We start from the raw sequence: 57,671 nt of genomic DNA on the forward strand, positions 1-57,671 counted from the left end.
TGAAAGATTAAACCGTTTAGCTTTTACCAATCACAGCGCAGTAGTGAGCGTGGTTGAGCAATATATTCAGTTCTACAATTACAAACGCAGACATTCGGCAATAGATTATAAGACGCCACATCAGAAATATAATGAGTTAAAAAAAGCGGCTTAAAATCTCTCCAGAAATACTTGACCATTACAACCCTAGCACTTACCCGATTGTGGTTATCAGGAGGAACGTCCTCTCACGATTTTGTTCCCATTCGGTATAAAACCGAATTTCGTTACATTGTCAGACTCGCTGCTTTATTCAGAGTCTTAGGGGCATCTGGTGATACAGATGGTTCACTCTTATCGCGGTGAACAGCGCTTCATACGACCTCAGGTCGCACGGTAATAAACGTGTTAAGCGCTTTATCCTGTTCCTGAACATAAATGAGCTTACTTACACACTTTACCTAATAGTTTAAGATAATAAAAAGTAAGTCAAAGTTCAATTTGGCAAAGTTCAAGACCTGACCTTAGAATTACTTTTATGTTTGACGGAAAATTTCATCAACCTGAAGGAAAGTTACCCTATAGCAAGGTAAGCGAGTGGCGAACACCGTCTTCACTTTGATCCACAACATCCTAAAATCTTTGCTATTACTTCCAATAATAAGAGCGCGTAATGGCAAAGCATACACCCCAGCAATGGCAAGAACTCGTTAAGCTTCAACAAAAAAGCGAACTATCCGTTACCGACTTTTGTCGGGAGCATACTATTGTACCTAAATCTTTTTATTATCATCAAAGTAAAGCGTTAAAGACTGAGGCCACCTCTGGTTTTTCACAAGCCATCATTAAGCCAGATATTCCAGCGCCTATCACTCAAAAAGGGCAAACCATCACTCTGGCAACGTCCATTGGTGATTTGGTTTTCCCTGCTCAAATTTCTACAAAAATCATTATCGATGTCATTAAAGGCTTGCAGTCATGATTATGTTTCAAGAACTGCCCAAGATATATCTGTATCGTGACTTCATTGATTTTCGGAAATCCATCAATGGATTAAGTGCGTTGGTTGAGCAGGAAATGGAATTGCCTTCCACCGATGGCAGCGTGTTTGTGTTCTGTAATAGAAACCGCGATAAGCTCAAAATTCTTTATTGGGACAAAACCGGCTTTGCGCTTTGGTATAAACAGCTGGAGCGAGACAAGTTCAAGTGGCCAGCCAACATTAATGCCGAGCAGATGGTGTTATCTGAGCAGCAGTTTCATTGGTTACTTTCAGGTTTCGATGTTGTTGGCCATCAGCACGTTTTCGTTGAAAGTTATTGCTGATTGATCGTCTGTGAGAATGCTGATTTCATCAAACAGATCACTGCTATTGCCTATTCATGCTCGCTTTTTGGTAAAATAATGCCATGACCAAAAGCACCCAAACTTTACTCGACGACAACGCTTTACTTCAACAATTACTGTTGGAGCAACAAGCGTTGCTTAAGAGTAAAGACAGTGAACTTGACGCTAAAGACAGTCAAATTTTTGAGTTGAACCAATCATATCAAACTTTACTGGAGCAATTTCGTCTCGCCCAGCATCATCGCTTTGGTCGAAGCAGCGAAGTGTGTGAGGTCCAAGGTGAGTTGTTTAATGAAGCAGAAACGCTGGCTGAAGACGACACTTTAGCCGTCGATACCACACCAGAGTCAGAAACCACTCCGCCAAAGACAAAAGAAAAACCTAAGCGTAAACCGTTGCCGGAGCACTTGCCACGTGTTCAAGTGTTCCATGACATTGATGAAGCAGACAAGCAGTGTGATTGTTGCGGTCATCAGCTTCAAAAGATGGGCGAGGATATCAGTGAAAAACTGGAGTTCATCCCCGCTAAAGTCAGAGTCATAGAAAATATTCGCTTGAAGTACAGCTGCCAGCATTGTGAAAAGCACGGTACTGAGAGCAACATCAAACAAGCGCCGGTGCCGAGTAGCCCCATACCAAAGGGCTACGCCACTCCTAGTTTGCTCAGCCAAATCATCACCAGTAAATATTAGTACGCCTTACCGCTTTATCGACAAGAAACCATGTTCAAGCAACACGGTATTGAAATAAATCGGCGAACCATGTCGGACTGGATGATGAAGTGCGGTGCCTTGTTTAAGCCCTTGTATCAACTGTTGAGAGAAATACTGCTCTCACAACCCATCATACAGGCAGATGAAACGACAGTCAAAGTCATCAATGATGAACGAGCGAAATCGTATATTTGGGTGTACTGCTCAGGTGCTGATTCACCAGCGCTAACGGTAAAAGACATTCATGATAAAGCATTGATGCATAATGTGGTGCTGTTTGATTATCAAGATGGCAGTCGCAGCGGTGCTTGTCCATTGAAGTTCTTGGGTGATTTTAAGGGTTACCTGCAAACTGACGGCTATGCGGCTTATCACAAAGTGAATGCCGAGCTTATCGGTTGTTGGGCGCATGCGAGAAGGAAATTTGTCGAAGCGCAGACAGCGCAAGGGAAAACCAAAGTCGGCAAAGTTAATATTGCCATCAGTTTCATTCAAAAATTGTATGCGATAGAGAAAACCATCGCAGGTTTACCTGTCGATGAAAAGCTGAAACAACGACAGATTAAATCCGACCCTATATTGGCTGACTTTAAAGCCTGGCTGGGTAAGTCAGCACTGCAAATATCAAGCAAAAGTAAGTTAGGTGAAGCGATTAGTTACAGTTTAAATCAGTGGAATAAATTAAACCGCTACACAGAAAGCGGCTTACTGAACATCGATAATAACCGTGCAGAACGAGCAGTGAAGCCATTTGTCATTGGCAGGAAAAATTGGTTATTCAACATCAATCATAAAGGTGCTGAAACCAGCGCCATGCTGTACAGCATCATTGAAACGGCAAAAGCTAACGGCCTCATCCCTTTTGATTACATAAATCATTGCTTGGAAGCGCTAGCGAAGTCACCGGCCGAACTTGATAGCTTGTTGCGGAATGTTAAGCTCGGCTAGATGTAGTTTAGCGGACGTTTACTATCGAACCAATTAACTGTCTGTTTGGATCGAGCTTTAAAGCTGACATAAATTCACAATCCTGTAATGCTGCAGGAATACCACGCTTGCCACTCGTAATTAGCACTACATCTTGATTAATCACCTCTGAGATAGGACCATCTGTCTTTACCGACATACCTAGATGCGAGCGGTGTTCTGATTTAGTGCCTAATATTGACACAACCCAGCTATCTGTCGTTCTACCGAGTAAGTCATACATTAAGAAAAAGTCTACATCTGTAAAATCGTCAAATAATACAATGCCAATGTTGTACATCATTTTGATACCTCATTATTCATGTTTGAGATCTGCATAACAGCCATTAAACAACATATTACATAGCAAAAAAAGAGTGTCAGTAGCTTCTACAAACACTCATTTGGACACTAAATTTTACAGACAAACACAAAGGACTGCAGGAAGGTTTCGATGAAACTAATTTTTCCCCTCGGCTAACCATGTGGCATATTGTTTCGTATAATAACTAACAATTAGGTCAGCCCCAGCACGTTTTAACCCAATAAAAGTTTCAGTTACTACCGCTTTTTCATCGAGTGCGCCAGCAAGAGCTGCGAACTTAATACCGGCATATTCCCCACCCACTTGATATGCAGCGAGGGGTAAATGGGTTTCTTGCCTTAAACGACAGATCACATCTAAATAGGGTGTTCCTGGTTTAACCATCAGAATATCTGCACCTTCAGCCTCATCAAGTGATGCTTCAAGTAGAGCTTGACGACCGTTGGCGTAATCTAGTTGGTAGCCTTTTCTATCCCCACTAAGTTCACAGTCTACTGCGGCCCTAAATGGGCCATAAAAAGAAGACGCAAATTTTGCCGAATGTGCCAAAATTGCCACGTCCTGAAAACCAGCAGCATCAAGTCCTAAACGAATGGCTTTTACTTGGCCATCCATCATTGCCGATGGTGCTAACATGTCAGCACCTGCTTTAGCTGCAGTCACTGATTGTTTGACCAAATTTTCAACTGTAATGTCGTTACAAACTTTGTTGTTTTGCATTACACCACAATGACCATGATCGGTATATTCACAGAAACATATATCTGGAATTACCATCATTTCGGGAACGGCAGATTTTATCGTCTTGACCATACGAGCAAGTAGACCATTATCATTCCAGGTGTCACTTCCTTGAGCATCCTTGGTGTGAGATATGCCAAAAGGCATAACATAGCGTATGCCGAGAGCGTAAAGCTGTCGAATCTCATCGGCTAGGTGACTCTCGGGAATACGGCTGATACCAGGTAGGGTAGAGATAGGTACTGCTTGATCGATCTGTTCTTCGATAAATAAAGGATGAATTAAATCGTTGAGCAAAAGGTGGCTTTCACGCAATAGATCGCGCATGGCTTCGGAGCTACGTAAGCGTCTTAAACGACGCAATGGGGTTATGTTCAAAATGGAGTAACCTATTCAGATATTATTAGGGACTCAGTTTAAATAAAGGAAAATAAATTTAAACCTTACATAATAAGACTTAAAGCGGTATGAAAAGTTCTGCGTAACTATAGCTAAATATTTTATTACCATTAGTATTGACGATATAAACCAATTTATACATAACACAACAAATCGATAACAATAATCAGGCTAAACAACTTGCTAAACACATGTAGTAAACAATAGCCTTAAAAGGAGTATAAACAAGCTTAATAAGTATCTAATACTTTAAGAGCCTACCTCCGATGTGCTAAAACTACTTTAAAGTACATTAATGAACGTTTTAGAGCGGTAAACCAATTATCCGTCAAAATAACTGTTACAAGTATATCTGTCATGGCTATGTGCCCACATATCCCAAGGAAAATTTCTTACTTACCTCAATAGCTCCACGTTAACTTCAGCTAGGGAGGCGAAATTTTCTAGCGAACAAGACTAACAGGCACAGGCTTTCGATGTTCGGAAATGACATAGCTGCTATTCATCTTTCATCCAATCCAAATTCGGCAGTGCGTCCAAATGCTGGGCATAACGTATTTCGTTAAAAGAGGCACCATTTTTCATGATATCGGATACTTCGATAGCCAGCGCGCACGCCATCCATTGAACCGCTTCTTCACGCGGTGTACCTGTCATGACTAAACGCATCAAGGTTTCTTTTACCTTTTTGGGTTCACCGTCAGCGATTTGATTTTCGACTGTTTCAATTAGTGTATCTTCAGTCATGTAGCTGTCTTGTTGTTTGTCCATTATAAATTCTCTGCTAAGTACATAACGCCATTATGTCGTAAACATAGTGCAAGCAATAGAACAAACTCTTAATAACTTGAGCGTTGTACTCAATAAAGCAATTTTGGGAAATGAAGATTTAACGGTGTTTATAATCTGATTAGATTTTATTCGCCTTTATGACGTTTTTTGAGTTAATAATATCAGCAGCTAACACATACAGGAAAAATTGAGTTAAACGCCCTAACCCATTTTTGACGGAAACAAGCTACTGCTAAGACCTTAGAGGTGGGTCGTGAGATTAGGAAATGTATGGTAATAAAATAAAGTTTACACTGACCCCACATACCTATAAGCAAGGCTCAAAAACTTAGCCCACTATCATGCATGGGTGGCTTATTGGTTCTTGGCCAATTTTTTTATTGCTGGCTCTGCTGAACTATTGAGCTTTGACCCAGCTAGCGAGGCTGTTTGCCGTGAAAAGTGCTAACGAGCTCATTCAGTGGATAAGATACTAATCTCGTATCAGGCGTCACGCTTTACTTTTTAGTGAACTGACAAGAGCCCTGATAGCAATGCTATCAGGGATTTTTTGTTTCATACAAGTGGCGTTTATTAATCATGGTCTCTATTTTTGTTGCTAGGAACGATTTCATGGCAAGTCTAAGATGCACAAGGCATTTGTTCGAAATGCTAAGGCATTGATCGGTTGGGGCGTCATGTAGTATTGTGATATCGCAGATGGCGTTGTTCTGGTTACTTTTTGATAGAGCCTATTAAGTTTAACCGACTTTTATGCAGCAGACTCTTGATTTAACTATTTTATTTTAAGTTGCTTAATTGAAAATAAGTTGCTTGGGGGTTTAGCCTAGGGCTTGCCATCATTTTGGTCACATTGAACGTATTTTTGTGTTTGAGGCAAGCTTCATGGAACGGATGAAATATGGGGCTGTATTTGTGGTCATTTTTCTTTTATGCATGGTTAGCATGAAAGGGCATGATCACTTTCTGGCAAAAAAATTATTGCCCGCGATGCAAAAATTCTCGCTGATAAGTTTGAAAAGGTAATTAGAAATAGCGCTTTAGAATTGAATAAGCTGCCATCGATTTCAAAGACAGATTTTAAATGCGATCAAAGCACCACTGAGAATTTAAGGGAATTTGTATTTGATGCAAGTTTTATTAGATGGGCTGGGGTGACAAAGGATGGAGAAATATTTTGTGAGTCCAATGATATCATTCGCGATATCAGTAAAATTTACACCCATAGAATATCCCCTAATTTTAGTTTTGGCGTCGTAGAACTAGCCAATAGAAAGCATCATGAATGGATATTAGTTAGGCATTTTGAGGATGTAAACTATACAGCAAGCATTATGCCGCTAGCGCCTCACTTCTTTGTGCCGTTAGAGTGTGAACACTGTTCCGAATACACCATCTCCTTTAAGTCAGATCCCATGTTAGTTTTTGGCTTTGAAACATTTGACGGTAAGCCATTTGTGAGTGAAACGGTGGTCTTGGAATCACCTTATTTTGTCGCCACCTTTGAGCTTTCGGGGAATTTTGAATTCTATAAGCAATACAGTACAATTTCTTGGTTGTTTATTACTATTTTTGCACTGTTGTTTGCTTTTGGGCTGACCTATCTGGTTAAGCGTTGGCAAAGACATTCAGTTTCTATGCACGCTCAAATTGTGGCAGGAATTAAGCACCAAGAGTTTATTCCTTTTTATCAACCTATCGTTGATTCAAGAACCCAAGCTGTTATCGGCTGTGAAGTATTGATGCGATGGCAGCAACAAAATGGTTCATTGATCCCCCCTAACCAGTTTATTCCCTACGCGGAAGCCAATGGTCTGATTATCGATATGACAAAGGTCTTGCTTGAGCATGTTTTTAATGATGTTAAGTCATTAGGTAGTAAGCGCAAGGCACTATTCTTTAGTATCAATATTGTTCCAGAACACTTAGATAACGATGATTTATATCTTTTGCTTAAAGGTATTGTTGAGTCCAGTGAGTTGAAGCCGCATCGTATTTCCTTAGAAATCACAGAGCGTTTGCCCATCAGTGATTTAGTTGCTGCGCGTCAGATGTTAGATAAAATTTACGCGTTAGGGATCGATTTAAAATTAGATGACGCTGGTACGGGATATGGTGGATTTAGTGTAACCGTTCACCAGAAGGGGATTGACTAGGTCGACATTAACCCAAAGACATCAGGGTATTCACACTTTCCTACGACGGCAGTAATGATTTTGCTGACCACTGTGATTGGCGATAGTTTCCGTTTCTTGCACGTTTCAACCACCGATAAAAGCCGGGAACGGAATTTCTCACCTCTATCTGAACTGGTGCCGTAACAGATCTTTCGCATAATCACACTACCACGCAGGCAGCGCTCTGCTTCGTTATTCGTTAACGGCGTTCCCGGATGATTGAGAAATACCCATAAACCAATTTCATATTTGAGGATGTATCGGCAACGACCCGCATAGCGTGAGGCGGGGACTTTCGTGCCGCGCTCAAGCCAGTCGGTGATACTACTCCGTAAGCGATGCATTCGCCGGCGCCAATTGACTTCGTCAAGTTCGGCCGCTTCATATCGATGTTGAGTACGGAAAACAGATTTGAAAAGTAAAACCAGTCGATTACCGATATGCTCAGTGAGACCTTTGCCTGAGTAGTCTGCCATTTGTTGTAAATTGCGCTCTATATGAGCAAGGCAAAACTGATGGCGTTCCGGCTCTATCCAGTGATAGCTTGGGCATTGGTCACTGACAACAACGCCTTGAGTCTGCTCGCCGAGTATAGACTTGGCGGCATCTTTATTACGAAAGTATTTCACTTGTTGAAACACCACATCTTTGGCCGACATAAGCCAGAACCAGCGGGTGTGTTCTTCGCCATTACGGTTATGCGTTGTCTCATCAATGTGAACTAATGGCGCTTGCTTGATATATTGATGCAGCGCCTGATGCGTTGGGGTCAGCATGCTACTGACTCGCCCTTGCGCCTCTGAAATCAGCCCAGTAGAGAAGTGAGTGCCGTATTGGTCTTGTAGCAAGCGTTGAATTTTACGTACACTCAGATGATATAGGCCACTTAGTACAGCTACATAACTGAGCAACCTTGGCCCCATTTGCCCAGCAGATGCCCCTTTAGGTAAAGCTCCCTTACTCACACTGTTGCATTGCAGACAGCGGCCATGAAATAACTGATATTCAGTGATGTCGAGTTTAGGCTCGGGCAGTTCAAACACCTGATGGCGATAGCTTGGAGACGAATTAGGCGTAACTTCTCCACCGCAATCAGGGCTACATGCATCCGGTAAGCAAACGATTTTCTCATCGGTTTCACCGAGCGCGGCTAGCGGTCTTTTGTGCCCCGTATGTCCAGGTTGAGCGCCAACCTTATTTCCACTACGAGGCGTTTGAGCTTTTTTCGCTCGGCCTTATCCGCAGGGGAGTCAGATGAAGGCGACTTGGATGAATTACGAGAGCTCATCGTTAAACGGTCTTCATATTCACGTAGCTTTTGCCAAAGCTCACGGATAAACAAGTTGGCTTCGTTGATGTTATCAATCGAAGGTGGCTCGTTCTCGAACTGTTTTTTCTTTTTCATGCTGCCATTTTTACACAGCAAATAGATCGCTCAATAGCAATATGACAAAACCTTATCGATCATCAATTGATCGTGTCAATATGGGGCTGGTGAACGGTTACGATTTAGTTATGTACAAACCCTCGGTATTAGTACGTTAAAAATAGATAAAATGTTTGTCGACACCATCGGTCATGAAGATAACTTTAACGCCAAAACCATTGACGCTATTATTTCATTTGCTCAAAAATCAGAATTATCCATGATTGCAGAAGGCGTAGAAAATGATAACCAAGTGGCATATTTAAGTGCACAAGGTGTGTATTTAATTCAAGGTTACATTTACTCAAAACCTTTGTCTGCGAAGCAGTTTTTTCAATAGTCTGATTAGTTTTTAGGCTCTTCTCCGCTTAGGTGAGTCGACTCATATCAAAACATTCAAATAACACTATTATTTACAACACTTTCTTATTTGTGAATAAGCGAATATACCTTGTCATCATTATCATCAGCCCTATTTAGCTTTAAAGGCCAATGTGTGAAGTCTTTTTCTATAGAAAAAGGCTCTCAGTCAGTTCTTGTGCGATGCAGCCGAGATCGACGGTTTAAGGTTAAAGAGCCAAGAACTGAAAGGCTTTGTACAGTCGATCACTATGTAAGAAGACGGGTACACGATCTACCTGTTAGTGGGCGTCCCTGTAGTATCGAAGTTGAACTCGCTCAGACCAGAGACAAAAACGGCAGAAGGTTAATTGAGGCTACAGAATACGTTGCAAAAGGAGCGCGATATACAGTTCGCTTCTGTCAGTTCATCAGCGGGTTGTGCCGGCACATGAGCATTCACGCAGTCTCTCAACATCTAGGTATTCGTTGGGAGACGGTAAAAAACATTGATAAGGAATATTTACATTCAACCCTACCAGGCTTGGAGCCCGCGAAGCTTAACAACTTAATCCATATTGGCGTTGATGAAGTAGCTAGAGCTAAAAGACATGACTATATGACTGTGGTATACGACTTGGTTTCTGGGCATTTAATTTGGGTCGAACACGGCAGAAAAGCAGCGATCCTTATTTCGTTCTTCGAGCAACTATCAACAGCGACGAGAGACGGTATTAAAGCGGTTTCAATGGATATGGGTCAGCCTTATCAATCCGCAGTAAGGAAAATGCTACCTAATGCCGATATAGTTTTCGACCGATTTCATGTGATGCAAAACTACTGCCTGTTAATCAAAAAAGAACGCGCCAAAGCCTTTCGAAATGGTTCTCATGAAGAGAAAAAGATGCTCAAAGGAACATTGTTTCTCTTGCTAAAAAACGCCCATAAACTGGATGGCAGGCAGTCTGATAGGCTTGATGACTTACTCGAAAGTAACAAGACTCTCTGCATTGTTTATATGCTGAAAGAGCAGTTACAAGCGATATGGGATGAACCGTGTTACAAGTCGATGGTTAAGGCACTTGAAGCTTGGTGCGATCTTGCTAGGTCATCGAGGATGTTGTTCTTGAGTAATTATGCAGATGCGCTACTGGATAGAAAAGTAGGGGTCTGTAATTACGCAAAATATAGATTAACAAATGCTCGAGTTGAAGCAGGGAATGTCTCTATTGGTTTGCTCAGGCGAAGGGCTAGAGGGATACGAGACATTGAATATTTCAAACTCAAGATCAGACAAACATCAGTCCCTGATACCCATTCAATCTTTTATCCAAATATCAAGCTCATGTAAGCGGAGAAGAGCCCTATAGCTAGGTCTAAATAGGTACTCTAAGTACTTTGCTTGCTCAGACTTTAACCCTGTTTTCAATAACTTCACCGACAGTGAATCAATCCCCTCTAGCATTCTTAACAGAAATACTTTTGGGTGCTTAGTTCTACCTTCTAACAGTGGCTTCAATGATCGAATATGACCTGAAACTCTCTTCTTTGGATCTATACCCGTGATCATTGAAAATGCTTGATTTTGTCCCAAATGGGATCATCATAGCCCTATGAAACAAATTACACTCTCGCCAGAACAAAAAGTAGCATTGGAAACTCGATATAAAAGCTCGAGTGATAGGCGTGAGTGTGATCGCATTAAAGCCATTTTACTACGCGATGAAAATTGGCCAACGCCAATGATTGCCCAAGCGTTACGTATTCACGAAACGACCGTAGTTCGATACATTGATGCCTATGCTCACGACCAAAAACTCACGTGTAATAGTGGCGGCTCCTTAAGTTATCTGAGTCAAGAGCAAACTGAACTATTGATTGCACACCTGTGTGAGGTGACCTACTTGCATAGCCATCAAATAGTCGCTTATATCTCAGAACAATTTCAGATTAAGTACACAGTGTCAGGCCTCAATAAATGGCTGCATAAACATCAGTTCAGCTATAAAAACCCTAAAGGGGTTCCTCACAAATTTGATGAAGACAAACAAACGGCTTTCATTGAATATTATGAGCAACTAAAATCCTCGTTAACCCCTGATGAACCGTTATTATTTATGGATGCGGTTCATCCGACCCAAGCCACAAAAATCACCGCTGGCTGGATAAAAAAAGGCGTTGATAAACCGATAGAAACGACGGGAAGCCGAACCCGTATTAACGTGGTTGGTGCAATCCGACTTGGTCACTTAACAGAAGCGGTCATTGAGCAATATAGCAAAACGGTTAACGGTGCATCCATCATCGATTTTTTAAACCAAATTAGAGCGCGTTACTCAACAAGTGGTGTTATCCATTTGGTGCTTGATGGCGCTGGATACCATCGAAATGCCTTAGTGGTTAAAGAGGCTGAACATCTGAATATAACATTGCATTACCTGCCGCCTTATAGTCCAAATTTAAACGTAAGCGGTCAATTAAGCGGTGGAGCCCGATATCATCAAGCTTTTAGATCGGCATGCCAAGGTAATAAATCACTTAAATCAGCAAATTTATCCCGTTGTGGCAGTTCCGTGAAAAGTTTTTGGAAGTAAAAGTACGGGTTAATATCGTTGGCACGGCAAGTCATCACCAAGCTATAAAGTGCAGCACTGGCTTTTGCACCATTTACCGATTGGCAGAACATCCAGTTTTTCCGCCCCGTCGTAAACGGCCTGATATCGCGTTCAGTGACATTATTATCAATGCCTAATTCACCTGATTCAAGGTAACGCCTCAGTTTTTCCCACTGATTCAATGTGTACTTGATTGCTACCCCAATTTTACTTTTGGGCAGGACTGTTTTCTCGCTTTTTTCTAACCATTCATGCAACGATGTTAAGATTGGCTCAGCCTTTTCCTGCCGGAGTGATTTTCGCTTATCGGGCGGTAATGTTTTTGCCCGCTTTTCTATTGCATACAGTTTTTGAATATAATTGATACCGACTGTTGCTTTGCCGGTTTTCTTCGGTTGCACCGCTAAGGCATCGTGGAATTTGCGTCTGGCGTGTGCCCAGCACCCGACTGGCATTATTCCTTCTATATTGTCGTAAACACTGTAACCATCACATTGTAAATATCCGGCATAATCTGCTAGAAATGCTTCTGGGCAACTGCGTGCACGACTCGGTTGATAATCATAAATAACAACAGGGTTATCGCTAAATTCATTGCTGCGATAGACCCACATATAGGATTTAGTTGCTGCTTTTCTATCTGGTTCATCCAATACTTGCACCGTTGTTTCATCTGCGCACAGCGTTGATTGAGCGAGTAGATTAGCTTTCATCGCAGCAATTAACGGCCTAACTAATTCGGCACTGGCTATGCACCAATTGGCCAGTGTAGCGCGGCTAATATTTAAACCGCCACGGGCAAATATGTCGGTTAACCGATAAAGCGGTAGGGCATCACAGTATTTGGCGGTCACCACAGCCGCAAGCGCTTCAGGGCTGGCGATACTCTGGGGGATCGGCTGTGCAGGCTTAGGCGCGGTAATGACAGAGGTACTGGTTGATGTTGTTTCACATTCACGGCAAGCATACTTGGTTTGCCTGTGCTTAATGACGCTGATCTTCTCTGGAATAATGTTGACTTGTTCGCTTTCTTGCACACCGCATTCACGCATCACATGACCACAGCAATCGCACATAGGGCTGTCAAGAGTATAAGATCTTTCTTCACGTTCAAGGTGCTCAGGTAATCGTTTTCGACCCGTTTTACCTTGTTGTTTATTTTCATTTTTATTTGTGGATTGATCCTGCTCAGCTTCATTGAATGTGCCTTTCGGCATTTTCTCACTGCGTTGACCAAACTGCTTATTGCGGTTGAGTTGCAATTGTTCCAAAGCGATATTAAGGCGGTTTTCCAAGTCTTTATTTTTAGCATTGAGCACCTGATTTTCATGCTGCAACATTGCCAGCATTTTTTTTAGTTGTTCAATATTATCAGGCTGTTCAGTTGTCATTAATTAGCGTTCAAGACCAATAGATAGCGCTAGTTTGCCTGCTGTATTTGATCATGCAACCGCTATTTAGCGATCCAGTGATGATCACCTCACTGTCAGGCCATTTAAGGGTTTATGCCCATGGGATACTTCTAACGATAAGCCTGATAGTAACCAATTTAGCTGATGCTGGTTGATTGTCAGCGCGTCTTGTTCGTCGTTAGCGCCAGGCCACTTAAAGCGACCTTTTTCTAGCCGCCGATAGTAAAGCCAAAAACCATTAGTATCCCAAAATAAAATCTTAATTTTGTCCCGGTGGCGATTACAAAAAATAAACCAGGCTTGATTCAACGGATCCATTTCCAATACATCACTGACGATTAAAGATAAGCCATCAATGGCTTTACGCATGTCGGTATGGCCGGTAACAAGATAAATCTGCTTATGTGGTGTCATGCTGATAGCACGCGTAAAAATTGTTGTAATTTGCTTGGCGCTAATGAGGCTGGAAAAGAAAACAGATAGCCGTTGGGCAATGCCAGCGTGAGTGGCTGGTCAGGTTTAATTTCAAGAAAAATCAGCGGCACCACTTTTTGCTTAGTTGATGACGAATGCGGGTTAAGTTTTTTAGTCCACGCATAAAATGTAGATAGGGTTAAGTCATTGGTTTTACAAAATTCAGCTTTGGTTAATTTACTTTCAGTTTGCTGCTGAAAAATGCGTTGCCAGTATTGTATTTTATCGTTTTTTGACATGATTATTTTCCTAGATTTAGTTAGGAAATAATCATGTCACATTTGAAGATTATTGGTATGTGCGGTTAATTGAGCGCTTACTGTTAAATGGGCAGGATAAGTAATACCTGAATTTGACTGTCCCACTAACAACACTTCTTCTGATGCTTCAGACATACCTAGTAGAGAGCGCATTTCGGTATAGTCAGCGTGGATATTTCGACTTGCCAATTTATAGTTATGAGACCAAGCCCCTAATCCTATGTATTTTCGTAACTTTTCGATTTTACTTCCATTTGCGTATTTTCGTGCCCAGTGGAAGGATTTCTCATCACCTGCAAGTTCAGCTTTCAAAGCAAGAGCTTGATTTAAATACTCATCAGAATAAGGTTCAAGATTCATGTCTTGTGCCGTTTTTTGATACTCTTCAATGCCTTCGACATTTTTGATTTGCCCATGACGTACAAAGTCGATGGCTGCATCCTTCCATGCTTGTTAATTATTAAGCAATTTACCGATATTTCGAACAAGGTTCTCCAACGAGCAAGAGCTCCATCAGCATAGCCACCTTTCAGTAGATGAATTATTTCGGAAGTGATTCGACAAGCATGAGCGTGTTGTCGCATTAACACACCAAGTAGCGGATCGTTCTCTAAATCAGGAATAGATGTAAAATTCTCTTGGAATACAACTCCTGCCTCTTGATCTGTAATATAAAATAGATCTAACTTATCAAAGCCACCTTCCCAACGGGCTAAATTTCGCTCGATAAAGCTTTGATGGTTTGCACCATGTTGAGCTATTTCAGCTTTTTCATTTGCTCGACTTGAATCGAGAAACAAACCTACGGCTTTATCTAACACATCATTAACGTTGTACTCTTTGCCATCTTTATTCAACAGGCTTTCTGCATATTCAATGACTTCATCAAACACTGTAATCTCTCCTTAATTGAGCAAGTATTCTTGCTCTAAAATAATATAAAAATTTAGTGCGTATACTCAGAGATCAAACACTCTCAACTTACGACCTTCTTCAGCGCTGTCAATGCCGAGTCCAATAAGTCTCATGACCAAAAGGGCCTGCTCTGCCATTACTGGATTTGGGCTGCCAAGACAAATCGCATCGCGAATGCCTTCATAATATGCTTGGTAATTGCCTGGTGTCGTTATGATGTATTGATCGATAATCGCGTCTTTGTGTTTCAGCGATAATTTGCAAGAAAGTGGATCGTTTCCCCACCCCGGAGTTCCAGGCTGCTGACCTGACTTAAGCGCATTCTCCTGCGTATCAAGACCAAACTTAGTAAAGCTGCCACTAGTGCCATGCACTGTCATACGTGGGCCAGGGTTAGCAACCAATGCACTACCATGAAGAATTACCCGCTTTTCGTCATATCCCAGCACGGCATGAAACCAGTCATCTGCGAATGCTCCATCACGTTGTTGGGCCAGGTCTAACCACATTGTTTTTGGTGTACCAAACAACTGCAGTGCCTGATCGAGTAAATGCGATCCCAAGTCAAACCACAAACCTCCTCCTAGAGCAGCCGACTCACGCCAGCGCGTTTGAACTTCAGGCCTATAGCGGTCAAAGTGTGATTCAAAATGTGTCACACGGCCTAGTGAACCTTCGCGCAACACCTTCTTCAACGTCAAAAAATCGGAATCCCAACGGCGATTATGAAATACTGATAGCAGCCGATCATATTGATGAGCGAGCTTAATAAGCTCCTTACCTTCACTAGTAGTGAGAGTGAATGGCTTATCCAAAACTACGTGTTTACCGGCTGCTAGAGCCGCTGCCGCAAGAGGAAAATGCGTATCATTGGGAGTTGGAATAACCACCAAATCTATATCAGCGCAGGAAAATAACTCTTCGGGGGATGAGAACACAGCCAAATCAGGTTGGTCTATATGCACCTTTGCCGGATTGCTGGAGGATATTGCGGCGAGTTGTAGGCCCGATACAGCCTTAATCAATGGTGCATGAAACGTTTTTGCGGCATAGCCGTAACCAACGATGCCTGTTTTGAGTATCTTTGTCATAAATTAATTCCTAGCGTGAGCAACCAAAAATTTGATCATCGTCACTACCTATAAAAATTGCTCTATTTTGTGAATTCCGTTACATAACAATTTGCTGACCGAATTTTTAATATTATAAAAATGAATTTGCCTTATTTATGTAAATGCATTTTTAACCTGTCGGTGTCACAATACCACTGCATAAATATTGTAGTTTGTAAAACTTCAGACTGGGGGGTTCTAGTGGTGTGAGGTATCGATAATTTAATGTTAGAACGTTGTCTTTATTACTGACACCCGGCAACTTACCAACAAGCTTACAAAGTCTTCAAACCATTTAAATTAATTTTTCAATAACTTACCCTCACCCGCTTCGGTGGGTTCATCGACATATTACTCATATAAACCTTGAGTATAAAATTATTAAAAAGCCGCATCATTTCTGATGAGGCTTATTCTGTTCTACGCTAATCGAACACTTTCCTAAAAAGCCTTTTCAAATTCAATTGTTGGCTATTAACATGTGGTCAATACTGTCATCATATTGTAATACTCATATATCTGACTGCATCACCTCTTCTTAACAGCTTCAGTCGGCAAAAGTCTCATTTAACACGCTGGCTAGTCCTGTTGTTTTCATACTAAAAATTAAATGAACCAAGTTCGGATTTAAAACCAACACAGCTTCAATGCCATGGGCTTGAAGGGCGGTACTGTCTAATAGACTGGCATCTTTCACTTCTAAGCGTAAACGATTATCGGCAATAGCACGACATGAACTCACGTCACCCAATAGTGGCAGGATGGCTTGAGCTTGCTCGCGATCCTTTGCTGAAATGTTAACCGTTGCGGTTGCTATTACAGGCGTGGGAGTCGCAGCAAGATAGCCACCTGACGCGAGCATTTCATCAATTTCGGTACGTGACACTTCGGCGATTGTCCCCACAATAGCTTGTACCGCATTTCCCGAAATCAACACGCCACTGGCGCCTAACTGCTTCAATCTAGCCTGATCCACTTTACTGGTATCGCGCACATCCATCCGTAAGCGGGTAATACAAGAATCCACATTGACTAGGTTCTCTGGTCCGCCGAAGGCTTCGATAAAGTTACGCGCTCTTTCTGTCCCTTCTGATGAGACTAGCTCTAATTCGACATCCATTCGGCCTGGCGTTTTCAAGTCAAACTTCAAAATTAAGAATCTAAACACCACGTAATACAGCGCCGCATAAATGAGACCTAACACCACCAGCAACCAGATTTTTTGCGAATGACCTGAAAGAACAAGAAAATCGATCAAACCGTGCGAGAAGGAGGTTCCATGAACAACACCCAACATATTTACTAGCACATAAGCAAGACCAGCCATTAACGCATGTACTACATAAAGTAATGGTGCGGCAAATAAGAATGCAAACTCAATGGGTTCAGTAATTCCGGTTAAAAATGCGGTTAACGCTGCCGAAATCATGATACTACCGACCATGACACGATTTTCTGGGCGCGCAGTATGCCAAATCGCCATTGCAGCAGCAGGTAAACCAAACATTTTAAACAAATAGCCTCCCGCAAGTTGACCGAAGCCATTACCAGCAGCTCGACTCGCATCGTCTGCTTGCAAATAACACGTCAGTACGCCAGTTGCAGGTTTACCTAAACTGTCAACACAATTGCCCGCTTCGAAGAAGAAAGGTACGTTCCATACATGGTGTAAACCGGCTGGAATTAACGAACGCTCAACCACACCATAAATACCAAAAGCTAATGTTGGATTTTGATATGCCGCCCAATGGGAAAATGCAGCAATAGCATTACCTATCGGAGGCCAAATTAACGATAAGATAACTCCCGCAAAGATCGCTCCAAAACCAGTAATAATAGGCACACTTCGTTTACCTGAGAAGAATCCAAGATATGAAGGTAATTGAATTTTAAAGAAACGGTTAAAGGTCGCTGCAGCAATAGCACCGGCAATCATACCGCCAAACACGCCTACATCAGTACCAGGTTCAAGTACGCCGATGGTTTTAACCATGATGGCATATCCCACTAAGGCCGCCATAGCAGCCACACCATCATTTTTAGCAAATCCTAACGCGATACCTATCGCGAATAGCAATCCCATATTGCTAAAGATGGCTTCGCCCGCTTGTACCATTAACACATTGACGATATCGGGGAGCACACTAAAACCTGCGCTCCCAACGCCTAATAAGATACCTGCTACGGGTAATACAGAAACCGGCAACATGACCGATTTACCCACTTTTTGTAAAACCGAAAATGCGCCACTCATCATAGCCTTCTTCGGTTTAGCTGCTGTTATTGTTTTAGATGTCATAATACAACCTTAGAAATTTTAATAGATTACCAAGTGATCAACGTTTTTCAATATCGCCTTTAACGGCAAGTAACGTATTAGGATCTCGCATTAATGCTCGAACATCTTTGGCATCTGCACAGCTCATCGCTTTAGCAGCTATAAGCTGACACGCTTGCTGATTTAAATGACGCACTTGATGCTTCACTTCTGGAATTGAAGGCACACTCACAGACAGTTCATCAATACCTAAGCCGACCAAAATAGGCACAGCATCTTTTTCGCCGGCCAATCCACCACAAATGCCAGCCCATTTACCTTTGGCATGCGCGGCCTTAACCGTCATATCGATCAGGCGTAATACTGCAGGATGCAATCCATCAGCAATGGCAGCTAACTTAGGGTGTCCACGATCAATCGCTAAGGTATATTGAGTCAAATCATTAGTACCAATAGAGAAAAAGTCGACATGTTCAGCCAACACATCTGCCATCACGGCAGCCGATGGCACTTCAATCATGATGCCAATTTGGATCCCACTAATATCGATAGCCAATTTTTCGGCTTCTTCTTTTACAACTTGTTTGGCTAACTTAAGCTCAAACAAAGACGCTACCATCGGGAACATAATGCGTAAGTTGCCCGCCTCAGCCGCTTTTAATAGCGCACGAACTTGTTGTCGTAATACTGCGGGCTTATCTAAACCGACACGGATACCACGCTCACCGAGGAATGGATTGTCTTCTTTCGGCAAAGGTAAATAGGCCAACGGCTTATCTCCTCCTACATCTAGCGTACGCACAACTAGAGGACGCTGTCCTAACGTTTGCAGTACCGCACGATAGACTTGTTCCTGATCATCCTCTGAAGGTGCAACTGATTGGTCTTGATAAAGGAATTCAGAACGCAATAAACCAACCGCTTCGCCTCCCATTTCAACTAATTTTTGGGCATCACTGACTTTAGCGATATTGCCGGCAATTTCAAATCGCACTCCATCTAAGGTAACGGCTGTCTCATCTTTGTGAGCGAAAGCCGAGGCTTTCTGCTGCTCAGCGGCATTTTTAATCACATCAAGTTGCGCAATTTCAGCTTCAGTTGGCGACAATAATAGATAACCTTTTGCTGTATCGAGTAACACCTCAGTACCGTGCAAGGTCATGATCTTAGCTTCAACACCAGCCATAGCAGCAATACCCATTGCTCTAGCTAAAATAGCACTGTGGCTCGATGCCCCTCCTAAAGTAGTGCAAATGCCTTTAACGAATGCGGGGTTTAGTTTGGCAGTATCTGAAGGGGTTAAATCTTTAGCGACTAAAATAGTATTTTCGGGGAGTTCAGCCGGAATAGTATCTTGAGACAATCCTGCCATAATGCGTGAAACCCGATTGCCAACATCGATAAGGTCTGTGGCACGTCCTGCGAGTAATGGGTTTTCCATTCCAGCAAGTTTGTCCGCTTGGCGACAAATACTCTTACTCCAAGCATAAGGGGCCGACTTACCTTGCTGTAATTCAATAATACAGTCATCGTACAAATCAGGATCTGACATTAGCTCTTGGTGGGCCACAAAAATATCGGCTTTTTGCCCCATATCCTTGTTATGCAGCTCTTCAACCAGTTCGACTAAGGTTTGATTAGCCACCTTCATTGCATCGTCTAAAGTTTGCTGTTCAACCTGTGCATCGTCGGCAAAAGTGTCAAACTTAGGCACTTCAGCTTTAATCACGTATAAACGCCCTTTAACTTGACCGGGAGATGCCTCCACACCAATCAGCTGACGTGGATCTTGGCTCGTTTGTAGTAGTAGTGATGGTTCGGAAAAAGGATCGAAGTCGCTTTTAACGTTCTTAGTCACAAGTGAAGCATCGGCGCCCTCTTCACCTAAACCAGTGCTTATCGCCTCAGATAATGCTGCTATTGCCGCTTGCTGATCTTTACCTTTAGCGAGAATAACAATCTGCTCACCAAAAGCGATGTCTAACCCCATAAGACCAACCACACTTCGAGCATTTGCTTGCTTGCCTGCTTTATCAATCATCACGTCACAGTCAAATGCTTTAATCGCAGTGACAATGGCAGCAGCAGGCCGAGCATGAATACCTGTCGGATTAATAACCACTATTGGCGCAGAACTAACCATGTCATCTGACTTTGTTACAGCACGAGCTGCCGCTGATACCTCTGCACTAAATAACAGATCGCCCGCGTTGACAAATTGTTCAGTCGTTGGTGTTAATGTAATAATTCTGGTCATATCCGTGAGCAGTATGACGGTACGCAAACTTTTTACACCGCAACCCACTTTATCTAAATCCAGCTCAATCAGTGGCGTTTTAGCTTTTACAGCATCACCCACTTTCACTAATTCCTTAAATCCTTCGCCTTTCAATTTAACGGTATCGACACCTATATGAAGCAGAATTTCGATGCCAGTCGCCGTTAATAAAGTCACGGCATGCTTAGAAGGATGTATTTGAGTAACGGTGGCGTCACATGGGGCGTGAAGAATGTTTTCTGTAGGGTCTATCGCTAATCCATCACCCACCATCTTTTGAGAAAATGCGGCATCAGGAACCTGACTCAGTGGACAGCACACCCCCGTAAAAGGGGCCAGCAAATGAATTGTGGTTGAAGTTTTTTTATTCATTGGAACTCCGAATTAAACACTTAACTGAATAATATTAATGTTTTTTGCAGTGAAAATAGTAAAAATGAAAAGCTGCTGCTTACATGATTACCCACTACTCCCTTATCAATCTGACTATTAGTACAACTAAATGAACATTTTTAAGGAGACCAACGATTACCACTCCTTAATGTGTAGGGACGACGATATTCTTTAGGTAAATATCACGGATAATTGCAGTGAATACCTTAGTGATCTGGCACTAATTTACCAAAGGTAAGATGTGATGTCCCAACCAGATCTCCAAGATATGATATTGGTAACAAAATTACTTAATTGTTACCAATATCCCAAAATGTTAACAACCCCCAGCGCAGATTGAAAACGTTACCTCTGTATTTAGCCTTGCGTTTATTCATCTATAATCGAATCTAAAACATCTACAATAACGGTTACTTATATTAGCGTTAATTTAAGCTGTTTTAGAGTGCATGTTGTATTTCAGCTTTAGTTAAAATGCAATATCACCTTTGAGAGTGACTACCCAAGCATCATTATTCTCACTGATACCACCGGGATTATGTATGTACTGAATTTCAGGACGAATAGCAGAATACTTAGTCACTTGAAATTTGTAATAGCTAGCAATGACCGTCTCTGTTTCCTGGATAGGCATATAAAGTGCGTGATTGTCATTATAAAGCTGAGCGCTATCAGCTATGCTATCGTTCACATGTAGGTATTTAGCGGCTAAGCCCCATTTATCTGTCGGACGAGCAGCAAATGGACCTTGATAATTCACCCCCAATGCCAATGATTTATCCACAGTAGTGATATCTTGATCGTTCAACGTCCCCATAAGGAACACACTAAGACCGCGGGCAGAATCACCATCTACAGAAGTAACCTGTTGCTCTGCGACAAAATAAGCGCCATCTTTACTGTCATGTTGACGTGCTTTGCCACCATCAATAGTCAAGGGATTACCATCTTGATTGTAGTAAAGACCTTCACCTCCAACGGTATCATGCCAATAACCCAGTTTATAAGTACCTGGTAAGTCATTGAGGTTGGGCATCCAAGCAAGTTCTACAGGAATCGTCACTCCCAAAGTGCCATGAGGACTGCCTAAATTAAGATTTTGACTGTTTTTAAGCCAGCTTGGGTTCATTTGGTAAACCCCTGTCTTTACATACCATTCTGGCGCTAGCTTATACTTGACGACACCCGCCCATTGGCTTATAGGCCAGTTGTAAACCGTGGAATTAACATTACCGAATTGGGATCCACAGAATCCAAGATAGGCAAATTCACATTGGAAAGCACCAAATTCAGCGCCAACATTCATACGGCCTAACTTAATATTGAGGTCGTCACTAAGTAGTTTTTGCTCATAATAAAACTCAGAAATACGGGTCACTCTGCCGCGGCCAAACACTTCTATAGATTGCATTAACTGGCCGATTTCAGCTTTATCATTAATATTCTGGCTCTGCCCACCTCTATTGGTCAGTGCAACATGGAAGTTGGCATCGGATAAGTCTAATAATTTTTCGAGGTCGAAGTTAACACCAAGAACGGTTTGATCGGCATAGCTAGTGGCATGATGTTGGCCACCTGTTAAGTTACCTCCGGTTTCGAAGGTATAACCTAAGCTAACGTCGATACCGGCATTATGCATCTGGCTACGAATACCACCAATATCACCGAACAAATAGTTATCCGCAGAGAAATTGTCGGCTTGTACTGAACTATTGCAAATAAGTAACAGTACTGAGGCTGTTATGAGAGAATTTATACTTTTCATTGAATACTTCTTTTAGTCAATTGGAAAGCGCAATGCATCGTCAAAAATAAATGCACTATTTGATGTAGCAAAATCGTTATTTTGTTTAAAAAAAATAGTAATTACAAAACGAGAATACAGTAATTAATTTACATACCAATCTGAATGTGTTGATTATGAGCGCGTGATCTCATGTTGAAAATTGCCACTGTTCTTTCAGACACTCTTGAATTTAGTTGGCTTTTAGTTTGCATAACAAACAATGTTTCTAACGCAATATAGATTCTAGTGGGAGCGCATAGATGAACAGGATTGCCAACGGATACGTTGGCAGAAAAACTCACTTGGAAGGAGTTACAGGTGCTAGTGAGGCTATATACCCGTGAGATGGAGTGATGGAGAGTTTGCGGTTATGAGTACCACTTACAAAGAATAAAACGCAACCTTACATCTGAGGCCATATCATCATGCCAAATATGTGGGTTTTATTGCTCTTATTGCGGACGATATTGATTGACTGATTAACTTGGGCAGTTAACTCACCAACAATTGTGTTGCTTCTACCATAATAATGCATAATGACAACAGTAAAATCAAACACTTATTATATTTTATAAACATAACCTTACATAAAATTAAAGCATAAACCCGCATAAAACTAAAACCATCAATTAGTATCATCCGGCGTATAGTTTTATTACAACATATTAATAGATCATTTTAAGTGTTGGCTTTAATCTAGCAAAGTAGGTATAGCAAGCTTTCTGGAAGTTAATACACACTGTTAATAAGTGTGGCTTAACTCATTTCTGGACAAAAATGCGTTAGAGCTTAGGCTTTAAAGTTTATGGTTCGCATTATAACAAGTATGGCGAAACTGAGATTAACGCCGCAAAAACGATGACAGCCGTTATGCGTCTCATTGATTTGCACTGTTAAATTTACTATTACGACAAACCATAAAACTTACTAATACCTACCCCTAATACATTTGCAGCAGTAGCAAGAGAAATTGACCAGCTACCATCGGCTGCCTTAGACACCATATTCCCAATCCACGAACTAACCTTTGAACCAAATTGCTCGCTGGCAGAAGGCTCACCGTCCGCCTCAATAGCGGACTTCAAATTTGCAATATCAGACTTTTCTATTTGATGTTCAGTTAAATACTTTGCTAATTGTTCAAAATTATTAGATTCAGTAATGGTAAGGTTTAGATTTTGAGTCAACTCGCTATCCTTTACGTCTCCCAATACACCTTGAAAATTTGCTATATTAATGTTTGTACTCATACTTGCTCTTTTAACCTCATCAGGACTAAAACTCAGATTTTCACCAGTAACACCCTCTTGTTCCAGCTTTAAAGCCCACTGAAGGATCGTATTTCGTACACTATCAACAATTGGAATTAATGACGTCGCTGAGTAACTTAGCCGGAAAGGGAAGTCACTATTCATAAAGTTTTGTAACGAGGCTAGTTGTTCACCCGTAAATGGAATAGAAAACCCTTTACCATGCTTATCGATAATACTTTCAATTTCACCAACGGACTGACGAAAGTGAAAGACTGATAATGAATTTTCAATTTCATCGTCATCGATCTGTACAGGAATAAGCCCCCTTACAGGGTTAAAAGCACGAAGTGCACCTTTAATTTGTCTGTACAGTGGAACATTACTTCCCGCAATATAGCCATTCATTTCTGATTCTATCCACTGCCTTGATTCTTCAATAGATAGTTTAATAGATACTGTATACGCTTTCCGTAGCAAAGACTGAATTGAAATATTGTCATTCAATGCATCTGCTTGTATTTCTAGAATAATTGAACTCATACTTCTCCGTAAATTTAACGTTCGTAGCAGGCGTACGGGTTTATGCGTCGCTTGCCTATGCTTGTTATGTTTTTATTCCCAGTTCTACGGCAGCGGTTTCATGCAGTACCTGCAATACAAAGATTGTTTGCTGGATATTCACTGACTCCGTACTTTTTTCGTAGATGTAGCGCCAGTTAACGAAAGCATGATTTATGCTTTTGAGATGGTCTTTAAATAGAATCCCGCTCTCTACCTCGTACCTGCTTTCAAAAGCTTTACTATTTTTGTTTATTCTATCTTTTACCTTATTCGGTAACGACTTAAATAATGCAGTTAGAACATGAGTCTCTTTGACTTCGCCATGAATTTCTAGAAGGCACTTGAGATACATTTCAGCACTGAAGGCTGCGTTAACAACAAATGGGCAAATGCCTTGGGGATTTCTGGGTAATGACTTTAAATCCTTTTCATATATATGCGCAGATGCATTTGCGAACGATTGAGCCTGATTATAGATAGTCTCTGATTTGGGTATATCTCGCCAAAACCCTTTTGATTTAAGGAGTTCTAGGGCTAGCCTCGCGGCTTCCTCTTGGTCATCGACATCTTTGACATAGCCTATTGGCTTGTTGTCACACATGACTGTTTTCATACCTTCCGGTGGCGTGATGTAGATATCCATGTTTACCTCGATCTATCCTGAAATATAACGCATCAAACACTGGCGCGTAAGTTGGCGCTATTTTTGCTGCTTTTGGTTTTCAGAAAAAACGCGACAGTAGTTATGCGTCCTGTGATTTGACTTGTAGATTTATTTTTTTAGCACAGAAACAAGTCCGATTGCAGCACCAATTAAACCAGTACATAAAGTGAAGTAGAAAGCGATTACCTCACGTTTTGCCTTTTGTTCGTCTCTTATTTTAGACCTCAAATAATGAATACCATTTAACGTTAAAATTTTAACTGATCCACTCTCATCACCAAAGTCATGAGTGGTGAACATAAGTGCGTCATCTTGAGCAGGCATTGGAATAAGTAATGAGTCAGCTTTATATTTAAAATATGCAGTTTTTATGTACTCTATCCACATGTCTAAATCATGTTGCTGAGAAGACAAAAAAGATAAATGTCCTTGATCATCTTTACCTTCATAACTTTTTTCTATTTCAACGTATTCCTTTTCAAGCTTCGCAACTTCTTTTTTTTAAGAATGCAGCTCTTTTCGATACTTTAGATACGCGAGCATATAATCTCCGAATAAATCTAACGCCATATTCAATAGCAGCACGATAACGTTCCAGGCTGCTCAATTCATACTCCAAAGATAGCATCGCTAAGTCATTGTTGTAAATGCAATATTTGTCTAGAACACATAAATAATGCTGCCGGACAAAGAATGCGTCTTTGTTTACGAGGCCTATACAACACTTTTTAATATTTCTTAGTAGATTGATATCTGTGGGTTTTCTCGAATGTTACAAAATTATCTATGCGTAAAAGCTAATTTTACGCATCCTTTGACGCCAGAATCATCTCAATTTGGGGCAAATCAGTTATACCTGTATAGGCAATCAGCCTTTTGGGCGGCAAGTAAAGCGGCCAAGAAAGATTTGAAAAAATAAGGCGCTTTTGGTTGGCTCTAAACCGCCTCAGTGCTATCACTAACGCATTTTGGTCGGATAGGCGGCACTTGTTACCAAGTGCCGCCCTCCTAAGAACCGGACGTGCAACTTTCACTGCATACGGCTCAAGCCTCCACTAAGGCGTATTCTGTTACCCAGCACCCTACATAGCAGCCAAAACAGGATCGAGCCAAGAATTGCGACTTTGCTTTTTCGGTTTCCTCTTAACCAAATAGGCTAGGTATTGAGGATCGAATGGCGTTGATGCACTCCTGATTTTCACATGTCTCTTTATTGGCGTTTGAGCTATCTGAACCAGATTAAAATGACAGTCCATGTTGGCGATTTTCTGCCAGCCGTGGAATTGCCACCCACCTATCCGATTCATGTAGTATTTTCGACGTACCCAGTCCTTACTTTTCGTTGGGTGACGCCTTACCGCCCATCGCCATAACAACCAGAAAAGTTGATGGCCTACATAATCGAAAGTTCGCTTTGCCACACAATGACGATAATAATTCGCCCATCCTCTCAGCTTCGGATTCAATATTTTGATTAAATCGTTAACGGGGATTGTTGGATGTTTTCTGATGAATTCACGTAGATTACTCAAAAATGATAGAACGTTGCTCTTGCTCGGTTTAATGAGCAGTTTGCCTTTGTACTTTCTAAGATTGAATCCCAGAAAGTTAAAACCATCATCGATATGAGTTATGTGCGTTTTCTCATCAGAGAGTGTTAAGCCTCTTTCCTGTAGAAAACCAATTAGTTGCGGCTTGATTTCATTAACGAGCACTTCCTTCGAAGAACCTGTGATAACAAAATCGTCTGCATATCCGATAAAGTTGACTCTATTACCTGTTTTACAGGCAATAGACTTAACCAATTGTTCTAATCCAGCAAGCGTGAGCAGCATAAGAGTAGGAGATATTATCCCACCTTGTGGTGTTCCTTCCGCTGTCTTATAGAACAATCCTTTGTCAACAAAACCACAACCAAGCCATTGTTTCAGCATTCGCTTATCTAATTGAATGTTGTCGATGAGCCATTGATGACCTATCTTATCGAAACAAGCTTTGATGTCACCCTCAAGAACCCATTGGCTAGAGCGCTTCATACATAAACATTTGAAGCACTGTGCAATTGCATCTGCTGTACTTCGGTTAGGTCGAAAGCCATAGCTATTGAGGTCGGCCACCGTTTCCGAAATAGGCTCCAAGGCTAGAAGATGAAGCGCTTGTTGCGCTCTGTCTATCATGCAGGGAATGCCTAAAGGTCTGAGCTTGCCGTTTTTCTTGGGGATGTAGATACGCCTGAGCGGTTTGGCATGATAGCCTTTTCGGCTCAGTTGATTGACCGCACCTATACAACGAGCATCACTGTTCCAAATGATGCCGTCGATTCCAGGTGTTTTGCTGCCTTTATTTTGAGAAACTCTTTTAACAGCAAGCAATTTTGCTGATGTAGAGTGGGTGAGTATCCACTGCAACGCTTTCGCCTTGCCGTGTTTACCTTCTCGGGTTGCTTTTGCAATGCGCATTTGAAGCTTTAATACATGTTGCTTAACCACTCTCCAGTTAATGGATTGCCATTGAGCATTGTCAGGAGATGCACTAACTTCGTTTGAAGCCATCATTTGCGTTTCTCCATTAATAAAGTTCCTCAAATTTTCTTGCAACGGGAGACCAGCTAGAAGTCAGCTCGCTTTCGCGCCAGATAAAATCAGTATCCGCATTATTACAATGCGGCATTCGCTTTTTCTAGCCTCCTTTACCTGCATTACTATCGGTAGCCTTCACAGGTCACTTTCCCCAAAGGGAGTGATACAGGCTTACCCTGTTCCGTATGTCGCGCAACGTCAGGTTAGATGCCCACTCTAGTGCGGAGAGTTATTTGATCACGAAAGAGCACTGCCCAATCTCTTTCCAACTCTCGTGCCTTTTGGCCACAGCGTATTAACCACTTCCGCTGTTCATCGTATAACGCACCTTATATGGATTCACTTATGTTCATCATACTGACACCCTAGCACTTACCCGATTGTGGTTATCAGGAAGAACGTCCTCTCACGATTCTGTTCCCGTCCAATGGACTTCGTTACATTGTCAGACTCGCTGCTTTATTCAGAGTCTTAGGGTCATCTGGTGATACAGATGGTTCACTCTTATCGCGGTGAACAGCGCTTCATACGACCTCAGGTCGCACGGGCAATAACGATTTAGAGCGGTCACTCTAAGCCGTACCTGGACAATTCCGAGTTACGATGAACAAGTGCAGCTGAACTTTCTGATAACTTATTCTATGCCAAACACTTCAATTGACTACAAAGTATTGGCCAGTTTTGCTAAACCACTAGACCCTTACGATTACGAGGCCTTCTTTTAATCATGGCTTTCTAAATTATAGAGTAATGTCTAATGATTCGTAGAAACCTTATTAGGTTCTACTTCCAAAAACCAATCGTACTCCCCTTTATGGCCATTATAATTATGTATTACCCAATTACGATGCATACCTTCCTGGTATTTAGTTCCTAGAGCTAGTGCTACACAACTTTGTACGCAGAGAAAGAAATGAATTTTCTTTACAGCATTATCAGAGGACAACCTGCTAACTTCCTCTTTAATCTCGTGGCAAATACTTAAAAGATTATCTTGATTCATAATCAAGTTGTGACCAACATCGCAGTTAGGCTTTATAAATAGCGTATGACCTTTGAACTCATCAGGTAGTTGTGCTTCAGTAATAGGAAATGTAAATCCGATAGCGATTCCAACGTTACCATTTTCATTTGGTACAGTATCATCTCCTATTATATCTAATTGGATATTTTTATTTTCTTCAGTAAGTAACGACCAGTTACCGCTTTCCTGAACTTTATCAAAGAATAAAATGTTTTTTGTATTAGCTCTAAACCTAGTTCCATAAGCTACCAATAAAGGGATCCTGTGAAGACCACCAAGATAGAGTTTTTCACATCCGCCATTAAAAATGAATCTATTGTAAATATCTACTTTCTGTTCTGCATTAAACATCTCTACAGATTCATTTATAAAGTCAACTGCATTAACATTTTCACTTAAACCAAGATTAACGGTTTCCCTTACATCCATTCTTTCAATTTCTGGTATCAGTTCATCAGGGAACTTTATATCACCGGCGTTCATGCCTGTAATAAAAACTCTTGATTTGCTCCTTGCATTGTTGAATATTACATACAGTTGAGAACATATCAGTAACATACCAGCAACCGCAGATAATAGGCCTGATATATTACTAAAACCATTACTTCTCTCTACCGTCATTCCAATTTCTCTAAGCCAACTTGGAGCTTCACTGCCATTTAGATTAAGATTGATTGTATATTCAAATAATAATTTTAATGGGTATGAAAATACTAAAAGTGCAACCCCTGAAGACATTAGTGGGTAACGCTTCTTAAACAAAGTAACTATTGTTATAAAAACCCACTGTATCCTTCCCCACGTTTTATCACTCAAAGCTAACTTCTCCTATGTAATCGATTTGACGTGATTTTTTGAAACCAAACCAAAATTTTGCTGATTTATTTCCTATAATTAAAAAAACTAGTCCTTCACCATCGTATAAAGAAGTCCTAAGAGTCACCTTCCAATCATCTATATCTACAGATGACGGTGTAGGGATATCTTCTGCGTGTGTATGCCAAAGCCCTAAAAACGTAACTCTTCTACAACTTTCTTTCCAAACCTTTTGTACTTCAATATTATGTTGATTAGATCTAAAGAAGCTATTTCGAGTCTGCCGGTCATTCTTAAGTGGAGTCGTAAAGTCTGTAATTTTTAGCCTGCCAATAGAATTCAAATGAGAGCCTAAAAGAACCCCACCAGATTCGGAGTCCATAGAGTCAAGTTGTCTAAAAGTTGATATTCGTTCAATTATATTGTTTGGAATTCTTATAGAACCAAATTCTTTAACCTCTAGAAGGTACTCTTTCATTAGTTGCAAACACTACAGTATTGAGATTTTACTATCTCAGAAGATGTCTCAAATGAGAACGAATCGAAGTATTCTGTTGTTGGGTATTTTGCAAAGTCGTTATTTTTCCAGCTTCTAATGCTTGAATTACATTTACCTTCTAGAAACTCTATACATTGATTTGAGGCAATAATAGCGGTTTTTGATGAGTCTAAATAAGAAAACGGTGTAAATACACCAGCACATCCAGTCAGATTCTTTGATATGTTCTGCCCTGGTTTTATCAAAGAATATACTATGGGCTGAACGGTTCTAGCATGCGGTGTATACAAACACTCTAGACAACAATCCGTCATGTTAAATTTAACTGAATGTCCACCAACACTAGCCGCTTCATTCCAACAGTGTACAACTTTAGCTATCCCACGACTTTTTAATAAAGCATTAATATGTAGACTCTCCGAAGGGGAGCCGATTGCTATAATGACTACATCAACTTTATCTATTGTGACATTTCTTAATACTATTTCAGCTTTAGCTGCTATGGGCTCAATGTCGATGAAAGGAATATTACTTTTTATGTAATTACTTAAACAGTGCACCTTTGCCACCTTTGGAATTCCTTCGACTTTCCCTTTATTATCAATCGCATTATATTTTAATGCCTCCCCTCCCAATCGATGTCTATATATATTGTCAGTATCAAGCCAGTCTGAGTCAATCAAAGTAAGTTTGCCAACGCCCGATTTAGATAGCATCAACGCAACTTCAGAGCCCACTGAACCGCAACCAATCACCGCTACATGAGAGCTCTGAAGGTTAGTATTTGCTCCTCCTCTTTCTAATAAATAAGTTTTATTTATTCTATTCTGCAGGAATGATGTTACTTCCCACTCCACATTATCATCTAATAATGGGTGTAAGTCAGACTTTTCAGAAACAAACTTTAATAATACTTGTGCTCTAAAATCACCTCCTCTTGGAAAAGTTAAGTAAATAAAATGGCTTCTTTTACTTTTTACTTTTTTTATATACTTATCGATTCTACTAACTTCACAGTTTGAAAGTGAAGATTTATTTTCCTTAAAATAATGGGATGTGAATACATCTTTTGGAGGATAGCAAAACCTTTCAAAGTTGATGCAAAGAACTTTAATTACTTGAAGGGAGTTCGTATCACTAATATCACTATAACTTATAGGAATATCATCCTGATGTTCATATAACAAGAAAGGTTCATAAGACCCATCTTTCAACTTCTTTACCTTAAGGTAAGCCTCATTTATAACACTAACAGGAGAGCAAAGTGAGTTAACTCTTTTGCAATCTGCCTGAATATACCCTTCGTACTCTTCAAATAAGTCATCTATAAATATTTTCAGAGACCATCGGTCTAAAGCATTTGCTATAGAAGTAAGAATATAATCTAACACCGACAAAGGATCATGGTAATTTATTAGTATACCTTCTTCTTCCTGATAACAAATCGTCCCCTGATTATTAACGTGAGGGATTTTTCCAATACACTCATTATTCAACAGCTTTGCTCGAGGGAGCACCTTTGGAAAGTCTGCAGTATATTCTAATTCTACAAACCATATTTTTTTATTCCCTTGAAGCTCGTGGGTATAAGTAAATGGTTTATTCTTTACATTACTGATTAGACAGGCTGTATTTAAATTGTCATATAAGTCATCTAGTTCTAATTCTATCATGCATTAAAACCTGTACCTATCACGGGTCTAATATCTGCCCGCTTTATATTTTCCACCAAAGGAAAGTCTTTGCCAAATACTTTTCGAAGTATAAGACTCGCTGCTTGCTCTGAATTTTCATCACGAGCTTCGCAAAGAGCCTCTTCTAATGATACTAACTTTTCATAGAATTGATCCTGCTGTAAAAGAGACATTTTATAATATATGTTTTTATATGGTTTCTGAGGAAGCTTGTAACTTATGCTTCTTTTTAGAATAAAATCATCCAGATCAAATTGCATACTAAAATCGGACTTAATCTTTCTTACTATATTGATTAGAGATGTAAGGTCATTATCTTTGTTGAAGATAAAGTGCTGTCTAGCCTGAACAGTTAACCCTATCGACGGTGGTGCGGTATTCCCGATACTTGTGAAGTGTTTCGCCTTCCATTTTTTTAGGTAACGAACACAGCATCTGAACTGTTTTGAGTATTCTGCATTATTCGATACGTCTGATACCCAACGCTTCAGACCTTTAGGATCTGACTCATACCACTTCTGTTCTGTCGCTGTACTCCTCCCCCAGGCTATATGTAAATCATTGTTATTATTAGAGTAAATTGCCAAATCCACATGGTAGCCGTCAGCGTACTCGACTGTAATACAGGGTTTATTATATTTTACTGTTCTCTTATGTCGCTTATTAAGAGCATCAAAAACTAACTTTTTTAGATTGCGAGAGCAGTACTCATCATTGGTAATGTCAAACACAACCCCAACATCAATATCATAATCATCATTTATTGGCTTAATACCTGTCCTCATAGCGTATGAGCCTTGATCAAGCTTAGTGAAGGTTAAGGACCTCTCTGTATCAGGAATTTTTTCATCTTTAAGCTCATTACGTAATTCTCTAATGAGGGTATCCCTCTTGTCTCTGAGATTTTGGTCTTCATCATACGTACCAAGTCTAATTTCATCATGAAATACTCTAAACTCTTCCTGCAATGTCGCCACTGTAAACTCCTTTTAACAAATCGATTATGCATAATAATTTCATATTTATACCAATATATCAGATGATTGAGGAAAAGCATCATGATAAGTAAATAGATCGGACTGGCATACAAATATTACTTCTAACGCATCGTAGTTGAAGTGATCATTGGTTTGATAAAAATTATAGTACTAGGTATGGCCAAATCGGAAAGACAATAAATCCAAGTGTAAATGCTGCTGTGGACGTTGATAACTAGCGATGGACTCTTGTAAGTCGCTAGTTCTCTGGAAACGATTAATCTCACATTATTTTTCGTATGGAAAACTCAAATGAATGAAGTTTGAATGAGCTTTAACTCTAAATGATATTGGGGCATAAACGCTTTAGGACTATGACTCTAATCATGCTTGTTTGGGTTAGACGAAGTATGGCTGTTTTAAACTTTAGTAAAGCTTAATTCTAAAGTCCAGACGTCCTTTTTAGATGGATATTTTGCAATTCCTTGATAGTTATTTCTTCAAGCCAAAACTCAACTTCCCCTTGTGACTTGAGTATTTCATCTTCTGACAACAAAGTCTTAATGTAAGATAGGTATTTATCTACAGAAGTATTGCCTAGTTCTTTCGATACGATTAAGAGACTATAGGCTTTCATTATATTTTTCTCAACGCCCCATCCTCTATAGAAATGATTGGCTAATCTTTGCGTTGCTTCCGCATTACCATTTATTGATGCTCGCCTACAATACTCAAACGATTTTTTGTAGTCTATTTTCGTTCCCCAACCATTTGTATAATAATCACAGACTTTGAGCTGTTCTGTATCGTTATCTTGTGCGGCGGCCAAATGCCACTTAAGAGCTTCTTTATAGTTAATCTTAACGCCTTCTCCAGTTTCATATGCTGATGCCAAAAAGATCTGCGAAGGGCGATCTCCTAAACTAGCTCCAGAAGAAAAAGCTTCAAATGCTTGTATAAAATCAATCTTACCGGCTATCGAGCCATCTTTATGCATAATTCCGATATGAAAATGTGCACTACCAATGTCATATTTTGCAGCAAAAGAAAAAAGTTCAAATGCTGCTTGATAGTTTTTCTCTACTCCCTTCCCATATAAATAGAAAACCCCTAAAGATAATGAACAATAAGGATTTGTTCCCGCACAGACTTTTAATTTTTCAATATCTACCAGCTTGGAAGCAGCCTCAACAGTAACCGAAGCTGTGATTCCTTGACTGGACTCCTCAGCAGGAGGTTTATAGTCAGCTTCAACAACAGCGCTAAAAATGACTAAAGATAAAATAATATTTAAAACTTTGATTTTATTGTCTCCTCACGAAGTTAACAGGCTATCATCCAGCGTCTTGAATAAATATCTACTTCACTTTCATTAAATATATCAATGTAACCTATTGATGTAAATAGACTAATCCATCATCATCATCTAAGAATTCCAGGTTAGTCATTCCGCAAAATTGGACAAGAATATTTATAGGGTCTATTGCTACTACACATGGAAAATTAAGTTGTTGAAATATAGATGTTATATTTTTACACGCTAATTTATCGATGCCATTTGAGCTGATTTTTGCATCGCTAATAGTGGCCAATTCTTAGGGAATAATTATAACTGTACATTTACAGCTTGTAGGGAGTATGTCTGTAGCAGGATTTATTGAATAAATTAGTGACATTTAAAATCGGCTACTAACACATTTTGGGGCATAAACGTGTCGGTATGTTGACGTTAAAAGGGACAAATTCAACTCTAAACTTGAGGACGTTGAAGACTCTTTATAAAAGAATGCGTGAGCCTGACAGGCCTATCGGAAGCGTTAGCATTTTCACTCTTTACTGCAAGATGGGCCGAAGCAGGATTAAAACGAAGATAAATGCTGGATCAATCCCCATGGCGACCTTTTCGCATCTGTTGTTTAAGTCAATCGGGAAAATGTTGCAGGGCGGCTGGCCAATTCTTTTATGAAGATTAGAGAGGGAACAGCCGTTAGTGGCCGTAGGCAATAAAGAATAAACAGGCAAATGATGTTGATCATTCATTATGCCACGGCAAATGTTACCAACTGAGCGAATATATGACCGGCAGTAATAGCGATAAACTCAGCCAGACAATGATCGTTAGGGGAACGCCCACACGGACAAAATCGATAAACTTATAACCACCCGCATGCATTACCAGCAGGTTAGTCTTATACGCCATGGGGGTGGCGTAACTCATATTGGCGCCAAACAGCACAGCAATAACAAAGGGTTCGGGATCAACCTGCAGTTGCTGCGCGATGCTGATAGCAATGGGAGTACCAATGACTGCCGCAGCATTATTGGAAACAATATTGGTCATAATTGCCATTAACAACATCAGTCCAGACACAATAACCGCCGAAGAAGCCCCCGCCGTTAAGGCCACAAAGACTTGGGCCAAATACTCTGCACCGCCGGTTTTCAATAATGCAGCCCCCATCGCCAAACTCGCCGCGACAATCAGAATAACCTGGGTGCTCAGCGCCATGGAAGCATGCTGCCAGGTTAAGCAGCGGGTGATCAGCATCAGTAATACACCACCGACTGCGCTGATCGCAATGGGAACGCCCCCAAATGCCGACACAAGAATAATCCCAGCCATGATCAGCAGAGCCGTTAGCGCTTTATCGGTGTGCGGCAGGTCTGCGGTCGCATCGAGAACCAATAGCTCACCCGCTCGTTTGATTTCACCTATGGTATCTTGATTACCCTGCACCAGCAGAACATCACCGATGCGCAGGCGAGCCTGGGCTATTTTTTCGCGCAGCGTCTCGACTGAGCTTTCCCCCCGATGTATTGCCAGGACCATTAACTGATAGCGATTATAAAAGTTAACTTGCCTTAAGGTCATGCCAAGCAGAGGAGAACCTTGCATGACAACTATTTCGGCGATCTGCTGTCCCTCACCGGATAATGGATGCTCTTCATCCACCGGGTTATCGCCGACATAGAGCATGGCCTCCAGAGCACTTTCCAGCTCCTTAAGATTGTCCGGCGTTTCATTGACCATCAACCTGTCCCCTGCCTGAATTTGCGCATCCGGCAAGGGGACAATATAGGTTCCGCTACCCCGCATGATGCGTGATACTTCCAGCAACCCTGAGGTCTTTTCGGTCAGCTCTGTCAATGTCTTGCCGACGGAAAAACCGTCTTCCAATATCACCAGTTGGGCGGAAAATATTCTTGGAGAGGTATCGCTGAGTATGGCCTTACGTGCAGGCAGTAGGCGTGGTGCAATCAACCATAGATAAACAATGGCAATGCCGGCAACGATTGCTGCTGGTACAAAAAAATCAAACATCTGCAGTCTTCTCAGGCCCATATCAGCAGCCACCGAGACCACTAACAAATTCGTCGAGGTACCTATACTGGTACTCATGCCGCCCACCAGCGTCGCAAACCCCATTGGCATTAACACCCCCGAAGCAGGCGCTCCGGTTCGCAGCGAGACACTGATCAGAATAGGAAGCAGCAGCACGACTATCGGCACATTATTGACAAATGCACTGAGAAAAGCGCCAATCAGCAGGGTCAGCAACATACTCAATACAGGGCTTACTCGCCATAAACGCGCTAGAATTCGGCCAAGAGGCACCAGGGCTCCCGTGCGCACCAAGCCGTTTCCGGCAATCATCAATGCACACACAGCCACCAGCGCTTCATGGCCAAAACCACTGAAAAATTGCAGCGCCTCAAGATGTTGCCCCTGGGCGTTGATGTAAGGAAAAACAGTAAAACCTATGCTCAGCACTGCCAGAATAAACAGACTCGACGTCTCAATGGCAATAGATTCTCTGGTAAACAGAAACAGAGCAAGCAAGACAAGCAATAGCACTGCAAGTGCATGCACATCAGGAAGCGGTGGCAAAGTCATGATATTCATTGCTGGCACCTGTCAGTTAACCTTTTTTATTTGCATATGCATGGTAAAGCAGAGGCTTGCTCTGAAGATCTTTTCTACGACGCTCTTCAGTGCAGGTTGGCGTTTGTTTGTTGACCCTATATCACCTAAATATTAGGCTTTTTTTCTAATAAAGCTAATTGAAGAGAAACAAATCAGCAAGTTATGGGTTATGTCTTATTGTATAACCCACAGGCAAGCATGAAATTGAAGATTCAGCGGCCTAACATTGTCATTTAACGCCATGTCAAAATTGAATTGTTTTCCTGACGAAACACAAGCTGTAGCCATGTCGCAGTAATGTCATCATCCAGTAAGAGGTATTTTTTGTTTGATTTGCAAGACTTATGCTGGATATTGTTACTAGTCATATGATTTTTATAGCGCCATAAAAAACCATAGAACAACAATTAATAACCATTATTTTCAATATCTTAATCTTAAACAGCGATTTTTACATCTTGCATCTGGCTCAGGATCACATTTATATCTCACCAATTAGCATTACTACCTCCAAAGGATTAGCATTAGATAAATTTCATATATTCAGGGCGGCTTTATGACGATTTGTAAAACAATGTTGGTCTTATCCTCAATTTTTTGGCTTGGGGCTTGTGGGAGTGATAGTGATAGTACTGTCACGGCGCCGGAACAGGTATTGCCTCAGGGGCAGTTCTCTCTAGCCATTTCCGACTCGCCTATGGCTGGCGTTACCCATGTGGGCATGGTCATGGGGGAACTGGTCATGACAGATGCCGCGGGCGACATCCATAGGCATGACTTACAGGATATGGCATTTAACCTACTCGATTTCCAGGGGATGGACAGTCATCTTATGGTCGATAGCATCGACTTGCCCCCAGGGCAGTATCATGATGCCTATGTCACCACCCAGCAAGGCGATGGCAATGACGGCTGCTATGTTGAAGATGGCCAGGGTCGCCACGGTTTGCATATTACCAATGGACAGCTGCCCGTTTCGGATTTTGAGGTCGTCGCTGACCAGCATCTTGCCATCACCATGGAAATTGATTTGTATCGTGGCTTGTCTAACGAGCAGGGGCAATACCTTTTAAATCATGAAGCCATGTGGTCTGTCGATAATAGTCATATGGGTCACTTGCTAGGTGAGGTCGACCCCCAGTGGATTGCCGATTGCGAAACAACTCACTCCGATCTGGCTTCGGCGGGAGGGCAATTTAGCCATATGGCCTACCTGTACCCCGAAGAGGTCACCGATATTAACCAAATGGCAGATATGGGAACCAATCCACCAGCGGGTTTCATCCCCCCTACGGCAGTCAGTCCTATGATGCAGGATACCGACGGCAACTGGCACTTTGCCATGGGCTACTTGCCAGCCGGAAACTATCGGGTCGGCTATAGCTGTTTAGGCCATGTAGATGATCCAATCACCGATGAGATCACTAGTGGTCCATTTGTTATGTTTAAAGATTCAGGTTCAATTACCATAGAAGCAGGTACACAGGGTGGCCAGCAGACGGTACATGAGTGCGGTAATGGCAATGGTGGTCATCACGGCGGCATGGGTATGGGTTTGGGCGGCTAGCGATAATAGTCAGGCTCACATTCAATTTGGGAGCCTTCACGCCTAAAAGCATGGTGAACTAAGTTAACGGTAATGATGATTGAGTTGAAGTATGAGCAGATACCTCGTTAATCATTGTTATCGTTGCGTTGAGGTAGAGCCGCAGCTCTTCACATAAAAGTGGCAATCGGTTTTTCTCTCTAACACACAATGGCCGTTTTGAGTCAGCAAATATCCACTGACGGGTAGATGGACAGGAATGAGCTAGGGTTTTTACTCCATTATCTACGTTCAAATAACAACAAGTAATGTATTACTTGTCATTACAACACCACGATTTAGGATCTAATGCTTATCTAAATGTCTATTATTAAGGGTACAGATCATTTTAAAACATAGTCTTAGTTTCGCTCAGCAACGACACCGCCAAACAATTTTCTGAACCCAAATCTCATTGTATTGAATAATTAATCTTTGCGGTCCTTGGTAAATTTTGGGATAAAAACATTCTATCTTAATGACTTTAATAACAATAAAAAAGTATCAACATACCGTCTGGCATATAACGCTAAGCAATTGACGCGTTCCAAAATATTGACGCTTGTAAACTGAACAATACTCGATAAAGTTAGCTAACGTTTAAGACAAGAGATTGTTTTTTCACGACAACGCCATCCCTCCAATGAATAAGAAGGTCCACCATGAAAACAGTAAAAACACTGATTGCGCTCTCCCTATCGGGCTTGCTTGTCGCCTGTGGTGGTGGTGACGACACTTCCTCGCCGCAAATGGGAGAGTTTAGCTTAGGCGTGTCAGATAACCCGAGTGACGCAAAAAACGTGACTATCGCTTTTAAGCAAGTCGTATTGAAAAATGATACGGGCAGCATTTCATTTGACGTGTCTGACGACGGCGATTTAAAACAAGTCAATTTACTCGAATATCAAGGTACAGCTGTTGAAACTTTAGTGAGCGGTCAAAGTATCCCCGTTGGCGAATACCAAATGTGTATTTACATGCAAAGAAGTGAAACGCCAAATGCCGAGAGCTCTTTTGTTAAAACCATAGATGATAATCTCTATGGACTGACAACCAACAGCAATGGCTCTTGTGGCGGTGTTGGCGCAGACGATGCTGATACTGGCCGTTTATTTTTCAATAAAACATTTACTATCGCAGCCGGTATAAACAGCTTTGTCGCCGAATTTGACCTAAACAGTGGCTTACAAGACCCCCACGGCAATAAAGACTACTGGACCTTAAAACCAACATCAGTTCAGTTACATAACAATGCTGAAGTCGGAGCCATTAAAGGCAATATTCCCTCAGAGCTCGAGACACTATGTGGAACAGCAGCAGGTGGCAGCCTCTTTAGTCATGCTGTCTATCTTTACTCAGATGCAACAGCACTCGACAATATGAGCGATTTCAGAAGTGATGCCGTTGTGGCACCACAAATTGCGCCAATTGCTTCTGCTAGAGTCAACGATATTATCGATCAGAACGGTGAAGTCATTGGCCAAGGCTATGAATTTGGTTTCGTCGTTGCAGGCAGCTACAGTGTGGGTTACACCTGTGTAGCCCAAAATGACGATCCTGATCTCAATAACAACCCTGATGATTTAGAGCTACCTTTCTTTATCCATGCGGATAAACAAACAGTGACAGTGACCAATGGCACTGTGGCTAATGGTGATTTTGCTAACACGCTCAATCCATAGTCTTGAGCCATAGACTTAAGCCATAGTCTTAAGCCATAGTCTTAAGCCATAGTCTTGAGCAACTCGCTTAACACCAAATAAAGCTGACTTATAAAAAAGCATCCGTAATGGATGCTTTTTTTTATGACTCGCTCATTCATTTAACCGTAAAAAACCATTAACACCCAGTAAGATCTGCAGCCATTAAGTAGAAAAGATACTTTAAAAAAATAGGCCATCAATGGCTATAACATTCGCGGTTGTAGTGATAACCCCTGAATAAAACTACCTTATTCCTTAACTATCCAACTCAATATGGGCATAAACATATTAATAAATCCAACCCGATTACTGGACAACATTGAGCTAACGATTTAATCCTAACGTAACCTCAACAGAGGTTAAGGGATGGGATAAGTTAGCCAAGATCAGAATGTTTGGTCTATTTCATATCAAACTTGCTACTTTTTTGCTCTTTTTTTGCGATTAGTCTTGCTAATAATGCCCATTGACGCATCAATAGTTCGCTTATTGCAAATCAACATCACCATCGTAATAAGCGCCTGTTTAATAAGGTTTTATTATCTAGTTCTTAGGTTCTTTGAGGCGGTAATATCGACTAAAGCTATGGTATGCAGTTATTTAAATAGTGCAAATTCGTTGGTGCGATGCGGGTTTAGTAAGGACTCTATTTCAATAACGCTCTATTGCATAAATGTCACTTTATCCCTTTAAGTCGGGTGTCGGCGAAGCGCCACGGCCCTAAGGTCACACGCTCTTATTTAGAAACAAAACATGACTTATTCGAGTAAGTGTTTGGCTTGTTTCAGCGCGATCATTTCATCTTCGCTTGGGTTAAGCGCGATCACACTGTCGATTTGCATTGCTAATGATTGCCACAATGGTTCGATTACTTGTAAGTGATCGTCATTGGCGTGTACCTTAGCTAATGTGAGTAAATACGCCGCTTGCACCACATCGATACGGCCTAGAATACCGTCGGCTAACGCCACGCTTAGCTCTATCATTGCGCTAACATTGTGACCGTACTTTATAGCTTGATGTAAGTAATGCTCGGCTTTAGTGCGCTGTTGTTGGCTGGCATTGTCGTCATGCAAAATATCACTGCCGCAATATAACATTGCATCGACTTGACCTTGCTCGGCAGCTTCGCTCATCCATTGCTGACTCGCAGCCAAGTCTATTTGGCAACCCAAACCTTCGCTCAGCATCAGGGCTAAATGATATTGTGCATTCGGATAACCTGCTTGGGCTGCTTTATTAATCCATACAAATGCTTGTTCGAACTGCTGGGCTTGATAAAACAACACCCCAAGATTAGACATAGCCTCGGCATTTTCCGCATTGGCAGCAAGGGTCAATAAACGCTCGGCTTGAGTTAGGTCGACGGTAAATTGATTACTGCCGATAAGGTAGAAAAACCCCAGTAATGCTTGTGCTTCAACAATGTCTTTTTCGGCAGCTTTAGCAATAAGTTGCTCACCTTCGATTGGATTTGGATCGCTGCAATAGCCATGCAATAAGCTCACACCGTGCTCAAATAATGCCGCTTGATGTTGAGTGGATGCAACACGAAACCAATGTGCCGCTTGTGCAAATGCCTCTGCTGATGTTTGTTCAACGGATGCCGACGTCGCCGCGCTTTCTGTCGCGGATGTGTCAATGGTTTGCGCCAACGCGCGCTCCTGCTCTTGTAACATTAACCCTTTGGCTTTGAGTGACATTGCCACTAAATACTGTGCTTCAGGATCATTCTTCATCACTGCGCGATAACATAAATCGCGGCCAGCGTATGAATCAAATGCTTCAAATTGGTAGCGGGGTGCAGTGCCTCGATGTAAAGAGGGGTATAGCTTTACAATTAACTGCAAAATATGACGAATCGACTTTTCTGCGATGCTAATGAGCTGAATTTGGGTTAAATGATATTTTTCAGGATGGGCACCACGATTACCGTCACTGCGCAGGCGATGTAACGCCCGCACGGCAGCAACATCAATCACGCGCAGCTGATTTAACTGTTCGATGCGATCATATAAGTTGGCAGAGGTAAATGTTACATCATGCTTCTGAGCTAATTGAGCGGCTAACTTATGGGTAAAGCTTCTAATATAAACTAACGCTTGGGTTGGAATGTCGCGTACATAGCTTTTGGCTAAACGGTAATCATTGCCCAACTCAATAGAGAAACCATCAATAAACTCAATATCATTTAACAATGGTCTCTCCTTTTTGAGTATCTATAACATCTTTATCCTTCAGAGTTGTCAGCATCCGGTGTTTTACGATTGATCATATACAATCTAAACAAAGCAATATTAACGAACAAACCTAAGAACGAAAAAGTGGTTTCAACGACCAGTTGTAGCGGAAAGCCAACTTGCATCGCGAATTGTGAAAACATACCGCCTAATAGAGACAATGGCACGTATAGCATTAATACCGCAATGGTTTTAATGGTGATAGGGCCACTAAATTTAAAGCTGCTCTTAATCGCTTCAAATGGCGTTAAACGCTCAACCACCACCATAAAATTGACATAGGCTAGGCGAGAGAATAAGTACAAGCTCACTATTAAGCCAATTAACCACAGTGGCCCAAACGCCGCAAAAATCATTACTGGCGCTAAAATCGCTAAACCAGAAAATACCCCAGCCAGTAATAGCGGTGGTACAAACGGAAAGCTGGCTTTTAGTATTTGTGCCGGCGCAAGATCGTGGCCTTGAGAGCGTAACTCTAAATATAAGGTTAAGGCGGCAATTAAAAATGAAAACACCAACAATAGCACCATCATTGCAGCAGCATGAATAGCACCAAATTGCGGGTTTTCAACATCCGCTTGGATCATTTCATTACCCAGCCAAAGTTGAATCGCGACTTGGATTAACAAAAATGGCAAAGTCAGTACGGCAAGCTGACGGATGTGGTTTCGAAAAAAGTTAAATGCTTCAGCCATAATTGCAAACAATGACATGTGGGTTCCAGTAATCTATTAACGACGAATATGGCGCTTAGGATACCCAAAAAAAACGTATTTTGCACAAATCAAATTATTAAAAGATGCGATCATTTGTCGCATTTATGTAAATTAGGCTAAAATAGCATCTAAGTTTTGACATTTAGCCACATAAAAGGATACCCATTATGAAATTGGCATTATCATTAGCGATACTTTTTAGCGCCTTTATATTCTCAGCTCCAGCATCGGCGGGCTGGTTAGATAACGTGACTGAAATAACCAAAAAACCGGCAGCAGAACAAGCTAAAACAATTGACCAATCCCAAGCAACTGAGCAATCAAGTGTTTTAGTGGCTAGCGTTATGTCACAACTGGGGTTAACTCAACCCCAAGCAGAAGGCGGATTAGGGTCACTACTTAGCTTGGCCCAAAGTAATTTAGGTGCAAATGATTTCAGTCAATTAAGCGACAGCATCCCTAATACAGACGGTCTACTTGCTGCGGTACCTGCGTTAGCATCAGACAGTGGTATGTCAGGATTATTATCAAAAACGGGTGATTTAGGCACTGCGTTACAAGGTAGCGCAATGGTATATGATGCTTTTGACAAACTAGGTATCTCAAAAGAATATATTACACCTATGGTGAATATCGCTAAAAACTATCTACAGCAAAGTGGCGGTGACGGCACGGTTGATTTATTAATCAAAGGCCTAGGCTCAGTTTTATAATCAGCCTTAAGACGGTCTGACAATCATAGTGAACTTACGTTAACATTATTTAATCCCATGCTATTCGCTTGGGATTATCATTTTTGCTAGCATCGGTATGTCTAATGTCATTATAACGGAGTGATTATGATCGCTAAACTCAAGCAGTTTCTCCAATCGCATGCTCAAGAAAGTAGCCCTGAAGATAAACAGAAAAACCTCAACCTCGCGGCGGCAACCCTATTACAAGAGGTTGTGTATGCCGATGAAAATTTGGCCGCAGCTGAAGCAGCTTTACTGCCAGAAATGCTCATCAACACTTTAGGCATTAGCTCAGAAGAAGCGATAATCCTGATAGACGAGGCGAAACAAAGTCGTAAAGACGCCACATCATTATTTGAATTCACCGCCGAAATCAATGCTCAATTTAGTATTAATGATAAACAAAAATTACTGCTGTCAATGTGGCAATTAGCCTATTCCGACGGTGAACTGTCTCAATATGAAGACCAGATTATTCGTCGTACGGCAGAGTTACTGCACTTAAAACACAGCGAACTGATTCAAATGCGTAATATTGCCATGGAAACTCGCTAAATAAAGCCCATTATCCTTAGTGATTACTCACTAAATACTTACGTGTAAGATGTGCTTTTTGCCACCACATAAAAGGGGCAACAACAATAACCATTACAATGGCATAAATCATATTGCTTCCAAGAGCAATACCTAAACCGATACAAAATAAGCAACCCGCAACCACCAAAGGTAAGTAGCGTTTGCTGAGTAACTTAGCAGCAGACAACATGGCCAACAGGTAAATAATCACAAAAACCCCATTGCTCCAAGCGATTAAATCTTCTAGTTCGTGAGCACCATAAAAGGTGACAACAATGACCACTGCCATCGAGCCTAAAATAGCAAACAAGGCTCTAAAAGGCACACCATGTGGATTTAACTTATCAAAATAGCGTGGCACTATGCCTTCTTTACTAAAGCTCCACAACAAACGCGCAGCGCTGGCAGCATACACATTCACTGTCGCTAACCCGCTAGCAATACCTAATACTCCGATAATGTAGCCACCATAGCCGCTCAATACGGTGTTTGAGAGTAAGTAATCAAACGCTGATATCATCGCTAAGCCGTCACCCTCTGTTGGCACCATAAGCAATAAAAAAGTACAGGCCAAATAAATAATCCCCACTAATACCGTCCCCATCATCATCGCAGGCAATAAGTCTTTATCGGGTTGGCGGAAATCGCTCGCAAGATGGGTCATGGCTTCAATACCTAAAAAGCTCCAAAAACCAATGCCCATGGCGAGCATAACCCCACTAAACTGCGGGTGGCTGGTATGAGCGAAGGTTTGTAGTTGATCAACATTTAACCCGCTAGCACCAAATAATATCGCCACTACCGTAACTATCAGCAACGTGAGGGCAAATTGTAATTTAGCTGACACCTGAATGCCTTTAATATTGAGCAGCAATAACACAACCACAATCAGCAATTCAGCCACTAATTGGCCAATCCCAGATATCGACACCAATGCATCTAAAAATTGAAAGGTCATTAAAATGGCTGCTGGCGCGCCAATGGGGATGACTAACAAAAAGATTAACCCAATTGTTCGGCCTGCTGTGGCACCAAAGGCTTTTTCAATGAAGTAAGCCGGGCCAGCGGCGTGAGGGAAACGACTCGCTAACAAACCAAACACTAATGCCACCGGGATAATCGCAACCGTCAATAATAACCATGCCAATAACGAACCTGAACCGGCTACCTCTATGGTCATTTGCGGTAAAATAAATACCCCAGTGCCTAACAATGTGGTGGCCATTAAGCCTGCGCCTTGCCAGCGTCCGATTGTTGCTGTTATTTGATTCATTATTTTAATCTTGTGAGATATATGGCGACATTATAAGGGCAAACAGGTAAACATGATGCGGATTAATTCGCGGCTATCAAGTTTTGCTTAGGGCGTTACAAAAAAAACGGGGGTCAGCATACTTTTTAAATTCAACACAGTGGTGACCATGGTACTGAATCAATTAATATTTTAACCGCCACAACGCAAATCCTTACCGGCCAAAATATTACGATTTAAATGAATTGATGAGCCTATATGCATCCCCATTCAATACAGTAACAGTATCAAATTCGGCAGGTTATTCATCCTATAGCTGACATTATTACAGGATCTTGAGCCTCTTTAGTTAACATCCTTTTTAGCCTCGAATGCTCATTATCGACCGCATAGCATCGAGCCGTTCACTCACTCCCTTGGGGCGATGGGGCAATTTATCGACTCTCTGTACATAATACAGCGGAAGCCATCTTCTGAAGGATTTTGTCGTTATTTATATTGTTGTTATTATTGTTATTATTATTGTTTTGCTACCTTATTAAAATCATCTTAGCAACCTCATTGCAACAAAAATAAAACAAGCATGAATGCCGCAGTTGCTTGCTTATAACCACAAGCTTTATTTCGCAGATTTTCGATAAAAATTTGCGCTAAATCTTAGATATATAGCGAACTTGACGTTACACTAATATTTGTTTATTTATCTTTGATATGAGCCAATATGCAACAACAGACCAGCGCCGATATGAATTTGTTATGGGGTCAATTGATCTTGGAAGAACTTGCACGCTTAGGGGCTAAGCATGTCTGTATGGCGCCAGGTTCTCGCTCAACTCCGCTAACATTGGCTGCTGCTAGTCAAACCAAGCTTACGCGTCACATTCATTTTGACGAACGAGGCTTAGGTTTTATGGCACTTGGACTGGCAAAGGCCAGCAATGCCCCTGTCGCTATCATAACCACCTCAGGTACCGCAGTGGCCAATCTTTATCCAGCGATTGTTGAGGCATGGTTAACCCATGTACCACTGATTATTTTGTCTGGCGACAGACCGCCTGAGCTGATTGATTGCGGCGCCAATCAAGCCATTATTCAGCCGGCTATATTTGCTCAATACGCCAAACAAGTTAACTTACCAACGCCTGATCTTGGTTATCCGGCTAATGCATTATTAAGTACAATTGATCATGCGGTAGCGAACCAGCATCAACCTGTGCATATAAACTGCATGTACCGCGAGCCTCTATACCCAGCAGAATTGGTGACATTAGCCCATGTAAAGAAAACGGCTAGTATTATAACATCAACGTATCTTGCGCCATTAAACCAATGGTTTGAAAACACTAAGCCATTAACTCGTTATGCTCGACTAACGAGTGCAGACTTACCGACAACAGACACCTTAATGCGCTTTGTTCATGGTAAGGGCGTGATAGTGGTTGGCACCTTAGCCCCTGAAGATAATCCACAGCAAATCGTCGCGTTAGCGCAAAAATTAGGCTGGCCGGTTTTAGTCGATGCACAATCACAGTTACGTCAACATCCTGGGGTAATAGGCCACGTTGACCAACTGTTATTAAACCCTAAAGCCAACAAAAAACTTGAACAAGCTGAGCGGATACTTGTCTTTGGGGGCCGTTTTGTTTCCAAACGTTTAACTCAATATATTGCTCAGCAAACTTGGCATAGCTACTGGCATGTGGGTCAATACGGCGATCGTTTAGATCCGACCCATCAATCTAAAGAATTTTACCAAGCAAGCGTTCAAGCGGTATGCCAATTACCTTGGCCACGATCATCACAAGCCAACTGGGCATTACAATTATTACCGCTAAATGAATCATTGGAGTCACTGTTTAAACAACAGATCGACAATAAAACCTTTGGTGAAGCGCAAGTCGTACGCGCCATTGCATTGGCTCAAACGGATCAACATTTACTGTTTATCGGTAATAGTTTACCTATCAGGCTTTACGATATGTATGCGCCAATTGCGACCAACACACCAGCCATTTATACCAACCGTGGCGCCTCTGGCATCGATGGGTTAATTGCAACAGCTTGTGGCGTTGCCGCAGACAAAAATGCACCGACCACTCTGGTTATGGGCGACTTATCCTGTTTACATGATTTAAATTCACTGGCACTGTTAACACAAATGACCCATCCATTTGTGCTGGTTATTATCAATAATGATGGCGGTAATATCTTTAATTTATTGCCCGTACCCAATGAGGAACTTCGCAATGACTTTTATCGGTTAAGCCATGGTGTAGAGTTTGGCTATGGTGCGGCTATGTTTGGTTTGGCCTATCGACAGGCCGATGACATTGAATCGTTTAATCAAGCTTATCAAGAAGCCTTTGAGTTTAATTGTGCCTCAGTCATTGAAATCAATGTCAGCCATACTCAAGCCAGCGATCAAATCGCTCAAATCAGCCAATGGGTGAAACAACACTAATGGTTATAATCAGTCGTTTTGGCCGACCACACTTACCTGCATTGTTAATGCTACATGGCTTCCTTGGCAGTAAAGACGACTGGTCTATTTTAATGCCCCGTTTAAGCCAATATTTCCATTGTATTTGTATTGATTTACCTGGGCATGGCGGTAACGAAGATACCTTAACCTCACCGGGTTTACACCAAGCTGCAGAGCTGATTGTCAGTAAAATGCACCGCATGGGTTATCAACAGTTTCATTTGTTGGGCTACTCTCTTGGGGGTCGGATAGCGCTGCATATTGCAGCTGATTTTGCCGATTCGCTACTGAGTTTAACACTCGAATCAGCCCATCCTGGGTTACAAGATGCTCAGCAACAAGCCTCCCGAGCCAAAAGCGACCGTCTCTGGGCTAACAAACTCCAGCATTTAGCCCTAGCGGATTTTCTGGCACTTTGGTACCAGCAAGCGGTATTTAGCGACTTGAGCGAACATCAAAAGCAGCAACTTATTTCAATACGCCGTATTAACGATCCGCAACGCTTAGCCAATTGTTACATGACAACCTCACTGAGCTTGCAACAAGACTGTCGAAATGTACTTGAGCGGCTCAACTGCCCATGCCATTTTATATATGGTGTTGATGATAAAAAGTTTGCTCAAGTGGCTATAGATTGGCAGGCGGCACTCGCAGGTTCAGTCAATTTACAATTACACCCATTACATGCTGCAGGACATAATATTCACAGCCTGCATCCTCAATTGTTTATCGATACCCTACTGACGTTATTGTGCTTAGATCCGCTAATGGGTTCAAAGGAGTAACAATGTCATCATCAGACGACTTAACGATAACCAGTTGCACCCTGTATCAATATCAAATTGAACTCAATCCGAGCTTACCCGTGGGTATACAACGAATTGATTTTCGCAAAGGATTAGTACTTGATATCCAACTTAATAATCAACAAACGGCTTGGGCTGAAATAGCGCCATTGTCAGGCTTGGACATTGATAGCCAGATGATAACGGGGTTTAGCCAAGAATCGCTTGATGAAGTGAAATCAAAACTGCAGCAGATATTACCCTCTTTGATAGATCAACCCTTAGTGGTATTAAATGCCATTGCCCAGCAGATATCGCTGCCATCATTGGCATTCTCATTAAGCTTATTGCATGCAAAATCAACCCATTGCCTGCCTATTATTATCGAAAATACACCGATTCAATCAGCAGTGGTGCCGTTACTTTATGATGGTATGTCGACAGCCATTATCACCCAAAAGCTACTGACACAAGCCAGCATAAACAGTGTTAAAATTAAAGTCGCTCAGACTAGCATGGCAAGCGAGATCCAATTTATTTATCAAGTACTGGCCATTGCACCACATGTCACATTACGTTTAGATGCCAATCGTGGTTTTAGCCTTGAACAGGCTATCGATTTTTTAGCGTGTTTACCAAAACACAAAATTGAATACATTGAAGAACCCTGCATTAACCCAAATGATAATCCGCAAATATACCGCCAACTAGGCATTAACTACGCGTTAGATGAATCACTCAACTTGCCTCAATTTGATCTCGATTTAGCCTTACAGCAACCCGGTTTGGGGGCCTTAATCATCAAACCTATGTTATTGGGTTCGCTGGAAAAATTGCAAAGTATGATCAGCCGAGCTCATCTCGAGGGAGTGCGTTGTATATTAAGCTCAAGCTTAGAAGCTGATATGGGCATTAACGACTTACGCTTAGTAAGCCAAGCATTAACCCCTGATGAATCGCCAGGCCTTGATACATTAAGCGCCTTTACTCAGCCAGTACTGTTAGCAACCTCAGGCTTATCGCCACAACTAAACCATCAGGTATTACAGCAACTCACTCATATTGGCCCAACACGTGATCCGAACAAGGTAGGTTAATAATGATGTCACCTTTGCATCAAGCAGCATTAACAACCCCAGATGCCATTGCGATTGAGACCTCGCATGATGGCGTAAACACCAGCACCAATTCTCATGTTAATTCTCGAATAAACTATGCTCGCTTAAGTGGTTTAGTCCGCCATGTAGTGCAACAGCTGCAATCTCAAGGCGTCAAGCATGGCGACATTGTGGCTTGTGTATCACATAATAATATTGAAATGATTTGCCTATATTGGGCTTGCGTTGATGCGGGATGGATATTTTTACCTCTGTCGCCTCGATTTGCCGATGTACAGATTAATCAGCTTATCAAACGCTTTGCTCTTCAATGGCTCTGGACCGATACCCCAAGCAAAAAAACGACCATTAAGATTAACCATTGGCTCGATATTGATTTACCTCAGAATGTACCTCAAGCAGCCAGCAGTGTTACAAAGATACCAGCGCATCAAGCTTCAAACATTATTCTCACCTCAGGCTCAAGTGGTACACCCAAAGCCGCAATGCATTGTTTAATTAACCATGTGAGCAGCGCCAAAGGGGCCGCAACCTCGATCCCTTTAACAACAACCGATGCTTGGCTATTATCGTTACCACTGTTTCATATTGGTGGGTTAGCCATTATTCATCGTTGTACCCTCGCGGGCGCCTGCATTGTATTGCGAAATCCTTCACAGTCACTGGCCGAACAGCTGCGAGGCAGTTCTATTACCCATGTGTCATTAGTGCCCACCCAAGCAATACAGATACTGCAGCAACAACCTGAAGCATTTAGCCATATTTCCGCGTTACTGTTAGGCGGCGGGGTCATAGAGTCTGCACTGATTGAGGAATTACAACACCTGCACATTAACGCTTACACCAGCTATGGTATGACAGAGATGAGCTCGCAAATCACCACAGCTAAAGCGAATTTATCCGGCCATCATGGTCGCCCTTTACCGTCAAGACAGCTTAGCCTAAAAGAGGGAGTGATTTGGGTTAAAGGTGACTGTTTATTTTTAGGCTATTTAACCGAAAATGGCTTAACACTTCCCGTAGATGAGCAAGGGTGGTTTTGTACCCATGATAAGGGCCAATTAGATTCCGAGGGTCAGCTGAGTATTTTAGGTCGAGTAGATAACATGTTTATTTGTGGTGGTGAAAATATTCATCCAGAACAACTTGAGGCGGTGTTATTAAGCCATCCTAATGTTGCCCAAGCCATTGTATTTCCGATAGACGATGCAACGTTTGGCCACTTACCTGCCGCCATTATTGATTATTGTGCAGTAGACAACAGTCATGGCGTTGATGCAGGGCATATTGCAGCCTTTGATGCTAAAAACATTGAAGTTGAAGCGATTGATATAGACGCCATTAATTTACAGCTGAGTCAGTTAGTTGAGTCAACGCTGGCACGCTTCAAGCGGCCTAGACAGTTTTTTATGTGGCCAAAAGAGGTTATCTCTGGTGGTTTAAAAGTGCCAAGAAAAAGTATTATTAGCGCGATTCTAACTCAGATAGCCGCTTCAAAAAAAGCGCAATAAATGGGGTTATTGATTGCTCAGCGACGATTGAACAACCCTTGCATCGGTCACTTTTGAATAGACTAAATTAAATTAGATTAGATTGGATTAGATTAGAGTAGATTGGAGTAGATTTAATTGACACAGATAAAGCTTCGCAAACAAAACGTCACTTTTTAGTCATAAAAAAACCTGCCGTTGCAGGTTTTAATTTATCAAAATCGAATAGGCTAGATCTTACGCTATACACGATTTAAGTTTGTTCATAGCATTCTTTTCTAACTGCCGAATACGTTCCGCAGAGACTTGGTAAGTCGATGCCAGTTCTTGCAAAGTCACTTTATGATCATCTAACCAACGCGCACGTAATATATGCTGACTACGTTCATCTAAGGTTTTGATTGCTGATAATAAACGTGTTTGAGAATCGGCTTCCCAATTGGCATTTTCAACCTGCGATGCCACATCTGAAGAATGATCTTCTAAGAATAATGCTGGGGCAAAATCTTGATGGTCGTCGTCACTGTCACTGGCTAAATCAAAAGCCGGATCTTGTGCTGCCATGCGAGACTCCATCTCAGTCACGTCAGCTTTAGATACACCCAGATTCTCCGCGACCATAGTCACTTCAGCGTCACTAAACCAACCTAAACGCTTTTTAGACTTCCGGATATTAAAGAATAATTTACGCTGTGCTTTTGTGGTCGCGACTTTCACGATACGCCAGTTTTTCAGTACGTATTCATGAATTTCAGCTTTAATCCAATGTACCGCAAAGGAGACCAAGCGAACACCAACATCAGGATCGAAGCGTTTAACCGCTTTCATCAAGCCAATATTACCTTCTTGAATAAGGTCTGCCTGTGGTAAACCGTATCCAGAGTAGCCTTTCGCAACATGCACAACAAAACGAAGATGCGACATAATTAATTGTTTTGCAGCGTGTAGATCGCCGTTTTCTTGTAAACGCTTGGCGATGCCATACTCTGTATCCGCGTCCAACATGTTAATGCTGGTCACAGACTGGATGTACGCCTCTAGACTGCTAGTGCTGTGTGGAACAGTCAGCGCCATTGATTGCGTTTGATCAGTCATTCGCTCTCCTACTACATTCAAAAATATATTTCAGCTATCTTAATACGATAAGTGAAGCTTCTTGGTTCACAACACAAGAATGCTCACCCTATTTAGCTGATGAACTATCAACTATACGACATCATATGTCAAATAAGGTTCTACTGGATGAACATTTTTACCGCTAGGTAATCACAATGCAAGTGAACAAACGTTCATTATTGGGATTAAGCATTATTATACGCCGGCTATTATGACGGTTCAATGCTACGTAAGTGCTGACGCACAGATAAATACGAACCCAACCAGCCTAAAAATGATGCCAGTAACACCAGTTTAATTAATTCTAAAAATGTTAACGACTCAATGGTTAATTCACTGCCATATAAACCCAATAATTCGGCTAAGGCACTATCGATATACCACACTAACAGGTTGATAATTAGCCAAGCCAAAATGCCACCTATAACGCCATACCAAATCCCGGTATACAAAAAAGGACGTTGAATAAAGGCTTCCGTCGCGCCCACTAACTTCATCACTTCAATTTCAGCTCGACGGTTCATAATCGCAAGACGAATAGTGTTGCCAATCACTAATACCACCGCGAGGATCAGCAAGGCGGCAATCGCCAGCACGGTTTTCTCAAGTAATTTAAGCAATGCTTGCAAACGCTCTAACCATTCAATATCTAAACGACCAAAGCTGACTTCTGGTTCGCGCTCTAATTTTACCAGTAGCTCACGCGCCCCTGCCGGACTCGAGTATTTAACCGAAGGGGTTACGGTAACCACTGCAGGTAAAGGGTTCTCATCTAAGTATGCAAGTGCCTCACCAAAACCTGATAAACGCTGAAACTCTTCTAATGCTTGCTCACGACTAATATACGTCACGGATTCAACTTCTCGGAAGACTTTAATACGCGACAATAAACTTTGAATAGATTGCTCACTGCGGCCTTTATTAATGAATAACGAAATTTCAGCAGCACTGTTCCAAGACTGGGTGATGTTTTCAGCATTTTTAACCAGCACCTGTAATGCGGCCGGTAAACTTAAACTCACGCCCAATACTGCCATGGTCATAATTGATGACACTGGATTACGCCAAAGTTCACCCATACTCGAGGTGCCTTGCTGCACATGACGAATAAAAAACATCACAATACGGCCACTTAAGGGTAATTTACTTTGAGTAATATTCGGTTTTTTACTCATCGTATGTACTCCCCTTCAGAGGCAGAGCTTTCTCCACCGAGCATGCGTCCTTGACGCAGAGTAAAAGTACGATACTTCATTCGCGCAATAAGGCCTAAGTCGTGGGTGGCAATGAGGACACTGGTCCCCGAGTCATTAAAGGCCTCAAATAAACGTAAAATATCCATCGATAATTTAGGGTCTAAGTTACCTGTCGGTTCATCAGCCAATAATAATGGTGGTTTGTTAACAATGGCGCGGGCAATACCCACACGTTGCTGTTCACCACCAGAAAGCATTATCGGCAAATGACGTTCTTTGCCATATAAACCCACCATGTCGAGTGCGCCAGCCACCCGTTTACGAATTTCGCCATGGGTGAAGCCTTCAATCACTAACGGTAAGGCAACATTGTCAAATACGGTTTTATCCATCAGCAAATGATGGTTCTGGAAGATCACCCCAATATTACGGCGTAAATATGGCACATGTTTAGGTCCCACATTGGCAATGTTATGCCCATTAATGGACACCTTACCTGCCGTGGCACGTTCAATTACGGTAATGAGTTTGAGCAAGGTACTTTTACCGGCACCTGAATGGCCGGTTAAAAAGGCCATTTCACCTTGTCGAAGATGAAAATTGACATCCATGAGGGCCTTTTGACCACCAGCATAGATTTTACTGACCTTCTCAAATTGGATCATAAATTATTGGTCCGTTTTATCCTGGCTAAATAATGCTTCAATAAAGTCATTGGCGTTAAAGGTACGCAAATCATCAATTTGCTCACCGACACCGATATGACGGATCGGAATAGTAAACTTATCGGCGATCGCAAAAATGACCCCGCCTTTAGCAGTACCATCTAATTTACTGATGGTAATACCCGTCACGCCAACGGCTTCTTTAAACAACTGTGCTTGGCTAATGGCATTCTGACCCGTGCTGGCATCTAAGGTTAACATGACTTCATGGGGGGAATCTGGGTCGAGTTTTTTCATGACACGCACGACCTTCTTCAACTCTTCCATTAAGTGACTTTTGTTTTGTAAACGCCCCGCGGTATCGGCGATTAATACGTCGACTTTACGCGCTTTAGCGGCTTGTAAGGCATCAAATATGACTGAAGCACTATCAGCGCCGGTATGCTGTGCCACTACCGGAATATTATTGCGCTGCCCCCACACTTGTAACTGTTCAACAGCCGCCGCGCGAAAGGTATCGCCCGCAGCTAACATGACAGATTTACCTTGGCTTTGATACTGTTTAGCCAGCTTACCAATAGTGGTTGTTTTACCAACACCGTTCACTCCGATCATTAAAATAACAAACGGACCGTTGGGATTTTCTGGGACCAAAGGCACTGCAACCGGATCGAGTATTTTTTGCATTTCTTCCCGCATTAAATCATAAAGCGCTTCCGCATCTTTAAGTTGTTTGCGCGAGGCATGCTCGGTCAGGCTTTTAATTAATTTAGTGGTGGTTTCTACGCCCACATCGGCAATTAATAATTGTTCTTCGAGTTCTTCAAATAAGTCATCATTAATTTTTTTACCGCGAAATAAGCCAACAAAGCCCGATCCAACATTCTCGCTAGTGCGCATTAAACCGCGTTTTAAACGCGCAAACATGCCTTCTTTCTTAGGCTTAGCTTGAGGTTCCTCTTGCTCTTCTAATGCGATTGACGCTGTGGGGATATGTTGTTCGGCTAACTGCAGTTGCTCTGCTGCTAATTGTTCTGTCGCAAGACGATCCGCTTCAATGCGAGCAAGTTCTGTCGCTTGAGCTTGTTGCTCTGTTGCCAGCTTTTCGGCTGTTAATTGTTCTGCCGCAAAACGTTCCGCTTCAATACGAGCAAGTTCTGCCGCTTGAGCTTGTTGCTCTGCTGCCAGCTTTTCGGCGGCTAATTGTTCTGCCGCAAGACGTTCCGCTTCAATGCGAGCAAGCTCTGCCGCTTGAACTTGTTGCTCTGCTGCCAGCTTTTCGGCTGTTAATTGTTCTGCCGCAAGACGTTCCGCTTCAATGCGAGCAAGTTCTACCACTTGAGCTTGTTGCTCTGCTGCCAGCTGTTGTGCGACTAATACTTCAGCGGCTAACGTTTCCGCTGCAATATGCTCGACATCGACACGGGCTTGTTCTGCACGTTCATTTTCAAGACGCTCGGCTTCTAAGCGCGCAACGTCATCCGCTTGCTTTTGCGGCTCAGCTTGTTGGGTTTGATCTTTAGCCTCTGTTGCAACGTCATGCTCCGCATCAACGTGTTGTTCTTCAACTTCAGGGGCGGGCTTATCTTTACGAAACCAGGAAAAAAAACCTTTCTTTGCCATGTTTGCTACCAGTTTTATATGCTTAAAAATTCAGTTGAAACCGTTTGTTGCATCTCTCACCAGTAAAATGATCAATACTCACATTTAATCACAAGTTTGATATAAAATAACGACGGTTCAGATTGTGGCATAGTCTACCACTTTCTTTTTTCTTTGTTCAGGCAAAATCACGAGGATGAGATGGCTAAAAAAAATACCAGCAGCGGTCAGGTGCGGATTATTTCAGGTCAATGGCGATCTCGTAAGTTACCGATCCATGATCTTGAAGGTTTACGCCCAACAACTGATCGCGTACGGGAGACCTTATTTAATTGGCTTGCAACCGATATTCGTGGTGCCAGAGTGCTCGATTGTTTTGCTGGCAGTGGTGCATTATGCCTTGAAGCATTATCGCGTTATGCCAGCTTTGCCAAAATGATTGAACTGCAAAAAAATGCGGCCAACCAACTTAAGCAAAACCTCGCTACGCTGCAGTGTCATAACGCTGAAGTGATTAATGCTGACAGTTTACAAATCCTTGCACAAGGCACGACTGAAGGATTTGATGTGGTTTTTATCGATCCCCCTTTTCGCAAAGCATTAGCCATTAAGACCATTGAGCTATTGGCGGCACATCATTGGTTAAATAATCATGCGTTAATTTATGTTGAAACAGAATCAGAGTTAACAATCTGTAATGTCCCAGCTAATTGGATCCCCTTAAAAGAAAAATTTGCTGGACAAGTATGCTACCGCTTGTATCAATATCAACAAGCTGGATCACTTAATGCAGAGGCCAATGAAAGTGTCCAAGATTAAACAAGGTTCCATAATAAAACAAAAACACTTGATCACAGATATCGTGTTAATCGGTAAAACCGCCACATTATCGATGTGGATGTTATTTGCTTATAGCTGTGTCATCCCTTTTGACTCAGGCGCGACGGCACTACTGCTGGCCGTGGCAAGCATCACAGCCTTAATGCACACCTTGCTACTTTTGCTTGTGTTAGCGCGTAAACCCTTAAGGTTTCGCCACCAATATAGGGCCATCCTATGCTGGGGTGTTTTCGGCTTACTCTCCCCTACAGAGCCGGCCACAACAGGCAATCTTTAACAGATCATCTCTACCAGACAATTCGTAAAAGGCAATCCCTAAAAGGTAATCCCTAAAAAACAGTGATAAAAAAACCCACTTCGATGAGTGGGTTTTTTTGCCTATAAACTAAAACTAGCTTTTAGGGTAAGGATGCGCGACGCCTTTATGACAATCGACACAGGTCTTTCTAGATTCAGGTGCTTTTTTAAAGTTCATACTGTGCATTCTTACTGCCATTTTCTTCATCGTATCGGGTTGATCTTCATAAATACGAGTATGGCAATGCTGACAGTTAGCAGAATCATTGCTGCGGAAGTATTCTAAGGCAAGATCCGCTTGTTCTTTACGGTTCTCATCTAACCATTCTTGAGTCATAAAACCATCGATGGTCATTAAACCAATCAAATCTTTAGACACAACGATTTTCTTCAGTAAATAAGCAAATGGTCCATGAGGTAAGTGACAATCTTGACATTGCACGGTAATACCCGCACTACCGCCACCATGAGCTGACGCCATAACTTCATCTCTTAACGAATGGTCTCGGTGACATGTCATACAAAAAGCATCACTACTTGTCGCATGCAAAGTCT

Annotated in this window: 45 protein-coding genes and 4 pseudogenes (2 of these 49 only partly in view); 18 read left to right on the forward strand and 31 right to left on the reverse strand. The window is 41.8% G+C overall.

Translation table 11 applies throughout. From position 1 onward, the window contains the following. The 4 genes and pseudogenes from EGC80_RS02910 to tnpC (EGC80_RS02925) all read left to right on the forward strand — a co-directional run. The gene (locus tag EGC80_RS02910) for an IS3 family transposase (RefSeq protein ID WP_407695556.1) occupies window positions 1-154 on the forward strand (it extends 1,006 nt beyond the left edge of the window). Within the gene, window positions 1-154 belong to an annotated coding region that runs on past the window's edge; the region does not span the whole gene. Between the two features lie 498 nt (window positions 155-652). Further along, window positions 653-961, forward strand: a complete 309-nt coding sequence (gene tnpA / locus EGC80_RS02915; RefSeq protein WP_124014315.1) for an IS66 family insertion sequence element accessory protein TnpA — start codon at window positions 653-655, stop codon at window positions 959-961. Next, window positions 958-1,305, forward strand: coding sequence for an IS66 family insertion sequence element accessory protein TnpB (gene tnpB, locus EGC80_RS02920; protein ID WP_124014314.1), 348 nt, complete (start codon window positions 958-960; stop codon window positions 1,303-1,305). Before tnpA (EGC80_RS02915) ends, tnpB (EGC80_RS02920) begins: the two co-directional genes overlap by 4 nt. Window positions 1,306-1,388: 83 nt before the next feature. After that, window positions 1,389-2,987: pseudogene (gene tnpC, locus EGC80_RS02925) on the forward strand (IS66 family transposase). Window positions 2,988-2,994: 7 nt separating this feature from the next. On the opposite strand, the gene EGC80_RS02930 reads toward tnpC (EGC80_RS02925), so the two are convergent. The 3 genes from EGC80_RS02930 to EGC80_RS02940 all read right to left on the reverse strand — a co-directional run bounded on the left by EGC80_RS02930 (window position 2,995) and on the right by EGC80_RS02940 (window position 5,241). After that, a complete protein-coding gene (locus EGC80_RS02930) occupies window positions 2,995-3,309 on the reverse strand; it encodes a hypothetical protein (protein WP_206191893.1) in 315 nt (104 codons plus the stop codon). A gap of 156 nt (window positions 3,310-3,465) precedes the next feature. Then, the gene (gene hemB, locus EGC80_RS02935) at window positions 3,466-4,452 is read right to left on the reverse strand and encodes a porphobilinogen synthase (protein ID WP_101091887.1); all 987 of its coding nucleotides are present in this window, start codon (window positions 4,450-4,452) and stop codon (window positions 3,466-3,468) included. A 516-nt stretch (window positions 4,453-4,968) separates the two neighbouring features. Continuing rightward, on the reverse strand, window positions 4,969-5,241 hold the full coding sequence (locus EGC80_RS02940; protein WP_124014313.1) for a hypothetical protein: 273 nt from the start codon (window positions 5,239-5,241) through the stop codon (window positions 4,969-4,971). A gap of 1,019 nt (window positions 5,242-6,260) precedes the next feature. Here EGC80_RS02940 and EGC80_RS02945 point away from each other — a divergent pair. Then, entirely contained in the window at window positions 6,261-7,418 is a 1,158-nt protein-coding gene (locus tag EGC80_RS02945; protein WP_325049220.1) for an EAL domain-containing protein, read from the forward strand. Here the strand turns inward: EGC80_RS02945 and tnpC (EGC80_RS02950) are convergent. Then, a protein-coding gene (gene tnpC / locus EGC80_RS02950; RefSeq protein WP_372491519.1) for an IS66 family transposase occupies window positions 7,415-8,844 on the reverse strand; the annotation gives its coding sequence in 2 pieces (ribosomal slippage) (window positions 7,415-8,658 and window positions 8,658-8,844; 1,431 coding nt in all). The two genes, EGC80_RS02945 and tnpC (EGC80_RS02950), sit on opposite strands and share 4 nt — an antisense overlap. A gap of 109 nt (window positions 8,845-8,953) precedes the next feature. Between tnpC (EGC80_RS02950) and EGC80_RS02955 the strand changes: the two are divergent. The 3 genes and pseudogenes from EGC80_RS02955 to EGC80_RS02965 all read left to right on the forward strand — a co-directional run. Next, window positions 8,954-9,205: pseudogene (locus tag EGC80_RS02955) on the forward strand (EAL domain-containing protein); the annotation flags it as partial. Window positions 9,206-9,316: 111 nt separating this feature from the next. Beyond that, on the forward strand, window positions 9,317-10,555 hold the full coding sequence (locus EGC80_RS02960) for an ISL3 family transposase (protein WP_456114909.1): 1,239 nt from the start codon (window positions 9,317-9,319) through the stop codon (window positions 10,553-10,555). Between the two features lie 262 nt (window positions 10,556-10,817). Next, window positions 10,818-11,798, forward strand: coding sequence for an IS630 family transposase (locus EGC80_RS02965; protein ID WP_124693457.1), 981 nt, complete (start codon window positions 10,818-10,820; stop codon window positions 11,796-11,798). Here the strand turns inward: EGC80_RS02965 and tnpC (EGC80_RS02970) are convergent. The 19 genes and pseudogenes from tnpC (EGC80_RS02970) to EGC80_RS03070 all read right to left on the reverse strand — a co-directional run bounded on the left by tnpC (EGC80_RS02970) (window position 11,705) and on the right by EGC80_RS03070 (window position 36,698). Continuing rightward, a complete protein-coding gene (tnpC, locus tag EGC80_RS02970) occupies window positions 11,705-13,210 on the reverse strand; it encodes an IS66 family transposase (protein ID WP_124011563.1) in 1,506 nt (501 codons plus the stop codon). The genes EGC80_RS02965 and tnpC (EGC80_RS02970) overlap by 94 nt on opposite strands. Before the next feature lie 84 nt (window positions 13,211-13,294). Then, complete coding sequence (gene tnpB, locus EGC80_RS02975; protein ID WP_124011564.1) at window positions 13,295-13,645, reverse strand: IS66 family insertion sequence element accessory protein TnpB; 351 nt, start codon at window positions 13,643-13,645, stop codon at window positions 13,295-13,297. Then, window positions 13,642-13,944 (reverse strand): IS66 family insertion sequence element accessory protein TnpA, encoded by a 303-nt coding sequence (tnpA, locus tag EGC80_RS02980; protein WP_124693449.1) that lies wholly within the window; start codon window positions 13,942-13,944, stop codon window positions 13,642-13,644. Before tnpA (EGC80_RS02980) ends, tnpB (EGC80_RS02975) begins: the two co-directional genes overlap by 4 nt. 36 nt (window positions 13,945-13,980) lie before the next feature. Then, window positions 13,981-14,549 (reverse strand): annotated as a pseudogene (locus EGC80_RS02985) (DUF5677 domain-containing protein). A 375-nt stretch (window positions 14,550-14,924) separates the two neighbouring features. After that, window positions 14,925-15,971 carry an oxidoreductase gene (locus EGC80_RS02995; RefSeq protein ID WP_124014234.1) on the reverse strand — a complete coding sequence of 349 codons (1,047 nt, stop codon included), beginning with the start codon at window positions 15,969-15,971 and terminating at the stop codon, window positions 14,925-14,927. Between the two features lie 568 nt (window positions 15,972-16,539). Then, window positions 16,540-18,291 (reverse strand): PTS glucose transporter subunit IIBC, encoded by a 1,752-nt coding sequence (gene ptsG / locus EGC80_RS03000; protein ID WP_124014233.1) that lies wholly within the window; start codon window positions 18,289-18,291, stop codon window positions 16,540-16,542. Between the two features lie 37 nt (window positions 18,292-18,328). After that, a complete protein-coding gene (gene ptsP, locus EGC80_RS03005; RefSeq protein WP_124014232.1) occupies window positions 18,329-20,920 on the reverse strand; it encodes a phosphoenolpyruvate--protein phosphotransferase in 2,592 nt (863 codons plus the stop codon). 490 nt (window positions 20,921-21,410) lie between these two features. Further along, window positions 21,411-22,706: a carbohydrate porin gene (locus tag EGC80_RS03010; RefSeq protein WP_124014231.1), complete on the reverse strand. Its 1,296-nt coding sequence runs from the start codon at window positions 22,704-22,706 to the stop codon at window positions 21,411-21,413. Window positions 22,707-23,632: 926 nt separating this feature from the next. Further along, a complete protein-coding gene (locus tag EGC80_RS03015) occupies window positions 23,633-24,520 on the reverse strand; it encodes an AbiTii domain-containing protein (protein WP_124014230.1) in 888 nt (295 codons plus the stop codon). Window positions 24,521-24,584: 64 nt separating this feature from the next. Next, a complete protein-coding gene (locus tag EGC80_RS03020) occupies window positions 24,585-25,184 on the reverse strand; it encodes a hypothetical protein (RefSeq protein ID WP_124014229.1) in 600 nt (199 codons plus the stop codon). A gap of 129 nt (window positions 25,185-25,313) precedes the next feature. Next, window positions 25,314-25,619, reverse strand: coding sequence for a hypothetical protein (locus EGC80_RS03025; RefSeq protein ID WP_124014228.1), 306 nt, complete (start codon window positions 25,617-25,619; stop codon window positions 25,314-25,316). 668 nt (window positions 25,620-26,287) lie between these two features. Next, the gene (gene ltrA / locus EGC80_RS03035; RefSeq protein WP_124014227.1) at window positions 26,288-27,760 is read right to left on the reverse strand and encodes a group II intron reverse transcriptase/maturase; all 1,473 of its coding nucleotides are present in this window, start codon (window positions 27,758-27,760) and stop codon (window positions 26,288-26,290) included. Window positions 27,761-28,538: 778 nt separating this feature from the next. Beyond that, window positions 28,539-29,624: an SAVED domain-containing protein gene (locus tag EGC80_RS03040; RefSeq protein ID WP_124014226.1), complete on the reverse strand. Its 1,086-nt coding sequence runs from the start codon at window positions 29,622-29,624 to the stop codon at window positions 28,539-28,541. Next, window positions 29,617-30,102, reverse strand: a complete 486-nt coding sequence (locus EGC80_RS03045; protein WP_124014225.1) for a Mov34/MPN/PAD-1 family protein — start codon at window positions 30,100-30,102, stop codon at window positions 29,617-29,619. The genes EGC80_RS03040 and EGC80_RS03045 overlap by 8 nt, the downstream gene beginning before the upstream one ends. Continuing rightward, entirely contained in the window at window positions 30,102-31,796 is a 1,695-nt protein-coding gene (locus EGC80_RS03050; RefSeq protein ID WP_124014224.1) for a ThiF family adenylyltransferase, read from the reverse strand. The genes EGC80_RS03045 and EGC80_RS03050 overlap by 1 nt, the downstream gene beginning before the upstream one ends. Further along, the gene (locus EGC80_RS03055) at window positions 31,793-32,794 is read right to left on the reverse strand and encodes a nucleotidyltransferase domain-containing protein (RefSeq protein ID WP_124014223.1); all 1,002 of its coding nucleotides are present in this window, start codon (window positions 32,792-32,794) and stop codon (window positions 31,793-31,795) included. The genes EGC80_RS03050 and EGC80_RS03055 overlap by 4 nt, the downstream gene beginning before the upstream one ends. A gap of 442 nt (window positions 32,795-33,236) precedes the next feature. Then, complete coding sequence (locus EGC80_RS03060) at window positions 33,237-33,791, reverse strand: tetratricopeptide repeat protein (protein WP_124013704.1); 555 nt, start codon at window positions 33,789-33,791, stop codon at window positions 33,237-33,239. 48 nt (window positions 33,792-33,839) lie between these two features. After that, window positions 33,840-34,097: pseudogene (locus EGC80_RS22950) on the reverse strand (SEL1-like repeat protein); the annotation flags it as partial. A 753-nt stretch (window positions 34,098-34,850) separates the two neighbouring features. Beyond that, entirely contained in the window at window positions 34,851-36,698 is a 1,848-nt protein-coding gene (locus tag EGC80_RS03070; RefSeq protein ID WP_233768586.1) for an SLC13 family permease, read from the reverse strand. Window positions 36,699-37,275: 577 nt separating this feature from the next. Here EGC80_RS03070 and EGC80_RS03075 point away from each other — a divergent pair. Together EGC80_RS03075 and EGC80_RS03080 are read left to right on the forward strand one after the other, a co-directional pair. Beyond that, a complete protein-coding gene (locus EGC80_RS03075) occupies window positions 37,276-38,286 on the forward strand; it encodes a DUF4382 domain-containing protein (RefSeq protein WP_124012698.1) in 1,011 nt (336 codons plus the stop codon). Between the two features lie 680 nt (window positions 38,287-38,966). Beyond that, window positions 38,967-39,986, forward strand: coding sequence for a DUF4382 domain-containing protein (locus EGC80_RS03080; RefSeq protein WP_124012699.1), 1,020 nt, complete (start codon window positions 38,967-38,969; stop codon window positions 39,984-39,986). A gap of 779 nt (window positions 39,987-40,765) precedes the next feature. Here EGC80_RS03080 and EGC80_RS03085 read toward each other — a convergent pair. Beyond that, window positions 40,766-42,205 (reverse strand): DUF4145 domain-containing protein, encoded by a 1,440-nt coding sequence (locus EGC80_RS03085; RefSeq protein WP_124012700.1) that lies wholly within the window; start codon window positions 42,203-42,205, stop codon window positions 40,766-40,768. Window positions 42,206-42,237: 32 nt separating this feature from the next. Beyond that, window positions 42,238-42,960 (reverse strand): hypothetical protein, encoded by a 723-nt coding sequence (locus tag EGC80_RS03090; protein WP_124012701.1) that lies wholly within the window; start codon window positions 42,958-42,960, stop codon window positions 42,238-42,240. 170 nt (window positions 42,961-43,130) lie between these two features. Here EGC80_RS03090 and EGC80_RS03095 point away from each other — a divergent pair, with 170 nt between their 5' ends. Both EGC80_RS03095 and EGC80_RS03100 read left to right on the forward strand, forming a co-directional pair. Beyond that, window positions 43,131-43,676, forward strand: coding sequence for a DUF2780 domain-containing protein (locus tag EGC80_RS03095; RefSeq protein ID WP_124012702.1), 546 nt, complete (start codon window positions 43,131-43,133; stop codon window positions 43,674-43,676). 126 nt (window positions 43,677-43,802) lie between these two features. After that, window positions 43,803-44,252, forward strand: coding sequence for a tellurite resistance TerB family protein (locus tag EGC80_RS03100; RefSeq protein WP_124012703.1), 450 nt, complete (start codon window positions 43,803-43,805; stop codon window positions 44,250-44,252). Between the two features lie 16 nt (window positions 44,253-44,268). On the opposite strand, the gene yjeH is transcribed toward EGC80_RS03100, so the two are convergent. Beyond that, the gene (gene yjeH, locus EGC80_RS03105; protein WP_124012704.1) at window positions 44,269-45,546 is read right to left on the reverse strand and encodes an L-methionine/branched-chain amino acid transporter; all 1,278 of its coding nucleotides are present in this window, start codon (window positions 45,544-45,546) and stop codon (window positions 44,269-44,271) included. 700 nt (window positions 45,547-46,246) lie between these two features. Between yjeH and menD the strand changes: the two genes are divergently transcribed. From menD to menE, 4 genes are read left to right on the forward strand one after another with little or no spacing between them, the layout of a single operon-like run. Then, window positions 46,247-47,986 (forward strand): 2-succinyl-5-enolpyruvyl-6-hydroxy-3-cyclohexene-1-carboxylic-acid synthase, encoded by a 1,740-nt coding sequence (menD, locus tag EGC80_RS03110; protein WP_124012705.1) that lies wholly within the window; start codon window positions 46,247-46,249, stop codon window positions 47,984-47,986. Beyond that, window positions 47,986-48,792 (forward strand): 2-succinyl-6-hydroxy-2,4-cyclohexadiene-1-carboxylate synthase, encoded by an 807-nt coding sequence (menH, locus tag EGC80_RS03115; protein ID WP_124012706.1) that lies wholly within the window; start codon window positions 47,986-47,988, stop codon window positions 48,790-48,792. The genes menD and menH overlap by 1 nt, the downstream gene beginning before the upstream one ends. Before the next feature lie 2 nt (window positions 48,793-48,794). Then, on the forward strand, window positions 48,795-49,889 hold the full coding sequence (gene menC / locus EGC80_RS03120; protein WP_124012707.1) for an o-succinylbenzoate synthase: 1,095 nt from the start codon (window positions 48,795-48,797) through the stop codon (window positions 49,887-49,889). Window positions 49,890-49,891: 2 nt separating this feature from the next. Next, the gene (gene menE, locus EGC80_RS03125) at window positions 49,892-51,421 is read left to right on the forward strand and encodes an o-succinylbenzoate--CoA ligase (RefSeq protein WP_124012708.1); all 1,530 of its coding nucleotides are present in this window, start codon (window positions 49,892-49,894) and stop codon (window positions 51,419-51,421) included. A 216-nt stretch (window positions 51,422-51,637) separates the two neighbouring features. Here the strand turns inward: menE and rpoH are convergent, their stop codons facing one another. From rpoH to ftsY, 4 genes are all read right to left on the reverse strand, one after another. Beyond that, a complete protein-coding gene (gene rpoH / locus EGC80_RS03130; protein WP_101033144.1) occupies window positions 51,638-52,495 on the reverse strand; it encodes an RNA polymerase sigma factor RpoH in 858 nt (285 codons plus the stop codon). A gap of 230 nt (window positions 52,496-52,725) precedes the next feature. Next, complete coding sequence (gene ftsX, locus EGC80_RS03135) at window positions 52,726-53,691, reverse strand: permease-like cell division protein FtsX (protein WP_124012709.1); 966 nt, start codon at window positions 53,689-53,691, stop codon at window positions 52,726-52,728. Next, a complete protein-coding gene (gene ftsE / locus EGC80_RS03140) occupies window positions 53,688-54,377 on the reverse strand; it encodes a cell division ATP-binding protein FtsE (RefSeq protein ID WP_124012710.1) in 690 nt (229 codons plus the stop codon). Before ftsE ends, ftsX begins: the two co-directional genes overlap by 4 nt. Window positions 54,378-54,380: 3 nt before the next feature. After that, window positions 54,381-56,000, reverse strand: a complete 1,620-nt coding sequence (gene ftsY / locus EGC80_RS03145; protein ID WP_124012711.1) for a signal recognition particle-docking protein FtsY — start codon at window positions 55,998-56,000, stop codon at window positions 54,381-54,383. A 180-nt stretch (window positions 56,001-56,180) separates the two neighbouring features. Here ftsY and rsmD point away from each other — a divergent pair, with 180 nt between their 5' ends. Both rsmD and EGC80_RS22955 read left to right on the forward strand, forming a co-directional pair. Continuing rightward, entirely contained in the window at window positions 56,181-56,798 is a 618-nt protein-coding gene (gene rsmD, locus EGC80_RS03150; RefSeq protein ID WP_124012712.1) for a 16S rRNA (guanine(966)-N(2))-methyltransferase RsmD, read from the forward strand. Beyond that, a complete protein-coding gene (locus EGC80_RS22955; RefSeq protein WP_283107394.1) occupies window positions 56,779-57,096 on the forward strand; it encodes a DUF1145 domain-containing protein in 318 nt (105 codons plus the stop codon). The genes rsmD and EGC80_RS22955 overlap by 20 nt, the downstream gene beginning before the upstream one ends. Before the next feature lie 114 nt (window positions 57,097-57,210). Here EGC80_RS22955 and EGC80_RS03160 read toward each other — a convergent pair whose 3' ends face one another. After that, on the reverse strand, window positions 57,211-57,671 hold the 3' portion of the coding sequence (locus tag EGC80_RS03160) for a NapC/NirT family cytochrome c (RefSeq protein ID WP_101033150.1). It continues 103 nt past the right edge of the window; the window shows 461 of its 564 coding nt (coding positions 104-564); its start codon lies beyond the right edge, outside the window — the gene reads right to left on this strand; its stop codon occupies window positions 57,211-57,213.

Source organism: Shewanella psychromarinicola (genome assembly GCF_003855155.1).
Taxonomy (GTDB): domain Bacteria; phylum Pseudomonadota; class Gammaproteobacteria; order Enterobacterales; family Shewanellaceae; genus Shewanella; species Shewanella psychromarinicola.

Bases quoted from the DNA above. Each gene is read 5' to 3' on its own strand.
- tnpA (WP_124014315.1), top strand. From the start codon at position 653: ATGGCAAAGCATACACCCCAGCAATGGCAAGAACTCGTTAAGCTTCAA.
- tnpB (WP_124014314.1), top strand. From the start codon at position 958: ATGATTATGTTTCAAGAACTGCCCAAGATATATCTGTATCGTGACTTC.
- EGC80_RS02930 (WP_206191893.1), bottom strand. From the start codon at position 3,309: ATGATGTACAACATTGGCATTGTATTATTTGACGATTTTACAGATGTA.
- EGC80_RS02940 (WP_124014313.1), bottom strand. From the start codon at position 5,241: ATGGACAAACAACAAGACAGCTACATGACTGAAGATACACTAATTGAA.
- EGC80_RS02965 (WP_124693457.1), top strand. From the start codon at position 10,818: ATGAAACAAATTACACTCTCGCCAGAACAAAAAGTAGCATTGGAAACT.
- tnpC (WP_124011563.1), bottom strand. From the start codon at position 13,210: ATGACAACTGAACAGCCTGATAATATTGAACAACTAAAAAAAATGCTG.
- tnpB (WP_124011564.1), bottom strand. From the start codon at position 13,645: ATGACACCACATAAGCAGATTTATCTTGTTACCGGCCATACCGACATG.
- tnpA (WP_124693449.1), bottom strand. From the start codon at position 13,944: ATGTCAAAAAACGATAAAATACAATACTGGCAACGCATTTTTCAGCAG.
- EGC80_RS02995 (WP_124014234.1), bottom strand. From the start codon at position 15,971: ATGACAAAGATACTCAAAACAGGCATCGTTGGTTACGGCTATGCCGCA.
- ptsG (WP_124014233.1), bottom strand. From the start codon at position 18,291: ATGACATCTAAAACAATAACAGCAGCTAAACCGAAGAAGGCTATGATG.
- ptsP (WP_124014232.1), bottom strand. From the start codon at position 20,920: ATGAATAAAAAAACTTCAACCACAATTCATTTGCTGGCCCCTTTTACG.
- EGC80_RS03010 (WP_124014231.1), bottom strand. From the start codon at position 22,706: ATGAAAAGTATAAATTCTCTCATAACAGCCTCAGTACTGTTACTTATT.
- EGC80_RS03015 (WP_124014230.1), bottom strand. From the start codon at position 24,520: ATGAGTTCAATTATTCTAGAAATACAAGCAGATGCATTGAATGACAAT.
- EGC80_RS03020 (WP_124014229.1), bottom strand. From the start codon at position 25,184: ATGGATATCTACATCACGCCACCGGAAGGTATGAAAACAGTCATGTGT.
- ltrA (WP_124014227.1), bottom strand. From the start codon at position 27,760: ATGATGGCTTCAAACGAAGTTAGTGCATCTCCTGACAATGCTCAATGG.
- EGC80_RS03045 (WP_124014225.1), bottom strand. From the start codon at position 30,102: ATGAAAGAGTACCTTCTAGAGGTTAAAGAATTTGGTTCTATAAGAATT.
- EGC80_RS03050 (WP_124014224.1), bottom strand. From the start codon at position 31,796: ATGATAGAATTAGAACTAGATGACTTATATGACAATTTAAATACAGCC.
- EGC80_RS03060 (WP_124013704.1), bottom strand. From the start codon at position 33,791: ATGCATAAAGATGGCTCGATAGCCGGTAAGATTGATTTTATACAAGCA.
- EGC80_RS03070 (WP_233768586.1), bottom strand. From the start codon at position 36,698: ATGAATATCATGACTTTGCCACCGCTTCCTGATGTGCATGCACTTGCA.
- EGC80_RS03075 (WP_124012698.1), top strand. From the start codon at position 37,276: ATGACGATTTGTAAAACAATGTTGGTCTTATCCTCAATTTTTTGGCTT.
- EGC80_RS03080 (WP_124012699.1), top strand. From the start codon at position 38,967: ATGAAAACAGTAAAAACACTGATTGCGCTCTCCCTATCGGGCTTGCTT.
- EGC80_RS03090 (WP_124012701.1), bottom strand. From the start codon at position 42,960: ATGTCATTGTTTGCAATTATGGCTGAAGCATTTAACTTTTTTCGAAAC.
- EGC80_RS03095 (WP_124012702.1), top strand. From the start codon at position 43,131: ATGAAATTGGCATTATCATTAGCGATACTTTTTAGCGCCTTTATATTC.
- EGC80_RS03100 (WP_124012703.1), top strand. From the start codon at position 43,803: ATGATCGCTAAACTCAAGCAGTTTCTCCAATCGCATGCTCAAGAAAGT.
- yjeH (WP_124012704.1), bottom strand. From the start codon at position 45,546: ATGAATCAAATAACAGCAACAATCGGACGCTGGCAAGGCGCAGGCTTA.
- menD (WP_124012705.1), top strand. From the start codon at position 46,247: ATGCAACAACAGACCAGCGCCGATATGAATTTGTTATGGGGTCAATTG.
- menH (WP_124012706.1), top strand. From the start codon at position 47,986: ATGGTTATAATCAGTCGTTTTGGCCGACCACACTTACCTGCATTGTTA.
- menC (WP_124012707.1), top strand. From the start codon at position 48,795: ATGTCATCATCAGACGACTTAACGATAACCAGTTGCACCCTGTATCAA.
- menE (WP_124012708.1), top strand. From the start codon at position 49,892: ATGATGTCACCTTTGCATCAAGCAGCATTAACAACCCCAGATGCCATT.
- rpoH (WP_101033144.1), bottom strand. From the start codon at position 52,495: ATGACTGATCAAACGCAATCAATGGCGCTGACTGTTCCACACAGCACT.
- ftsX (WP_124012709.1), bottom strand. From the start codon at position 53,691: ATGAGTAAAAAACCGAATATTACTCAAAGTAAATTACCCTTAAGTGGC.
- ftsE (WP_124012710.1), bottom strand. From the start codon at position 54,377: ATGATCCAATTTGAGAAGGTCAGTAAAATCTATGCTGGTGGTCAAAAG.
- ftsY (WP_124012711.1), bottom strand. From the start codon at position 56,000: ATGGCAAAGAAAGGTTTTTTTTCCTGGTTTCGTAAAGATAAGCCCGCC.
- rsmD (WP_124012712.1), top strand. From the start codon at position 56,181: ATGGCTAAAAAAAATACCAGCAGCGGTCAGGTGCGGATTATTTCAGGT.
- EGC80_RS22955 (WP_283107394.1), top strand. From the start codon at position 56,779: ATGAAAGTGTCCAAGATTAAACAAGGTTCCATAATAAAACAAAAACAC.